This is a genomic window from Pseudomonas sp. P7548 (assembly GCF_013386585.1).
Lineage (GTDB): Bacteria > Pseudomonadota > Gammaproteobacteria > Pseudomonadales > Pseudomonadaceae > Aquipseudomonas.
In genome coordinates, this window is the sequence record NZ_JACARO010000086.1 from 1 (window position 1) to 57,671 (window position 57,671).

The 57,671-nt window shown below is 57.5% G+C and carries 47 protein-coding genes, 1 tRNA gene and 1 pseudogene (1 of these 49 running past the window's edge); 37 read left to right on the forward strand and 12 right to left on the reverse strand.

The features are described from left to right. Positions 1 to 232: 232 nt before the first annotated feature. From HX803_RS27610 to HX803_RS27640, 7 genes are read left to right on the forward strand one after another with little or no spacing between them, the layout of a single operon-like run. Entirely contained in the window at positions 233 to 1,189 is a 957-nt protein-coding gene (locus HX803_RS27610) for a sugar ABC transporter substrate-binding protein (RefSeq protein ID WP_178925165.1), read from the forward strand. A 57-nt stretch (positions 1,190 to 1,246) separates the two neighbouring features. After that, a complete protein-coding gene (locus HX803_RS27615) occupies positions 1,247 to 2,800 on the forward strand; it encodes a sugar ABC transporter ATP-binding protein (RefSeq protein ID WP_176998750.1) in 1,554 nt (517 codons plus the stop codon). Further along, the gene (locus HX803_RS27620; RefSeq protein WP_176998751.1) at positions 2,797 to 3,774 is read left to right on the forward strand and encodes an ABC transporter permease; all 978 of its coding nucleotides are present in this window, start codon (positions 2,797 to 2,799) and stop codon (positions 3,772 to 3,774) included. The genes HX803_RS27615 and HX803_RS27620 overlap by 4 nt, the downstream gene beginning before the upstream one ends. A 3-nt stretch (positions 3,775 to 3,777) precedes the next feature. Next, entirely contained in the window at positions 3,778 to 4,800 is a 1,023-nt protein-coding gene (locus tag HX803_RS27625) for a LacI family DNA-binding transcriptional regulator (RefSeq protein WP_178925167.1), read from the forward strand. A gap of 23 nt (positions 4,801 to 4,823) precedes the next feature. Then, positions 4,824 to 5,741 (forward strand): ribokinase, encoded by a 918-nt coding sequence (gene rbsK, locus HX803_RS27630; protein ID WP_178925169.1) that lies wholly within the window; start codon positions 4,824 to 4,826, stop codon positions 5,739 to 5,741. Further along, a complete protein-coding gene (gene rbsD / locus HX803_RS27635) occupies positions 5,738 to 6,142 on the forward strand; it encodes a D-ribose pyranase (protein ID WP_176998754.1) in 405 nt (134 codons plus the stop codon). Before rbsK ends, rbsD begins: the two co-directional genes overlap by 4 nt. A gap of 25 nt (positions 6,143 to 6,167) precedes the next feature. Next, a complete protein-coding gene (locus HX803_RS27640; RefSeq protein WP_178925172.1) occupies positions 6,168 to 7,196 on the forward strand; it encodes a nucleoside hydrolase in 1,029 nt (342 codons plus the stop codon). Between the two features lie 33 nt (positions 7,197 to 7,229). Here HX803_RS27640 and HX803_RS27645 read toward each other — a convergent pair whose 3' ends face one another. Further along, positions 7,230 to 7,442: a hypothetical protein gene (locus tag HX803_RS27645; protein WP_176998756.1), complete on the reverse strand. Its 213-nt coding sequence runs from the start codon at positions 7,440 to 7,442 to the stop codon at positions 7,230 to 7,232. 156 nt (positions 7,443 to 7,598) lie between these two features. Between HX803_RS27645 and HX803_RS27650 the strand changes: the two genes are divergently transcribed. Next, complete coding sequence (locus tag HX803_RS27650) at positions 7,599 to 7,907, forward strand: hypothetical protein (protein ID WP_178925267.1); 309 nt, start codon at positions 7,599 to 7,601, stop codon at positions 7,905 to 7,907. A gap of 144 nt (positions 7,908 to 8,051) precedes the next feature. Beyond that, a complete protein-coding gene (locus HX803_RS27655; RefSeq protein ID WP_178925174.1) occupies positions 8,052 to 8,372 on the forward strand; it encodes an I78 family peptidase inhibitor in 321 nt (106 codons plus the stop codon). Positions 8,373 to 8,445: 73 nt separating this feature from the next. Here the strand turns inward: HX803_RS27655 and HX803_RS27660 are convergent, their stop codons facing one another. Continuing rightward, positions 8,446 to 8,658, reverse strand: coding sequence for a cold-shock protein (locus HX803_RS27660; protein WP_003234260.1), 213 nt, complete (start codon positions 8,656 to 8,658; stop codon positions 8,446 to 8,448). Between the two features lie 292 nt (positions 8,659 to 8,950). Beyond that, on the reverse strand, positions 8,951 to 9,262 hold the full coding sequence (locus HX803_RS27665; protein WP_178925269.1) for a hypothetical protein: 312 nt from the start codon (positions 9,260 to 9,262) through the stop codon (positions 8,951 to 8,953). A 365-nt stretch (positions 9,263 to 9,627) separates the two neighbouring features. On the opposite strand from HX803_RS27665, the gene thrS reads away from it, so the two are divergent. The 14 genes from thrS to HX803_RS27735 all read left to right on the forward strand — a co-directional run bounded on the left by thrS (position 9,628) and on the right by HX803_RS27735 (position 34,540). Then, a complete protein-coding gene (gene thrS / locus HX803_RS27670; protein ID WP_178925176.1) occupies positions 9,628 to 11,550 on the forward strand; it encodes a threonine--tRNA ligase in 1,923 nt (640 codons plus the stop codon). Continuing rightward, positions 11,550 to 12,101, forward strand: a complete 552-nt coding sequence (gene infC / locus HX803_RS27675; protein ID WP_169850653.1) for a translation initiation factor IF-3 — start codon at positions 11,550 to 11,552, stop codon at positions 12,099 to 12,101. The genes thrS and infC overlap by 1 nt, the downstream gene beginning before the upstream one ends. 60 nt (positions 12,102 to 12,161) lie before the next feature. After that, the gene (gene rpmI, locus HX803_RS27680) at positions 12,162 to 12,356 is read left to right on the forward strand and encodes a 50S ribosomal protein L35 (protein WP_002553160.1); all 195 of its coding nucleotides are present in this window, start codon (positions 12,162 to 12,164) and stop codon (positions 12,354 to 12,356) included. Between the two features lie 30 nt (positions 12,357 to 12,386). Next, entirely contained in the window at positions 12,387 to 12,743 is a 357-nt protein-coding gene (rplT, locus tag HX803_RS27685; RefSeq protein WP_007913489.1) for a 50S ribosomal protein L20, read from the forward strand. 109 nt (positions 12,744 to 12,852) lie between these two features. Next, positions 12,853 to 13,869: a phenylalanine--tRNA ligase subunit alpha gene (gene pheS / locus HX803_RS27690; RefSeq protein ID WP_017737822.1), complete on the forward strand. Its 1,017-nt coding sequence runs from the start codon at positions 12,853 to 12,855 to the stop codon at positions 13,867 to 13,869. 26 nt (positions 13,870 to 13,895) lie between these two features. Beyond that, positions 13,896 to 16,274, forward strand: coding sequence for a phenylalanine--tRNA ligase subunit beta (pheT, locus tag HX803_RS27695; RefSeq protein WP_178925178.1), 2,379 nt, complete (start codon positions 13,896 to 13,898; stop codon positions 16,272 to 16,274). Between the two features lie 3 nt (positions 16,275 to 16,277). After that, positions 16,278 to 16,580, forward strand: a complete 303-nt coding sequence (gene ihfA / locus HX803_RS27700) for an integration host factor subunit alpha (protein WP_002553164.1) — start codon at positions 16,278 to 16,280, stop codon at positions 16,578 to 16,580. Then, on the forward strand, positions 16,561 to 16,917 hold the full coding sequence (locus tag HX803_RS27705) for a MerR family transcriptional regulator (RefSeq protein ID WP_003174972.1): 357 nt from the start codon (positions 16,561 to 16,563) through the stop codon (positions 16,915 to 16,917). Before ihfA ends, HX803_RS27705 begins: the two co-directional genes overlap by 20 nt. A 90-nt stretch (positions 16,918 to 17,007) precedes the next feature. Then, positions 17,008 to 17,084, forward strand: a tRNA-Pro gene (locus HX803_RS27710). A gap of 158 nt (positions 17,085 to 17,242) precedes the next feature. Further along, positions 17,243 to 20,107 (forward strand): DEAD/DEAH box helicase, encoded by a 2,865-nt coding sequence (locus HX803_RS27715; protein ID WP_178925180.1) that lies wholly within the window; start codon positions 17,243 to 17,245, stop codon positions 20,105 to 20,107. Positions 20,108 to 20,121: 14 nt separating this feature from the next. Next, positions 20,122 to 25,065 (forward strand): class I SAM-dependent DNA methyltransferase, encoded by a 4,944-nt coding sequence (locus HX803_RS27720; protein ID WP_178925182.1) that lies wholly within the window; start codon positions 20,122 to 20,124, stop codon positions 25,063 to 25,065. A gap of 93 nt (positions 25,066 to 25,158) precedes the next feature. Next, the gene (locus HX803_RS27725) at positions 25,159 to 31,491 is read left to right on the forward strand and encodes a DEAD/DEAH box helicase (protein WP_178925184.1); all 6,333 of its coding nucleotides are present in this window, start codon (positions 25,159 to 25,161) and stop codon (positions 31,489 to 31,491) included. After that, a complete protein-coding gene (locus HX803_RS27730; RefSeq protein WP_178925186.1) occupies positions 31,488 to 33,587 on the forward strand; it encodes a UvrD-helicase domain-containing protein in 2,100 nt (699 codons plus the stop codon). The genes HX803_RS27725 and HX803_RS27730 overlap by 4 nt, the downstream gene beginning before the upstream one ends. 62 nt (positions 33,588 to 33,649) lie before the next feature. Continuing rightward, positions 33,650 to 34,540 carry a hypothetical protein gene (locus HX803_RS27735; RefSeq protein WP_178925188.1) on the forward strand — a complete coding sequence of 297 codons (891 nt, stop codon included), beginning with the start codon at positions 33,650 to 33,652 and terminating at the stop codon, positions 34,538 to 34,540. Positions 34,541 to 34,813: 273 nt separating this feature from the next. On the opposite strand, the gene HX803_RS27740 is transcribed toward HX803_RS27735, so the two are convergent. Continuing rightward, on the reverse strand, positions 34,814 to 35,686 hold the full coding sequence (locus HX803_RS27740; protein ID WP_178925190.1) for a WYL domain-containing protein: 873 nt from the start codon (positions 35,684 to 35,686) through the stop codon (positions 34,814 to 34,816). Between the two features lie 120 nt (positions 35,687 to 35,806). Between HX803_RS27740 and HX803_RS27745 the strand changes: the two genes are divergently transcribed. The 3 genes from HX803_RS27745 to HX803_RS27755 all read left to right on the forward strand — a co-directional run bounded on the left by HX803_RS27745 (position 35,807) and on the right by HX803_RS27755 (position 37,869). After that, positions 35,807 to 36,061, forward strand: a complete 255-nt coding sequence (locus HX803_RS27745) for a hypothetical protein (protein WP_095032339.1) — start codon at positions 35,807 to 35,809, stop codon at positions 36,059 to 36,061. A gap of 10 nt (positions 36,062 to 36,071) precedes the next feature. Beyond that, positions 36,072 to 37,124 carry an ADP-ribosylglycohydrolase family protein gene (locus HX803_RS27750; RefSeq protein WP_178925193.1) on the forward strand — a complete coding sequence of 351 codons (1,053 nt, stop codon included), beginning with the start codon at positions 36,072 to 36,074 and terminating at the stop codon, positions 37,122 to 37,124. Positions 37,125 to 37,590: 466 nt separating this feature from the next. After that, positions 37,591 to 37,869 (forward strand): hypothetical protein, encoded by a 279-nt coding sequence (locus HX803_RS27755; protein WP_095032336.1) that lies wholly within the window; start codon positions 37,591 to 37,593, stop codon positions 37,867 to 37,869. Positions 37,870 to 38,005: 136 nt separating this feature from the next. Here HX803_RS27755 and HX803_RS27760 read toward each other — a convergent pair whose 3' ends face one another. From HX803_RS27760 to HX803_RS27775, 4 genes are all read right to left on the reverse strand, one after another. Further along, positions 38,006 to 38,719: a hypothetical protein gene (locus tag HX803_RS27760; protein ID WP_178925195.1), complete on the reverse strand. Its 714-nt coding sequence runs from the start codon at positions 38,717 to 38,719 to the stop codon at positions 38,006 to 38,008. Between the two features lie 71 nt (positions 38,720 to 38,790). Then, complete coding sequence (locus tag HX803_RS27765; protein ID WP_178925197.1) at positions 38,791 to 39,867, reverse strand: patatin-like phospholipase family protein; 1,077 nt, start codon at positions 39,865 to 39,867, stop codon at positions 38,791 to 38,793. Continuing rightward, the gene (locus tag HX803_RS27770) at positions 39,860 to 40,771 is read right to left on the reverse strand and encodes a diguanylate cyclase regulator RdcB family protein (RefSeq protein ID WP_178925199.1); all 912 of its coding nucleotides are present in this window, start codon (positions 40,769 to 40,771) and stop codon (positions 39,860 to 39,862) included. Before HX803_RS27770 ends, HX803_RS27765 begins: the two co-directional genes overlap by 8 nt. After that, positions 40,768 to 43,305 carry a dynamin family protein gene (locus HX803_RS27775; RefSeq protein ID WP_178925201.1) on the reverse strand — a complete coding sequence of 846 codons (2,538 nt, stop codon included), beginning with the start codon at positions 43,303 to 43,305 and terminating at the stop codon, positions 40,768 to 40,770. Before HX803_RS27775 ends, HX803_RS27770 begins: the two co-directional genes overlap by 4 nt. Positions 43,306 to 43,805: 500 nt before the next feature. Between HX803_RS27775 and HX803_RS27780 the strand changes: the two genes are divergently transcribed. Then, positions 43,806 to 44,174, forward strand: coding sequence for a hypothetical protein (locus tag HX803_RS27780; RefSeq protein ID WP_178925203.1), 369 nt, complete (start codon positions 43,806 to 43,808; stop codon positions 44,172 to 44,174). Between the two features lie 207 nt (positions 44,175 to 44,381). On the opposite strand, the pseudogene HX803_RS27785 reads toward HX803_RS27780, so the two are convergent. The 3 genes and pseudogenes from HX803_RS27785 to HX803_RS27795 all read right to left on the reverse strand — a co-directional run. Further along, positions 44,382 to 44,594, reverse strand: a pseudogene (locus HX803_RS27785) (JAB domain-containing protein); the annotation flags it as partial. A gap of 16 nt (positions 44,595 to 44,610) precedes the next feature. Then, positions 44,611 to 45,761 (reverse strand): IS3 family transposase gene (locus tag HX803_RS27790; RefSeq protein ID WP_178925205.1). Its coding sequence is split into 2 segments (ribosomal slippage): positions 44,611 to 45,518 and positions 45,518 to 45,761, totalling 1,152 coding nucleotides; the frame shifts between segments, so codons are not numbered across the junction. Positions 45,762 to 45,981: 220 nt separating this feature from the next. Next, positions 45,982 to 47,313, reverse strand: coding sequence for a site-specific integrase (locus HX803_RS27795; RefSeq protein ID WP_178925207.1), 1,332 nt, complete (start codon positions 47,311 to 47,313; stop codon positions 45,982 to 45,984). A 371-nt stretch (positions 47,314 to 47,684) separates the two neighbouring features. Here HX803_RS27795 and HX803_RS27800 point away from each other — a divergent pair, with 371 nt between their 5' ends. From HX803_RS27800 to HX803_RS27810, 3 genes are all read left to right on the forward strand, one after another. Beyond that, on the forward strand, positions 47,685 to 48,476 hold the full coding sequence (locus HX803_RS27800) for a LexA family transcriptional regulator (RefSeq protein WP_256732954.1): 792 nt from the start codon (positions 47,685 to 47,687) through the stop codon (positions 48,474 to 48,476). A 344-nt stretch (positions 48,477 to 48,820) separates the two neighbouring features. Further along, positions 48,821 to 49,009: a Com family DNA-binding transcriptional regulator gene (locus HX803_RS27805; protein WP_178925209.1), complete on the forward strand. Its 189-nt coding sequence runs from the start codon at positions 48,821 to 48,823 to the stop codon at positions 49,007 to 49,009. Between the two features lie 6 nt (positions 49,010 to 49,015). Next, positions 49,016 to 49,336: a hypothetical protein gene (locus HX803_RS27810; protein ID WP_178925211.1), complete on the forward strand. Its 321-nt coding sequence runs from the start codon at positions 49,016 to 49,018 to the stop codon at positions 49,334 to 49,336. A 223-nt stretch (positions 49,337 to 49,559) separates the two neighbouring features. Here the strand turns inward: HX803_RS27810 and HX803_RS27815 are convergent, their stop codons facing one another. After that, the gene (locus tag HX803_RS27815; RefSeq protein WP_178925213.1) at positions 49,560 to 50,393 is read right to left on the reverse strand and encodes a CmcJ/NvfI family oxidoreductase; all 834 of its coding nucleotides are present in this window, start codon (positions 50,391 to 50,393) and stop codon (positions 49,560 to 49,562) included. Positions 50,394 to 50,852: 459 nt separating this feature from the next. Here HX803_RS27815 and HX803_RS27820 point away from each other — a divergent pair, with 459 nt between their 5' ends. The 7 genes from HX803_RS27820 to HX803_RS27850 form a co-directional block, all read left to right on the forward strand. Then, positions 50,853 to 51,521, forward strand: a complete 669-nt coding sequence (locus HX803_RS27820) for a GntR family transcriptional regulator (RefSeq protein WP_178925215.1) — start codon at positions 50,853 to 50,855, stop codon at positions 51,519 to 51,521. Positions 51,522 to 51,598: 77 nt separating this feature from the next. After that, positions 51,599 to 52,405: an ABC transporter substrate-binding protein gene (locus tag HX803_RS27825; RefSeq protein WP_178925217.1), complete on the forward strand. Its 807-nt coding sequence runs from the start codon at positions 51,599 to 51,601 to the stop codon at positions 52,403 to 52,405. Positions 52,406 to 52,416: 11 nt separating this feature from the next. Then, on the forward strand, positions 52,417 to 53,193 hold the full coding sequence (locus HX803_RS27830; RefSeq protein WP_178925219.1) for an amino acid ABC transporter permease: 777 nt from the start codon (positions 52,417 to 52,419) through the stop codon (positions 53,191 to 53,193). 2 nt (positions 53,194 to 53,195) lie between these two features. Further along, on the forward strand, positions 53,196 to 53,975 hold the full coding sequence (locus HX803_RS27835; protein WP_178925221.1) for an amino acid ABC transporter ATP-binding protein: 780 nt from the start codon (positions 53,196 to 53,198) through the stop codon (positions 53,973 to 53,975). 20 nt (positions 53,976 to 53,995) lie between these two features. Then, complete coding sequence (locus HX803_RS27840) at positions 53,996 to 55,087, forward strand: polyamine ABC transporter substrate-binding protein (protein WP_178925223.1); 1,092 nt, start codon at positions 53,996 to 53,998, stop codon at positions 55,085 to 55,087. A 17-nt stretch (positions 55,088 to 55,104) separates the two neighbouring features. Further along, on the forward strand, positions 55,105 to 56,715 hold the full coding sequence (locus HX803_RS27845; protein ID WP_178925225.1) for a gamma-glutamyltransferase family protein: 1,611 nt from the start codon (positions 55,105 to 55,107) through the stop codon (positions 56,713 to 56,715). A gap of 336 nt (positions 56,716 to 57,051) precedes the next feature. Beyond that, a protein-coding gene (locus HX803_RS27850; RefSeq protein ID WP_178925227.1) for a TonB-dependent receptor crosses the window boundary here: on the forward strand, positions 57,052 to 57,671 show its start. It continues 1,771 nt past the right edge of the window; 620 of the gene's 2,391 nt are visible here — the first part of the coding sequence; its start codon is at positions 57,052 to 57,054; its stop codon lies off the right edge, out of view.

Genomic DNA, 57,671 nt, shown 5'->3' on the forward strand with positions numbered 1-57,671 from the left:
CATGGGGCCCGAGGACCGGGGTGGGAGGGCGTGGATGAAAGGCTGTTTTCTCCCGTTGACAAATCTCGACAAGGTTCTCATAGTTTGGTGTAACGCAAACGTTTGCGAGATGTTTCACGATGCACCCTTGGCGTATCGTGACAGCTCGTATCAGCCACCCGGGTGGGCCGGCTGCCGAAGCGTTCTTCGGTGCAAGCGTTGCTCACAATAATCATAAGATCGGAGTGAACCCATGAAGCTGCCATTTGCCGGACGTCTTCTTGCTGTCGCTGTGCTTGCTGCCGCATCCGCTGCCCTGCCTCTCTCCTCTGCATTTGCCGATGACGCCGCCAAACCCAAGGTCGGCCTGGTCATGAAATCCCTCGCCAACGAATTCTTTGTCACCATGCAAGACGGTGCCAAGACGTACCAGAAAGAACATACCGCCGATTTCGACATGATCACCAACGGGATCAAGAACGAAACCGATACCAGCGCGCAGATCGATATCGTCAACCAGATGATCCTCGCCAAAGTGAACGCGATCGTGATCGCCCCTGCCGACTCCAAGGCACTGGTCACCGTGCTGAAGAAGGCCTCGGATGCCGGTATCAAGGTCGTCAACATCGACAACCGTCTTGACCCGGACGTGCTCAAAAGCAAAAACCTCGACATCCCGTTCGTAGGCCCGGATAACCGCAAAGGCTCCAAGCTGGTTGGCGATTACCTGGCCAAGCAGCTTTCCTCGGGGGACAAGGTCGGCATCATCGAAGGCGTTCCGACCACCACCAACGCCCAGCAACGTACCGCAGGCTACAAGGATGCGATGGACGCTGCCGGCATGAAGATCGTCTCCACCCAGTCCGGTAACTGGGAGATCGACCAGGGCCAGAAAGTGGCGTCCGCCATGCTGAGCGAGTACCCGGACCTCAAGGCCTTGTTGGCCGGTAACGACAACATGGCTCTGGGCGCCGTTTCTGCCGTACGTGCGGCAGGCAAGGCCGGCAAAGTGCTGGTGGTGGGCTACGACAACATCGAAGCCATCAAGCCGATGCTGCAGGACGGCCGTGTCCTGGCCACCGCCGACCAGGCTGCGGCCCAGCAGGCTGTGTTCGGTATCCAGAACGCACTCAAGCTGGTCAAGGGTGAGAAAGTCGATGCCAAAGACGGCGTGATCGAAACCCCGGTCGAACTCGTCCTCAAGAAGTAATCCTGGCAGCACCCAACAGCGCCCGCTTGTCCTGAGCGGGCGCCTGGAGATTTTCCTATGTCATCTTCCGCCCCGAACGCTGTCCTCTCGGTCAGCGGTATCGGCAAGACCTATGCCCAGCCGGTTCTGTCCGACATCACCCTGACGCTCAACCGTGGGGAAGTGCTGGCGCTGACCGGTGAAAACGGCGCTGGTAAAAGCACCTTGTCGAAGATCATCGGCGGGCTGGTCACGCCCACCACCGGGCACATGCAGTTCAATGGCCAGGACTTCCGTCCGGGCAGCCGCACCCAGGCTGAAGAGCTGGGCGTGCGCATGGTCATGCAGGAACTCAACCTGCTGCCGACCCTGACCGTGGCTGAAAACCTGTTCCTGGACAACCTGCCCAGCCACTGTGGCTGGATCAGCCGCAAGCAACTGCGCAAGGCCGCCATCGAGGCCATGGCCCAGGTCGGTCTGGACGCGATTGACCCGGACACCCTCGTCGGCACCCTGGGTATCGGCCACCAGCAGATGGTGGAAATCGCCCGCAACCTGATTGGCGATTGCCATGTGCTGATCCTCGACGAACCCACGGCGATGTTGACCGCCCGTGAAGTCGAGATGCTGTTTGAACAAATCACCCGCCTGCAGGCCCGCGGCGTGGCGATCATTTATATTTCGCACCGGCTCGAAGAACTCGCCCGTGTCGCCCAGCGCATTGCGGTACTGCGTGATGGCAAGCTGGTCTGTGTCGAGCCGATGGCCAATTACAACAGTGAGCAACTGGTCACCTTGATGGTCGGTCGCGAACTGGGTGAGCAGATCGACCTGGGGCCGCGCACTATCGGCGGCCCGGCCCTGACGGTGAAAGGCTTGACCCGCTCGGACAAGGTCCGCGATGTGTCCTTTGAAGTGCGTGCTGGCGAGATCTACGGCATTTCCGGCTTGATCGGCGCCGGACGCACTGAATTGCTGCGCCTGATCTTCGGTGCTGACCTGGCAGACAGCGGCACCGTTGCCCTGGGGTCTCCAGCCCAGGTGGTGAGCATCCGTTCGCCGGTGGACGCGGTCGGGCATGGCATCGCCCTGATCACCGAAGACCGCAAGGGCGAAGGCTTGCTGCTGACCCAATCCATCAGCGCCAACATTGCCTTGGGCAACATGCCGGAAATCTCCGGCGGTGGCGTAGTGAATGCACGCGATGAAACAGCGTTGGCCAAGCGCCAGATCGATGCCATGCGCATCCGCAGTTCGAGCCCGGCCCAACTGGTGTCCGAGTTGTCGGGCGGTAACCAGCAGAAGGTCGTAATTGGCCGCTGGCTGGAGCGTGATTGTGCGGTGATGCTGTTCGACGAGCCGACCCGCGGCATCGACGTGGGGGCCAAGTTCGACATTTATGCCTTGCTCGGCGAACTGACTCGCCAGGGCAAAGCGCTGGTGGTGGTGTCCAGTGACTTGCGTGAGCTGATGCTGATCTGCGATCGCATCGGTGTGCTCTCGGCCGGGCGCTTGATCGAGACATTCGAGCGCGACAGCTGGACCCAGGATGAATTGCTCGCCGCCGCCTTTGCCGGCTATCAGAAACGTGATGCGCTGCTCAACGACGCAGTGCTTAGGGATACCCCATGAAAACAACAACTTCCCCTGGTAAAACCGGCGGCAATTTCTACGGCCTGGGCACTTATCTTGGGCTGGCGGGTGCGTTGCTGGCGATGATTGCGCTGTTCTCGGTGCTCAGCGATCACTTCCTGTCCTATGACACTTTCAGCACCCTCGCCAACCAGATTCCGGACCTGATGGTGTTGGCGGTGGGGATGACGTTCATCCTCATCATTGGTGGCATCGACCTGTCGGTAGGCTCGGTGCTGGCACTGGCTGCGTCGGCGGTCAGCGTGGCGATCCTGGGCTGGGGCTGGAGCGTATTGCCGGCCGCTGTACTCGGCATGGGCTGTGCGGCATTGGCCGGCACTATCACCGGTTCGATCACCGTGGCGTGGCGGATTCCGTCGTTTATCGTGTCCCTCGGCGTGCTGGAAATGGCCCGCGGCGTCGCTTACCAGATGACGGGCTCGCGTACGGCGTACATCGGTGATTCCTTCGCCTGGCTGTCGAACCCGGTGGCGTTCGGCATTTCGCCATCGTTTATCATTGCGCTGCTGGTGATCATCGCGGCTCAGTTGGTGTTGACCCGTACGGTGTTCGGTCGTTACCTGATCGGCATCGGCACCAACGAAGAGGCCGTGCGCCTGGCGGGGATCAATCCCAAGCCCTACAAGATCCTGGTGTTCAGCCTGATGGGGCTGCTGGCCGGCGTGGCGGCACTGTTCCAGATTTCACGCTTGGAAGCGGCTGACCCGAATGCTGGCTCCGGCCTGGAGCTGCAGGTGATCGCCGCCGTGGTGATCGGCGGCACCAGCCTGATGGGCGGGCGCGGTTCGGTCATCAGCACCTTCTTTGGTGTGTTGATTATTTCGGTACTGGCGGCTGGCCTGGCGCAGATCGGTGCCACGGAGCCCACAAAACGCATCATTACCGGTGCCGTGATCGTGATCGCCGTGGTCCTCGATACCTACCGCAGCCAGCGCGCCAGTCGGCGAGGCTGAACCATGGCAACGATCAAGGATGTGGCAGCGCTTGCAGGTATTTCCTACACCACGGTGTCCCATGTGGTGAACAAGACGCGCCCGGTCAGCGAGCCTGTGCGGATCAAGGTCGAGGCGGCGATCAAGCAACTGGACTATGTGCCGAGTGCGGTTGCGCGCTCGCTCAAGGCCAAGACCACCGCCACCATCGGCCTGTTGGTGCCCAACAGCCTCAACCCGTATTTCGCGGAGCTGGCGCGGGGCATCGAGGATTACTGCGAGCGCAATGGCTACTGCGTCATCCTTTGCAACTCCGACGACAACGCTGAAAAGCAGCGCAACTATTTGCGTGTGTTGCTGGAGAAACGCATCGACGGCTTGATCGTGACTTCGGTGGGCGGTGACGACAGCGGCCTCGCGGCCGGCTTGAGCGCGGTGCGTACGCCCATGGTGATTGTCGACCGGGCACTGGACGGTATTGATGTCGACCTGGTGCGCATCGACCATGAAGAGGGTGCCTACCTGGCAACCCGGCATTTGCTTGAGCTTGGCCACCGGGACATTGCCTGCATCGGCGGCCCGGGGCACACCCGCGTGGCGCAGATGCGTCTGGCGGGCTATCACCGTGCGCTGCGTGAGGCGGGCGTGGAAGTGGCAGCGGGGCGCACCGAAGAAAGCGATTTCACCAGCACCGGTGGTTATGCCGCAGCGGTGAAGCTATTGGCGCAGAACCCGCCCAGCGCGATCTTCGCCAGTAACGACATGATCGGCTTCGGCGTGTTACGCGCGGCGGCCGAGCGCAACATCCGCGTGCCGGGCGAGCTGTCGGTGATCGGTTTCGATGATATTCAAATGGGCCGCTACGTGTACCCGGCGCTGACCACGGTCGGGCAGTCGATCGTGCAACTGGGCGAGACGGCGGCCGAGCTTTTGCTGCAACGAATTGCAACCCCCCAACTGCCGATCGATCAACGCATCGTGACGCCGAGTATTGTGTTGCGAGAGTCCACGGCACCGTTTGCCGGGGTTTTCGCCCAATACCGCTGAACCGAATTGATGAGTATTGATGTATGCCAGCAAAAGTAGTGGTAATAGGCAGCTTGAACATGGACCTGGTGACCCGTGCCAGCCGGTTGCCGCGTGCCGGTGAAACCCTGATCGGCCAGACGTTCACCACGGTGCCTGGCGGCAAGGGTGCCAACCAGGCGGTGGCGGCAGCGCGTTTGGGGGCCGAGGTGGCGATGGTCGGTCGCGTGGGTACTGATGCGTACGGCACTCAGTTGCGCGATGCACTGCGGGTGGAAGGCATTGATTGCCAGGCCGTCGCCACGGTGGAGGGCTCCAGCGGCGTGGCATTGATCGTGGTGGACGACAGCAGCCAGAACGCGATCGTGATCGTGGCCGGTAGCAATGGCGAGCTGACCCCGCAGTCCCTGCACGCTGCGGACGCCGTTCTGCAGTCGGCGGATGTGATCATCTGCCAGCTTGAAGTGCCGATGGAGACCGTTGGCCATGCGCTCAAGCGCGGGCGTGAACTGGGCAAGATGGTCATTCTGAACCCGGCACCGGCCAGTGGCCCTTTGCCCGGCGATTGGTATGCCTCGATCGATTACCTGATCCCCAATGAGAGCGAAGCCACGGCCCTCAGCGGCGTGACGGTGGACTCCCTTGATAGCGCCAAGGTTGCCGCGACACACCTGATCAAGGCCGGCGCCGGCAAAGTTATCATCACCCTGGGTGCGCAGGGCGCGCTGTTTGCCGATGGCACGGGCTTCGAGCATCTGGTGGCGCCAAAGGTCAAGGCTGTGGATACCACGGCGGCCGGTGACACCTTTGTCGGAGGCTTTGCGGCGGCACTGGCCAATGGCAAGAGCGAAGCCGAGGCCATCCGATTTGGCCAAGTGGCAGCGGCGCTGTCAGTGACGCGTGCCGGTGCGCAACCCTCTATTCCTACGCTGCACGACGTTCAAGGTTTTGTACCCTCATGAAAAAGACACCATTGCTCAATATTGCGCTGTCACGCGTCATCGCATCCCTGGGTCACGGCGATGTGCTGGTGATCGGTGACGCTGGCCTGCCCGTGCCACCAGGGGTCGAGTTGATCGACCTGGCGCTGACCCAAGGTATTCCGGATTTCATCAGCACCTTGCGCATTGTGCTCAGCGAGATGCAGGTGGAAAGCCATGTGCTGGCCGAGGAGATCCTGCTCAAGCAGCCACCGGCGCTGGCGGCACTCAATACCCTGACCGAGCAGGCGGCCCTGGGCGAGCGCCGCCTGGTCAGCCATGAAGAATTCAAGCAGCTGAGCCGCAAGGCTCGCGCCGTCGTGCGCACGGGCGAGTGCCAGCCTTATTGCAACATCGCGCTGGTGTCCGGCGTCACTTTCTAGCGTTACCCATGACAAGGAGTGTTTTATGCAACGTGGTCTACCCACCCTGAAAAACCTGTTCCGGAGTGTCCTGCTCTTGTCCGCACTCACTGCAGCCAGCGCCCATGCGGCGGAAAAAATCGACCTGATCATCGACACCGACCCGGGTGCCGATGATGTGGTGGCCTTGCTGTTTGCCATGGCTTCTCCTGAGGAGTTGCACATTCGAGCGCTGACCACTGTTGCCGGCAACGTGCGCCTGGACAAGACTTCCCGCAACGCGCGGCTGGCTCGCGAGTGGGCAGGGCGCGAAGATATTCCGGTCTACGCCGGCGCGCCCAAGCCGCTGCTGCGCACGCCGATCTACGCCGAGAATATCCACGGCAAGGAAGGTATCTCCGGCGTTACCGTGCACGAGCCGAAGAAAGGCCTGGCCGAAGGCAATGCGGTTGATTACCTGATCAAGACGCTGAGCAGCGCCAAGCCCCATAGCATCACCATCGCCATGCTCGGTCCGCAGACCAACCTGGCGCTGGCACTGACCCAGGCGCCGGAAATCACCCAAGGTATCAAGGAGGTCGTGGTGATGGGCGGTGCGCACTTCAATGGCGGCAACATTACGCCAGTGGCTGAATTCAACCTGTTCGCCGACCCGGTTGCGGCCGAGATTGTGCTCAAGAGTGGCGTCAAGTTGACCTACTTGCCGCTGGACGTGACCCACAAGGTCCTGACCAGCGAAACGCGCTTGAAGAAGATCGCCGATCTCAACAACAACGCGAGCAAGGTGGTCAGCAATATCCTCAACGAATACGTCAAAGGCGATATGGAGCACTACGGCATCCCCGGCGGCCCGGTGCACGATGCCACGGTGATTGCGTATCTGCTCAAGCCTTCGCTGTTCAGCGGCCGTCAGGCCAATATGGTGGTCGATAGCCGCGAAGGCCCGACGTTCGGTCAGACCATCGTCGACTGGTACGACGGCCTGAAGCAGGAAAAGAATGTGTTCTGGGTCGAGAATGGTGACGCTCAGGGCTTCTTCGATCTGCTGACTGAGCGCCTGGCACGCTTGAAGTAAGGTGTTTGCCGGTCGACGCTCGTCGACCGGTTCTTATTCCCGCTCGGGGTCGTGTGCGCCCATGTGATCGGCCGGGTATTTTTCGAATACCTGGCCGATAAAGGCTTGCGCCGCTTGGGTGCCCAATTCCTTGACCAGCAGGTCGATGCCGATGATTGCCAATTCTTCCGGGCTTCCGGGGCTGTAGGAGCTTTGCCCTTGGGGCCACTTGGCTTTGATATCGGCTTGGAGGGTTACAGTGCTCATGGCTGTCTCGCGGTGTTGAAAGTACTGGGTAGTGCGCTGGAACGCGGTTCTTGCCGGCGCAGTTAACCATTTTGCGCCGCGTTTGGCACTGCTACTTAGGCATGAAGGAAGGGCTATGCGACACTGATGCCCTGTTTAATTGCCGGGGATGACCACGTGCAGATCGATTTGAACAACCCCGAAAACCTGACTTTGGCAACAGTGCGCCAGTTGATTGCCAGTGCCAGTGACGATGAACATGCCCAGTTGCGGGTGACCAAGGCCGGGATCGCTTATCTCTCTTCTGGCAGGGCGGTGGGCGGCGTCGAGATCGAAGGGCTGCTGTTTCGCCTGGAGACCTGGGCCAAGGGCTCAGGCTACGTCGGTAACGTGGCTGCCAGTGATGAGGTCTGGGTCACCCAGATTTTCAATGCGCTGAAGCAGAACTGGCCAAAGCCTTCGTCCGACTACATCGATATCTACTGAGTGCGTTCATATCTGGTGACGATTGATCGGGCGAATGCCGCTGGAGAGTAGGGCAGACTTGCCCTGCGGCGGTTTACGTCTTGAAACCAATCCGTCATATCGCTGTCGCACGATCTCTGTCCATTTTTTATCATAGGAGGCTTCATGCCTTGGAAGCTCGCATCATTCGGTACTTTGTTGGCAGCACTCGCGTTGGCGGGTTGCAGCACCCCGGGTGCCTCTGAGCCAGGCAAAGCAACCGCCGCAGCTGACGTCGCTCATACCCGCTGTGAGTCGAAAGCTGCCGAGTTTGCAATCGGCCAGAAGGCCTCGCCCCAGTTGCTGGAGCAGGCGCGTACCCGTGCCGGTGCGCAGAACGCACGGATTCTCAAGCCAAACGACATGATTACCCTGGAATACCGCTCCGACCGCCTGAACCTGAACACCGACGACAACCTGGTGATCACGCGGGTCAATTGCGGCTGATAGCTTCAAGGCTTTTGCAGCACCCATAAAAAACCCCGTCACATGGACGGGGTTTTTTTAGCTCAGCGGAGAATTACTCGCCGCGAACCTGTGCAGCTTGCATACCCTTTTGGCCTTTCTCAGCCACGAAGGAAACGGTTTGGCCTTCTTTCAGGCTTTTGAAACCGTCGCTTTCGATAGCTTTGAAGTGTACGAACAGGTCGTCACCGCCACCTTGAGGAGTGATGAAGCCGAAGCCTTTTTCATCGTTGAACCATTTAACGGTGCCGGTTTGGCGATTAGACATGGTGTATCTCCAAGAAACATATATTTTCAGTAGTGCTGTGCTGCTCAGGCCAACTGGGCACACCGGGCTATCATAGTCGAAATGTTCGGCTTGGGAGCCCCCCCAAGGCATTGTTTGCTAATCAATAGCGTTGCGTTTAGTGCGTCGATCGGCTGAAAGCCCCGATCTACGGGGCTTTGGAGCGAAATATCAGCTGTTAAAAAAAGCCGTAAAAGCTGCGTAATTTGTGAGAAATGGCAGTTTTCAGGGTGTTTTTTCAGTGAAACGACCGTCTGAACAGTGATGCGGCTGCTTATTTCTTTACGACTTTGCAGGACGAAATCGCCGCGACCGCTTTGTTTTTGAGCGCTGGGCTGGCGTTCGGGTTTTTCATGAGCTCCGTGATTTCCGCCGTGGTCAGTTCGGCGTTGATCTTGTCGGCGCCACATTCGCAATGGTCTTTGGCGGTTTTGGCGTCGACGTTCTGCTGGGCTGCTGCGCTGCAATCCTTGACGAAGCTATCGCGGGCGCCGGCAGGCCAGTTTGAGGGGGCGGCGGCTTGTGCGCCAAGGGAGAGGAGGGTGAGGGATGCTGCAAGAGCGAAGGTCGAGGAAAAACGCATAATTAAATGCTCCTAAGGTCGTGAGGACGAACGGCAATTCTCGATGGGTTTGAGGGGTGGCGTACAGCTCAAGTTCACTTTCCCCGCTTCAACGACTAATTTGTAATTACATAACATGGCGCAAGCCCGACGACCGTTCATCTGTGCTAGCATCGTCGACCTGGCTATTTCCAGGCGCGCCATTTGCCGCCTTGCCATGTTCTTTTTAGCTCACTCCAGTCACTCTGGTTCGATTATCGGTTGGCCGAAAGGCTCCTGCCGCTGTAAGGCAGGCGTTCATCACTGAACGGCCTGGTATTGGATCTTGTACTGGCTCATCCCAACCCACGTGACCTTTGGTAGGGGTCACCACTAGGAGAGGAGGCGCCATGCCAACTATTACTCTTCCCGACGGCAGTCAACGTTCATTCGATCATGCGGTTTCCGTAGCCGATGTCGCCGCATCCATTGGTGCTGGCCTGGCCAAGGCCACCGTGGCCGGCAAGGTCGACGGCAAGCTGGTCGATGCCAGCGACCTGATCACCACCGATGCCAGCCTGCAGATCATCACGCCCAAGGACCAAGAGGGGCTGGAGATCATTCGCCACTCTTGCGCTCACCTGATTGGCCACGCGGTCAAGCAGCTGTATCCGACCGCGAAAATGGTGATCGGCCCGGTCATCGAAGAAGGCTTCTATTACGACATCGCCTATGAGCGTCCTTTCACGCCGGACGACCTGGCGGCGATCGAGCAGCGTATGCATCAGCTGATCGAAAAAGATTACGACGTGATCAAGAAAGTCACGCCGCGCGCCGAAGTGATCGACGTATTCACCGCCCGTGGCGAAGACTACAAGCTGCGCCTGGTGGAAGACATGCCGGACGAGCAGGCCATGGGCCTGTACTACCACGAAGAATATGTCGACATGTGCCGTGGCCCGCACGTGCCGAACACGCGCTTCCTCAAGTCGTTCAAGCTGACCAAGCTGTCCGGCGCCTATTGGCGTGGCGATGCAAAGAACGAGCAACTGCAGCGCATCTACGGTACTGCCTGGGCTGACAAGAAGCAGCTGGCTGCCTACATCCAGCGCATCGAAGAAGCCGAGAAGCGCGACCACCGCAAGATCGGCAAGCGCCTGAACCTGTTCCACCTCCAGGAAGAAGCGCCGGGCATGGTGTTCTGGCATCCGAACGGCTGGACCCTGTACCAGGTGCTTGAGCAGTACATGCGCAAGGTTCAGCGCGACAACGGCTACCTGGAGATCAAGACTCCGCAGGTTGTTGACCGTAGCCTGTGGGAGAAATCCGGGCACTGGGCCAACTACGCCGACAACATGTTCACCACCCAGTCGGAAAACCGCGACTACGCCATCAAGCCCATGAACTGCCCATGCCACGTGCAGGTGTTCAACCAGGGCCTGAAAAGCTACCGCGAGTTGCCGATGCGCCTGGCCGAGTTTGGTGCCTGCCACCGCAACGAGCCATCGGGTGCGTTGCACGGCATCATGCGTGTACGCGGCTTCACCCAGGACGATGCCCACATCTTCTGCACCGAAGAGCAGATGCAGGCCGAGTCTGCTGCGTTCATCAAGCTGACCATGGATGTCTACCGCGATTTCGGCTTTACCGAAGTCGAAATGAAGCTGTCCACTCGTCCGGAAAAGCGCGTCGGTTCCGACGAGCTGTGGGATCGCGCCGAATCGGCACTGGCCGCAGCGCTTGACAGCGCGGGCCTTGCGTACGACCTGCAGCCGGGTGAGGGTGCTTTCTACGGTCCGAAGATCGAGTTCTCGTTGAAAGATTGCCTTGGTCGTGTCTGGCAGTGTGGTACCCTGCAGCTCGATTTTAACCTGCCGATCCGTCTGGGCGCCGAATACGTGTCCGAAGACAACAGCCGCAAACACCCGGTTATGCTGCACCGGGCGATCCTCGGTTCGTTCGAGCGGTTCGTCGGGATCCTGATCGAGCACTACGAGGGTGCATTCCCTGCGTGGTTGGCTCCGACCCAGGCAGTGATCATGAATATCACTGATAAACAGGCAGATTTTGCCGCTGAAGTTGAAAAAACTCTCAACGAAAGCGGGTTTCGTGCCAAGTCCGACTTGAGAAATGAAAAGATCGGCTTTAAAATCCGCGAGCATACTTTGCTCAAGGTTCCCTATCTTTTGGTTATCGGAGATCGGGAAGTCGAGATGCAGACTGTCGCTGTGCGTACTCGTGAAGGTGCTGACCTGGGCTCGATGCCCGTCGCCCAGTTCGCTGAGTTCCTCGCGCAAGCGGTTTCCCGGCGTGGTCGCCCAGATTCGGAGTAATTATTATTAAGCGTGAAATGAGACAAGATAAACGAGCTGCACCGAAAGCCCCGATCAACGAGAATATCTCGGCACGCGAGGTTCGGTTAATTGGCGCTGACGGCGAGCAGATTGGCATCGTCTCGATTGATGAAGCGCTTCGTATCGCTGAAGAGTCCAAGTTGGACCTGGTGGAAATCTCCGCCGACGCAGTCCCGCCTGTTTGCCGGGTGATGGACTACGGCAAGTCGATCTTCGAAAAGAAGAAGCAGATTGCTGCGGCGAAGAAGAACCAAAAGCAGATTCAAGTAAAAGAAATCAAGTTTCGTCCAGGGACGGAGGAAGGGGATTACCAGGTAAAACTGCGCAACCTGGTACGTTTCCTGAGTGATGGGGACAGGGCCAAGGTATCCTTGCGATTCCGCGGCCGTGAGATGGCCCACCAGGAGCTGGGGATGGAACTCCTCAAGCGGGTTGAAGCTGACCTGCTGGAGTACGGTTCCGTCGAGCAGCATCCTAAGATGGAAGGACGCCAGCTGATCATGGTCATCGCCCCGAAAAAGAAGAAGTAATCAACAGGGCACGGCAGGCCTTCTGATTATGTTTATCAACTGAATGCGGAGTATCCGAACATGCCAAAGATGAAGACTAAAAGTGGTGCTGCTAAGCGGTTTCTGAAAACTGCTAACGGTATCAAGCACAAGCACGCTTTCAAGAGCCACATCCTGACCAAAATGTCGACCAAGCGTAAGCGTCAACTGCGCGGTAGCAGCTTGCTGCATCCGTCTGACGTGGCAAAAGTCGAGCGCATGCTGCGCCTTCGTTAATTTTTGGATCAAGAATAGAGGAAGTAACTCATGGCTCGTGTAAAGCGTGGCGTCATTGCCCGTAAACGTCACAAAAAAATTCTGAAACTTGCTAAAGGCTACTACGGCGCGCGTTCACGCGTATTCCGTGTTGCCAAGCAAGCGGTAATCAAGGCAGGCCAATACGCCTACCGTGACCGTCGTCAGAAAAAACGTCAGTTCCGCGCTCTGTGGATCGCTCGTATCAACGCTGGTGCACGTGTTAACGGTCTGTCCTACAGCCGTTTCATCGCTGGCCTGAAAAAAGCGTCCATCGAGATCGACCGTAAGGTTCTGGCTGATCTGGCAGTGAACGAAAAAGCGGTGTTTGCCGCGATTGTCGAGAAAGCTAAAGCCACCTTGGCTTAAGTACCCCCGACAGTCATTCTGGGTTGCTCCTGCAGTCCAGGGTGGTAAACGTCATAAATAGGGGAAGAGCCTTCAAGCTCTTCCCCTATTTTGTATCTGGAGTCTGTACATGGAAAACCTGGACGCGCTCGTCGCTCAAGCTCTTGAGGCTGTGCAAAGCGCTGAAGATATCAATGCCCTGGAGCAAATCCGGGTTCACTACCTTGGCAAAAAGGGTGAATTGACTCAGGTGATGAAGACCCTGGGGAATTTGCCGGCTGAAGAGCGTCCGCAAGTCGGTGCGCTGATCAACGTCGCCAAGGAGCGTGTCACAGAGGTTCTCAATGCGCGCAAGGCGACGATGGAGGAGGCCGATCTCGCGGCCAAACTCGCCGCCGAGTCCATTGACGTAACCCTGCCTGGCCGTGGCCAGGCCTCGGGCGGCCTGCATCCGATCACCCGGACTCTGGAACGTATCGAGCAGTTCTTCACCCACATTGGCTACGGCATTGCCGAGGGCCCTGAGGTCGAAGACGACTATCACAACTTCGAGGCGCTCAACATCCCTGGCCACCACCCGGCCCGGTCGATGCACGACACCTTCTATTTCAACGCGAACATGCTGTTGCGCACCCATACCTCGCCGGTACAGGTCCGCACCATGGAAGCGAACAAGCCGCCGATCCGCATCGTCTGCCCAGGCCGTGTGTACCGCAGCGACTCCGATATCACCCACTCGCCGATGTTCCACCAGGTCGAAGGCCTGCTGGTTGATCGCGACATCAACTTCGCCGACCTCAAGGGCACCATCGAAGAGTTTCTTCGCGTGTTCTTCGAGAAAGAGCTGGCGGTGCGTTTCCGTCCATCGTTCTTCCCGTTCACCGAGCCATCCGCTGAAGTGGATATGGAATGCGTGATGTGCAGCGGCAAAGGCTGCCGCGTGTGCAAGCAAACCGGCTGGCTGGAAGTGATGGGCTGCGGCATGGTTCACCCGAACGTGCTGCGCATGTCCGGAATCGACCCGGAAGAATTCTCGGGCTTTGCCTTCGGCATGGGCGTTGAGCGTCTGGCCATGCTGCGTTACGGCGTGAACGACTTGCGTCTGTTCTTCGACAACGACTTGCGGTTCCTCGCGCAATTTCGCTAGTCGTAACGAACCTTTAGGAGAGCAGGATGAAATTCAGTGAACAATGGCTGCGTGGCTGGGTAAGCCCGCAGGTAGGTCGCGACGAGCTGGTCGCTCGTCTGTCGATGGCCGGTCTTGAGGTCGATAGCGTTACCCCGGCCGCTGGTGTTTTCAGTGGTGTGGTAGTGGGCGAAGTGCTGAGCACCGAGCAACACCCCGATGCCGATAAGTTGCGTGTGTGCCAGGTCAGCAATGGCGCGGAAACCTTCCAGGTCGTGTGCGGAGCGCCCAATGTGCGCCCGGGCCTGAAAATCCCGTTCGCCATGATCGGTGCCGAGTTGCCAGGCGACTTCAAGATCAAGAAAGCCAAGCTGCGTGGCGTTGAGTCCAACGGCATGCTGTGCTCCCAGGCCGAGCTGCAAGTGGGCGAGGGCAATGATGGCCTGATGGAGCTGCCGGCCGATGCGCCCGTGGGCCAGGACATCCGCGTTTACCTGGAGCTGGAAGATGCCAGCATCGAGGTCGACCTGACCCCGAACCGCGGCGACTGCCTGTCCCTGGCCGGCTTGGCCCGTGAAGTGGGCGCGCTGTACAACGCCCCGGTCACCCGCCCGGTCGTTGCGGCCGTGCCTGCGGTGCACGACGAAGTGCGCCCGATTGAAGTGCTGGCGCCAAACGCCTGCCCACGTTACCTGGGTCGTGTGATCCGTAACGTCGACCTGTCCAAGCCAACCCCGCTGTGGATGGTTGAACGTCTGCGTCGCGCCGACGTGCGCAGCATCGATGCGGCCGTCGACATCACCAACTACGTGATGCTGGAGCTGGGTCAACCGCTGCACGCCTTCGATCTCGCCGAAATCAACGGTGGCATCCGCGTGCGCATGGCCGAAGAAGGCGAGAAGCTGGTGCTGCTCGACGGCCAGGAAGTCAGCCTGCGCGCCGACACCCTGGTGATCGCCGACCATTCCCGTGCCCTGGCGATTGCCGGTGTCATGGGGGGCGAGCACAGCGGTGTGTCCGACACCACTCGCGACATTTTCCTTGAGAGCGCGTTCTTCGACCAGATCGCCATCGCTGGCAAGGCCCGCTCCTACGGCCTGCACACCGATGCGTCGCACCGCTATGAGCGTGGCGTGGACTGGAAGCTGGCCCGTGAAGCCATGGAGCGCGCCACTGGCCTGCTGCTGGAAATCACCGGTGGCGAAGCCGGCCCGATCACTGAAACCGTCAGCGAGCAGCACCTGCCGTCCGTTGCGCCGATCACCCTGCGCGCCAAGAGCGTAGAGCAGATGCTCGGCCTGGTGATCGAGCCGGCTGAAATCGAGCAACTGTTGTCCGCCCTCGGCCTGGGTATCACTGCCGGCGGGGAAGGGCAGTGGCACGTTGAAGTGCCAAGCCATCGCTTCGATATCAGCCTGGAAGTCGACCTGATCGAAGAACTGGCCCGTCTGTATGGCTACAACCGCCTGCCGGTTCGTTACCCGCAAGCACGTCTGGCACCGCAACCCAAGGCCGAAGCGCGTGCGCACCTGCCTGAGCTGCGTCGCCTGCTGGTAGCCCGTGGTTACCAGGAAGCGGTGACCTACAGCTTCATCGATCCCAAGCAGTTCGAACTGTTCAACCCGGGCGTCGAGCCGCTGTTGCTGGCCAACCCGATCTCCAATGACATGGCTGCGATGCGTTCGTCGCTGTGGCCAGGCTTGGTGAAGGCCCTGTCCCACAACCTGAACCGTCAGCAAGACCGCGTGCGCATGTTCGAAAGCGGCCTGCGTTTTGTCGGTCAACTGGACGGCCTGAAGCAAGAGCCGATGCTGGCGGGCGTGGTGTGCGGTAGCCGCCTGCCGGAAGGCTGGGCGCAAGGTCGCGATGCGGTGGACTTCTTCGACGTCAAGGCAGACGTGGAAGCGGTGCTGGGCTTCGCCGGTGCCTTGGATGCCTTTACTTTCCTGCCTGGCAGCCACCCAGCGTTGCACCCTGGCCAGACTGCGCGTATCGAGCGTGAAGGTCGTTTGGTGGGCTTTGTCGGCGCCATTCACCCTGAGCTGTCGAAAACCCTCGGCCTGGACCGCCCGGTCTTCGTTTTTGAGCTAGTCTTGGCTGAAGTCGCGTCGGGCAAGATGCCTAAATTCAGCGAGTTGTCGCGCTTCCCTGAAGTGCGTCGTGACCTCGCGCTGATTGCCGACCGTGAAGTGGCTGCCACTGCCGTTCTGGATGTAATCCGTGAAAATGCAGGGGAATGGCTGACAGACCTCAGGCTATTTGACGTCTATCAGGGTAAAGGCATTGATCCGCATAGAAAAAGCCTTGCAGTTGGCTTGACCTGGCAGCATCCATCGCGCACTCTTAATGACGATGAGGTGAATACCACGACACAGAATATCCTCACCTCGCTCGAACAAAGGTTGAACGCCACGTTAAGGAAGTGACGTATGGGGGCTTTGACGAAAGCTGAGATGGCGGAACGTCTGTACGAAGAGCTGGGTCTGAACAAGCGCGAGGCCAAGGAATTGGTCGAGCTGTTTTTTGAAGAGATCCGACACGCTCTGGAAGACAACGAACAGGTCAAATTGTCCGGTTTCGGCAATTTTGACCTGCGGGACAAACGCCAGCGGCCTGGCCGCAATCCAAAAACGGGAGAAGAAATCCCGATCACGGCTCGCCGTGTGGTCACCTTTCGTCCAGGGCAGAAGTTGAAGGCCCGAGTTGAGGCTTATGCTGGAACCAAGTCATAACGACGAGCTACCCGTCATCCCAGGCAAACGCTACTTCACCATTGGTGAAGTCAGCGAGCTCTGTGCGGTCAAGCCGCACGTGCTGCGCTATTGGGAGCAGGAGTTTCCTCAACTCAACCCCGTCAAACGCACCGGGAACCGTCGGTATTATCAGCGCCAGGATGTGCTGATGATCCGACAGATCCGTGCGTTGCTGTACGACCAGGGGTTCACCATCAGCGGCGCGCGTCAGCGTATGTCCGGTGATGAAGCCAAAGACGACACCACCCAATACAAGCAACTGATCCGCCAGATGATCTCCGAACTCGAAGATGTGCTGGTGGTGCTGAAAAAATAATTTCAGCTTTTAAAATACTTCCACATTTCAAAAGCTTGCGGTATATTCCGGTTCGCTTCGTCAAGAAGCGAACCCAGTAACACGCCTAGTCGGGGCGTAGCGCAGTCCGGTAGCGCACTAGCATGGGGTGCTAGGGGTCGAGTGTTCGAATCACTCCGTCCCGACCATATTTTTCAATGGCTTAGCCCGGTTCAGAAATGACCGGGCTTTGTTGTTTCTGGGATTTGATCCTTTTGGTCACCGTTGGGTCACCGTTAGCAAAAAGCTGGTAAAGTGCCAGCAGCTACGACTGCTGCGCACCTAACGCCCTGACAAGGACTGCACCATGCAACTGACCCAAGCCCCAGCCCCCGGTGCCCGTGCATTGATCCGCGATGAAGAGTGGATTATCCAGAGCGCCGACCAATGCAATCTTGGTGGCTGGCAGCTCTCCTGCATAGGCGTGTCGGAAACCGTGCGCAATCGTCATGCGCTTTTCCTCACTGAACTCGAAGGCGTCACCCTGATTGACCCAGCAAAGACTGAGCTGGTGTACGACGAATCGCCCACATTTATTGCTTCGCGCCTGTTTATCGAGGCGCGTCTGCGTCAGTCGGCGCTGCAAAGCGAGTCGGTAGTGATTGGTCAGCATGGGGTCATGGATGCGTTGCCGTTTCAGTTGCAGCCTGCTCATCAAGTCTTGCAGCAGCTGCGCCCGCGCTTGCTCATTGCGGATACAGTAGGCCTTGGTAAAACCCTCGAGGCCGGCATCCTTACCGCCGAGTTGATGCGCAGAGGTAAAGCTCGCCGCATTTTGGTAGTTACTACCAAAAGTATGATGCGCCAGTTTCAGCAGGAGTTCTGGAACCGCTTTACCATCCCGCTCACCCGCCTGGACTCAGCCGGTATTCAGCGCATTCGTCGCGATATCCCAGCCAATCACAATCCCTTTAACTACTACGACCGCACCATAATCTCGGTCGATACCTTGAAGCGCGACAGTCAGTACCGGCACTACCTGGAAAGCGCCTGGTGGGATCTGATCATCATCGACGAAGCCCACAACGTTTCCTATAAGGGCAATCGCACCCAGAGTAATCGCCTGGCTGAGTTGCTCTCGCAACGCTCCGATGCACTGATCTTGCTCACCGCCACACCACACAACGGCAAAAAGGACAGCTTCGCCAGCCTCGTGCGCATGCTCGACCCCACGGTGCTGCCAGCAGGGGCCGATTACACCCGCGAGGATGTCGATCACCTTTTTGTTCGCCGCTTCAAGAAAGACGTGCGCGAGCAAATGAAGCAGGAGTTCCCAGAGCGAGAAGTGTTTCGTTTGGCCTGCGCCGCAAGCCCGGCGGAAAACCTCGCCTTCGATGCCCTAGCCGAGCTCGAACTTAATAGCGACGGGACCGGTGCGCGCGACGGCGCCATGTTGTTCCGCACCGTGCTGGAAAAGGCGCTGTTCTCTTCCCCGGCAGCCTGCCTACAAACGCTGAAAGAGCGCATCCGTAAGCTCGAGGTAAAGGACGCACGCCATCCTGATCTTGAGGGACTGCGTGATCTTCACGGTCTAGTGCAGTCCATTAGTGCAGACAAATTCAGCAAATTGCAGCACCTCATCGGCCAGCTCAAACAAGGTCAGCACTGGCGTTGGGATGGCAAAGATCCAAATGACCGCCTGGTGATCTTCACCGAGCGAGTGGAAACACTGAAATTCCTCCAGCAAGAGCTGCCCAAGGCCCTGGGTTTAAAAGATAACGCCGTAGCCATCCTGCACGGACAATTGCCTGACCAGGAGATCCAGCAAACAGTTGAAGGTTTTGGCAAAACCCATTCGCCCCTGCGCCTGCTGATTGCCTCGGATGTGGCCTCTGAAGGTCTTAACCTGCACTACCAAGCTCATCGACTGATCCACTTCGATATTTCCTGGTCGCTGATGGTATTCCAGCAACGCAACGGTCGTGTGGATCGTTATGGTCAACTGCATGCCCCGAAAATCGGCTACCTGCTGACCGAACCGCGCCACGAGAAAATTCGCGGTGACTTGCGCTACATGGAAATCCTGATCGATAAGGACGAGCAGGCGGCAAAGAATATCGGCGATCCGTCAGCCTTTATGGGGCTGTATGACGAAGAGTTGGAAACCATCGAAGTGGCCAAGGCCATTGAAGGCAACCGCACTGCCGATGAGTTCGCCGCGCTACTGGCTGGTGATGATATCGACCCTTTCGAGGCCTTATGGGGCGCGAACGTACCCAGCAACGATAGTGTTGTGCCCGCCAGCACAGCAGCGCTCATGGCGCCCGCTGCTGAACTCACCAGTCTGTTTAACGACAGCTACATTTATCTTCGCGATGCCTTGCGGTGGCTGGCGCAAGAGTCTCCGGACGAACATGCTGCAATCAAAACGGATGATGCCAGCCGTACGCTAAGCTTCCAGCCCAGTCGCGACCTTGCTCGGGTGCTTCAGCGTGATCTGGCCAGCGAAATGTGGCCGACCGATAACACCTTTGCCTTGAGCGCCGACAAGGCTGTGGTTGAAGAGGCCATCAAACAGGCCCGCGACACCAATGCCTGGCCGCAGCTGCATTACCTCTGGGCGCTCAACCCCATTGCCCAGTGGCTCGACTACAAACTTATGGCGCTGTTCCGCCGCCAGCGTGCGCCGCTGTTGCGGGTTGCACAGGGGCTGGCCACAGGCGAAGCCATCGTGCTGGTGCTCGCCCAGGTGCCTAACCGCCGTGGTCAAGCCGTGCTAGCCGAGTGGCTGGGGGTACAGCTCGATGCTGCTGGGCAAGTACAGAGCGTCATCAGCCTGGAGGAAGCACTGCACCGTACAGGGCTCAACAGCACTGCAAAAGCGCAGGCCAACTATGGCCAGGCGCCGGACAGCAGTACCCTGCAAAGCGCACTACCCGCGGTTATTCAGGCTGCTGAGAAACACATCAAACCGATCAAGCAGGCCTTCGATGCCAGCTGTCGCCAGCGTCTGGAGCGCGAGTTGGCCAAGCTGAAAACCCTGCAGCTCAGACACAACGTACAGCTGGAAATCGATTTCGCCAAAGGTATCGAACAGGTCATCGCAGCCAAACGTATGCAGAAAGAAAGCGCCACCGCCGACCTGTTCAGCAACTACCAACAATGGATACGCGACACCCTGCAACTGGATGACCGCGCTCAGTTCACCGTTGTCGCCGCACTGATGGCTTAAGGAAGGAATACAGCATGAGTTTTGCCATCACCGGCCTCACCAATGCCAACGAGTTCTACAGCCAGCATTACCTGGACGAGATCCTCGAAAAAGACCTCAAGCCGCTGTTTGACCAATGGAAAGAGCAGGGCGCGCAAAGCCCCGTCGTTCGTCTGCGCACTGCCGCGGGGGCTAATGGTTACTTCCGTGCCCGCGAGCGCTTTCTGAATGAGCGCAAAACTAGCGAACGCGCCAGCCTGTTTATTGACCTGGTGCAGCCTCTGCTCGCTGCCTTGGGTTACGAACTTGCGCCGCAGAACCTGACGTTGGCCGAAGGAGAATTGCCGGTGCTCGCGGTGTATCGCGATGCCAAACACCAGCCGCTGTTGGTCATTGCGGCAGCTAATGCCAATGCGGAGGACGACGACAGCAGCCCGCTGCAATTGCTTGCGCCAGCGGCCAGTGAGCAAGGCAAAGGTAAATATGCCCATAGCGACTGGGAGGAAACCCTCAGCAAGCGTCTGTTAGCCGACGACCACCCGCCACGCTGGGTGTTGCTGCTGCACCATGAAGAGTGGTTGCTGATCGAGCGCAGCAAATGGGGGCGCAAGGCACTGCTGCGCTTCAACCTGCCGGAGCTGTTCGGCCCGCGTGATGACAAACAGTTCCGTGCCATGGCCGCGCTGCTTGGCAGCCAGTCGGTGCTGCCGGTGGAAGGTGGCGTGGCGCTGCTCGACAGTTTGGATGACAGCTCGCACAAACATGCCTTTGAGGTATCCACTGATCTCAAATACGCCCTGCGTGAATGCATCGAGCTGATTGCCAATGAGGCCATCTGGTACAAACGCACGGTGGCCAAGGAGAAGGTGTTCGAGCGTAACGATACCGACCTGGCCGACCAGCTCAGCCGTGAAAGCCTGCGCTACATGTACCGCCTACTGTTCATGTTTTATATCGAGGCGCGGCCCGAGCTGGGCTATGCGCCCATCGATGCCGAGGCCTACCTTAAGGGCTATAGCATCGAGCACCTGCGCGAGCTGGAACAAACCCCGCTGACCACCAGCGAAGCTCAGGAAGGTTTCTATTTTCACGATAGCCTCAAGCAATTGTTTGGCCTGATCTGGCAAGGCTATCCGCGCCGGGATGCTACGGCGAGTCAGCTCGACCTAGGTGGCAGCCATGATGGCTTGCTCGACAATGGCTTCACCATCGCGCCGCTACAAGGCCACCTGTTTGACCCTGCGCGCACACCGCTACTGGGTAGCGTCAAGCTGCGTAACTCGGTGCTGCAGAAAGTCATCGAGCTAATGTCATTGTCCCGGGGCGGTGGCAAGAGCCGTCGTGGGCGTATCAGCTATGGCACCCTCGGTATCAACCAGCTGGGTGCTGTGTACGAATCGCTGCTGTCCTTCCGTGGTTTTTTTGCCGAAGAAAATCTCTACGAGGTACGCCCTGACCCCAACGGGAAGAAGGCAAGTACGGGCGAAGAGAGCGAAGAAGACGATTCGAGCGAGAGCGATACGGACAGAGAGGAAGGCCTCGATACCCCCGGCGCAGCCGAGAAGAAAAAAGACGCCGAAGTCAACCCGCTGGATGCGGCCTACTTTGTACCTGCCAGTAGCATCAGCCAGTACACCGACGCCGAACGGCTGTTTGGCGGCAATACCAAGATTCATCCTAAAGGCAGCTTTATCTATCGCCTGGCCGGTCGTGCCCGCGAGAAGTCGGCCAGCTACTACACCCCTGAAGTACTGACCAAATGCCTAGTCGAGCATGCGCTAAGAGAAATCCTGCCCGGTAGAACGGCGGATGAAATTCTGAAGCTCACCGTGTGCGAGCCGGCCATGGGCAGCGCGGCGTTTTTGAACGAGGCCGTCAGCCAATTGGCCGAAGCCTACCTGCAAGCTAAACAGAAAGAGTTAGGCCGCACCATCCCACACGAGCAGTACACCGAAGAAAAACAGCGGGTGAAGATGTTCATTGCCGACAGTAATGTCTTTGGTGTGGACCTCAACCCCATTGCGGTGGAGCTAGCCGAAGTCTCCTTGTGGCTCAACGCCATTTTCAAAGGCAGCCATGTGCCGTGGTTTGGCTTGCAGCTCTACAACGGTAACTCCCTGGTGGGGGCACGACGCGAACTATTTAGCACCGCCCAGCTCAGCCCAGGCAGGGGTGAAAACGGTCTGCCCGAACGCGACTGGCGCGCCGCCGCGCCGCGTGCTTTGCCACTCACACAAGTGCCAGCCGCTACCGATGTGTTCCACTTTTTGCTGCCTGCTGAAGGCATGGGCATGGTCAGCGATAAGGTAGTAAAGGCGCTGGAGCTAGAGGCCTTCGAGCAATTCAAACAATGGCGCAAGGCCTTTACTGCGCCACTCACCGAGGACGAAATTCGTCGCGTACAGGCTTTGAGTCGGGCCGTGGAACAGCTTTGGCAGCAGCACGCCCAGGAGCTGGCTCGTGTGCGTTCCGCTACTTGCGATGAACTGCATGTATGGCCGGACCCTACCGCCAACCACGCCCCTACCAGTACCGCGGAAAAAGACGCTGCCTACCAGCGGGAAATGCTTAGCGAAGCGCAGAAGAATGCCAGCCCCTACCGCCGCCTAAAACTGATAATGGATGTTTGGTGTGCCCTGTGGTTCTGGCCGCTAGACAAGGCCAGCGAGCTGCCCAGCCGCGAACTCTGGTGGTTTGTGCTGGAAACCGTGCTGCTTGGCAATGCTCGACTGAGCAGTACCCCGGCCGAAGACCTGTTCCCGGAAACCCAGCCACAACAGGGGCTGAACTTTACCCCCGAGCGCGACCGCTACGGCCATGTTGACATCGCCGCGCTGGTCGAAGCTCTTCCTCAGTTGCAGGTGGCGCAGCAGGTGGCAGGCCAGCAGCACTTTATGCACTGGGCTCTGGAATTTGCTGATGTCTTCAAAGTCCGTGGTGGCTTTGATGTGGTTCTAGGCAATCCTCCGTGGATCAAAGTCGAATGGAATGAACAAGCGCTGCTGTCCGACTTTGATCCTCGTTTTGCTATTCATAAACTCAGCGCCAAGCAAACGGCCGATCGGCGCGAGGAGGTATTGGTCGCCTCGAAACAGTCTCGCATTGACTACATTGCCGAATGCACGGCCACTGAGGGTATGGGCGAATTTCTCAATTCCCGGCAGAACTATCCGCTTTTAGAGGGGCAAAAGGCCAATTTGTACAAATGCTTCTTGCCGCTAATCTGGCAATTGGGCAGTGGCGTACAAGCCTTACTACACCCGGAGGGGCCTTATGAGGATCCCAACGGTGGACTGCTGCGTGAGGCTATGTATCAGCGGCTAAGAGCGCACTATCAGTTCCAGAATGAACTGAAGCTATTCGCCGAAATTGGCAATCGGGTTAAATACAGCATTAACGTCTACGGCCTTCCTCAGGCGGCTACGTTCAGGACCATGGCCAATGTGATGCACCCTCAAACCACGTATGGTTCGCTCGCCCATTCCGGTGGTGGTGTAACCCCAGGCATTAAGACCGAAATGGGTACTTGGGACTTGTCCAGCCATTGCAACCGCGTTGTCGAGGTGACAGAAGCCACGTTGGCCATCTTCGCTCAGCTATACGATGAGCCGGGGACGCCGCCGCTGCAGGCGCGTCTACCTGCCGTTCATAGCCGCGAGCTGGTTTCGGTTCTAGAAAAGTTCGCTCATGCACCGCATCGGCTAGGTGAACTGAGCGATGATTTATATTTCACTCAGCATTGGAACGAATCAATCGGCCAATCCGACGGCACCATTCGCCGCCGTCATAGAGAGGATCAGGGATTTGTTGTTCAGCCGACCGGATTCGTGCTTTCCGGTCCGCATTTCTACGTTGGTAACCCACTCAGTAAAACTCCTAAGCGCGTCTGCGAGACGCACAAGGCATACGACACTCTCGATCTCGAGGTGCTGCCTAATGATTACTTGTCTCGCAGTAACTATGTTCCTGCTTGTAGCGAGGCTGAGTACGCGAGTCGAACTCCTCGCGTGAGTTGGATAGAGAGCGGGGAGGCGGAATCGAGGCCGGTGACATCCTATTATCGCCACATCAACCGAGAAATGATCAGCGTTTCCATGGAAAGAACGCTGGTTTCCGCGATCATCCCCAAAGAGGTTAGTCACCTGCATGCATGCATTAGCGCCGCATTCTTGTCAGTTAATACACTTTTAAATTTTCATTCGATGACGTTGTCCATTCCATTGGATTTTTATATGAAATCCACGGGAGCAGGGCACGCCAATTTGGCCTATCTAAGCCGATTGCCCTTAACTTCTAATTCGCCCTCGGCGTCGGCCCGCGCAGGTTTGTACGTCCGCGCACTTTCTTTGTCTAGTCTATCTGAACACTACGCAGATCTGTGGTTAGATGGTTGGCAACCCGCATTCCAATGGGATTCTTGGTCGAGTTCAGATCCGCGTTTGCCGAAGGACTTTTTTGCCCGACTCACCCCTGAATGGCAGCGCAACTGCGCCCTGCGTAGTGACTTCGCCCGCCGGCAGGCGCTAGTGGAAATTGATGTCCTCGCCGCCCAGGCTTTAAACCTGACCTTAGACGAGCTGCTAACTATCTATCGCGTGCAATTCCCGGTGATGCGACAGTACGAACGCGATACTTGGTATGACGCCAGGGGCCGCATCGTCTTTACCACTAGCAAAGGTCTAGTTGGCGTTGGCCTGCCGCGTAAGGCCGGCAAGCGCGATGCTGATTGTACTGTTCGTTTACCTGGCTGTAGTGAGAAAACTCGCCGCCTCGGTTGGGAAGATGTGCAACCCAAAGATGGCCAGCCCCAAGTCCCTGACGGCACCGTTATCGAGCGGCCCATACTCGACGACACTCAGCCCGGTGGCCCGGCTCTACGCACCATTGAATACATTGCGCCCTTCATCTTGGCTGACCGTGAAGCTGACTACCGCGTGGCTTGGGCGCATTTCGAGAAAGCGGCAAGTGACCATGAGTGATTTTGGCAATCTGTTCGCGGTCAAGAGCAATAGCTACGGATCTGCTGTCCACGCGGCCCCCCATACTGAAGTTGATCTTGCCGAGTAAAAAATATGCAGCCACTAATCGTTTCTCAGCAGGTCACTCAGGGCGTCGCAGACTTTCTGCGCACCGCATTCCCGTCCACTACTTCTGGTTTTGAGGGCTTGCTGGAGCGCTTTTTGGCTGAGCGCAGCAATATCTTCAAAGGGCCGTATCTGACGTTGCCACTGCCATTTCGCAAGCAACTAAATGGCGGTTTACCAGCTTTTCCTTGGTTACCCGCCAGCTTTGTGCCCCATGCACATCAGGCCAAGGCTTTTACGCGGCTGGCGGGCTCAGAGGCTCAATCCACGTTGGTGGCAACGGGTACGGGGTCGGGTAAGACCGAGTGCTTTCTATATCCGATCCTTGAGCATTGTCGTGTGGCGCGTGCCGAGGGGCGGCGTGGCATCAAGGCGATAATCCTGTATCCCATGAATGCCTTGGCCAGCGACCAATCTGGGCGCGTGGCCAAGGAAATCGTTAAGGCCGCTGGCCTTAGTGGGATTCGTGCAGGCTTGTACGTGGGCGATGCACCGGCTATCGAGTCGCAAACGGTCGCCCAATTGAGCGACGGTAGTTATGCGGTGATCACTGACCGCAATGCCCTGCGTGAAAATCCGCCAGATATTCTGCTGACCAACTACAAAATGCTGGATTTTTTGCTGCTGCGTGCAGCTGATGCCCCTTTGTGGGCGCATCAGCTGCCAGACACGCTACGTTATTTGGTGGTGGATGAGCTGCATACGTTTGATGGTGCGCAGGGTACTGATCTGGCCTGTTTGATTCGCCGTCTCAAGGGACGTCTGAATGCGCCGCCAGGCCAGTTGGTGTGCGTCGGTACTTCGGCAACGTTGGGCGATGATGGCGTTAGCGATTTGCTGGACTTTGCCGGTGATGTGTTTGGTGAAGTGTTGGATGACAGTGCGGTTATCTCCGAGGACCGCGAGTCGGTTGGGGATTATCTCGCTGAAGCCCTGGTTGAGTTCACCCAAAGCCCGCAGCCCAGTGATCTGCATACCTTGGCCCCCGAGAACTATGACGACCTGAGTGCCTATCTGGCGGCCCAAGCACCCTTGTGGTTCGGTGAGCCTTGCTCGGTCGCGCAGGCAGAGGATTTTGCTTGGCGCTGTGGCTTGGGTAAGGACCTGAAGAGCCACTTTGCCTTCCAGAATCTTTTGCGTGATTTGGAGCGTCTTGGACCAAAGTCCGTGTTGCTGGATGACCTGTTAGTGCTGCTCAAGCGCCGTTTGCCGAGCTGCGATGATGAGCGCTTTGCGTTACTTTGGTTGTCTAGCCTGCTGTCGTTGGTAGCGCATGCACGCCAGGATGCACATCAGAACTTTTTCTTGCAGGTGAAGGTGGAAATCTGGCTACGTGAGTTGCGCCGCATGGTGGCTGTGCTGGATGCTGAGCCGCAGCTTCGGCATCACGATGACTTACGTAAAGTCGATATGGAGCGGCTGCATCTGCCGGTGATCCATTGCCGCGAGTGCCACGCCACCGGCTGGGGTTCTACGCAACAAAAGATCAGTCCCAATCAACTGACCCATGACCTGCAGTCGTTTTACAGCGCGTTCTTCGCCGAGGATGTGAGCACCCGTTTTATTTTTCCCTCCAGCGCGGGGGCGAACCCCACAGTGTTCCAGCGCAAGCAGGTATGTCCTGCGTGCGGCACCTTGCATCAGGCATCGCAAACCGAATGCTCACACTGTGAGGATCAGCCTTTGCTGGCAGTGGATATTGCCAGCAACCTGCGTGAAGGTATGCGCAATGGCGCGAAGTACACCAAATCGCACCATGATTGTCCTTTCTGTGCCGGTTATAAAACGCTGACGATTGTTGGTTCGCAAGCGGCCAGTCTGGCGGCGGTGATGGTGGGACAGTTGTTTGCAACGCGCTTCAACCCGGACAAAAAGCTGATTGCTTTCTCTGACTCGGTACAGGATGCGGCGCATCGTGCAGGATTCCTTGCCGCGCGAACCTGGCGAATGAACTTACGGGCGGCGTTGGCGCAGGTAATTGCTGATGCCTATGCAGCTGGGCGACCTGTGACACTGGAAAATTTGCCAACAGTATTCGCGCAACGTTGGCGCACGGCGCTAGGCGATGGTCATTACATTGCTAACTTCCTGCCGCCGCAAATGCAGTGGCTACGTGATTACGAGTCCCTGATGGAAGAGGGGGCGCTGCCTGAAAGCAGCAACCTACCTGGCGAATTGGCGAGGGTGTTGCCTTGGGTGCTCAATGCAGAATTTGGCCAGGATGCTCATATTGGCCGCACTCTGGTAGCGACGGGAACTGCTTGCGTAGTGCCACTTGCAGGCAAGTTAGACGAAGCCGCTCAATGGCTGTTGCCACGTCTACGTGACACGCTTGAACCGTTAGCCGCCGCGCAGTTGGACGAAGTTGTTGTTTTACTACGCGGGTTACTGGAAAACATGCAGCGCATCGGGGCTTGGCGTGATCAGGAGCTAGGGTTTTATGCGCGAATGGGTAGCAGCCCTTGGGGGTATAAGAAGAATCCAAGCCAGTTTAAGCTTCTAACCAGCCCTCGGCCTCCGAGGTTTTTGACACTGGCAGAGTTTGGTCGCTGCGTCAGTGTAACTAAGAGCCATGCCCGTTTGTTTAGCGACTGGGCGTTCAAGGCATTGCCTGCTTTGCATAAACTGGCGCTGGGCACGGATGCCTTGATTGCACCGCTTTATCGACTTGCTCTTGAGGCATTGGAAAACGTTGGCTTAGCAGGTTTTGAGGAGGCCACCGAGAAACCGGATATCCGTGTATGGGGGCTGGAGCCCTCTGCTTTCCACGTTATCTTGGGGGGCAAGGTGTGGCGGTGTGCCAGCTGCCACAGCACCACACTCTCTGGTCCAGAGGATGATTTTTCTGAGCAAGCGTGTCGCCGTGTCGGTTGTCGGGGCGAGTTGCACGCACTAGATGTACCCGGTGATTTTTATCGCAAGCTCTACCTGAATGCGGATATTCGGCGGGTAGTGGCGCACGAGCATACTGGTTTACTGCCGCGAGAAACGCGCGAGGCGGTAGAGCGCAACTTTAAATCCAACAGTGATCGCCCCGTGGGCATTAATGTGCTCTCCGCGACACCCACTCTTGAGATGGGTATCGATATCGGCGACTTGTCCAGTGTGCTGCAATGTTCGATTCCTCCACAGCAGGCAAACTACATTCAGCGAGCAGGACGGGCGGGGCGTAGCACGGGTAATGCGTTGCTGATGAGCATGGCGAACAGCAAGCCGCATGACCTGTATTTCTGGGATGACCCGAAAACCATGATTGCAGGTTCCGTGCAGGCACCTGGGGTTTTCCTTAACGCCTCGGCGGTACTTGAGCGTCAACTTACAGCGTTCACTCTAGATTGTTGGGTGCATGAGAACGGGCGGGCGGCGCAGATCCCTTCGGAAATTCGTGGGGTGTTCACTGCGATCAATAATCAGACCACCAGCAAATTTCCTTACCCTTGGTTGAGCTATGTGGAACAGCACCAGGCATCGCTACTTGAGCGGTTCCTGCGCTTGTTCAATCAGGGGGAGTTGTGCCCTTTGAGCGACGGTACGTGCCAATGGCTCGCAAATTTCATTCAGGGCAGCAGCGGTGATAGCAGTCCGTTGGCGTACAAGATCGTCAACCGTTTGCAGGGCATTGCTAGTGATGTTGAAAGCATCAAGCGCAAACGTGAAGCCGCAGTGAAGGAGATCGATAAGCTGCAGGCATTGACGGTGCGTGGTGAGGATCAGGATCTGGAGTTGGCGCGACTGCTTCAAGATCGAACTGCGCTTTCGCGTTTGATTGGCAGCATTGAGGGTAAGGCTACGCTCAATGTGCTGACTGATGAGGGCTTGCTACCCAACTATGCGTTCCCGGAGCAAGGTGTGCTGTTGCGCTCGATCATTGTGCGCGATTCAAAGCCTGGAACATCCGCTCCTGATCCACTGACCTTCGAATATGAGCGTCCTGGATCAACGGCCATCACTGAGTTGGCACCGAACAACACCTTTTATGCCGAAGGCAGGCGGGTGGTGATCAACCAGATCGACGTATCGAAGATCAAGCCGGAGCACTGGCGTTTCTGTAGGCAGTGCTCCTATACCGAGCCGCTGTCCTCGGGTGATCAACACCCTAACTGCCCACGATGTGGCGATACGCTGTGGCGCGACAGTGGGCGCGTACACGAGATGCTCCGCTTGACCACGGTATTTGCCCGCACGCTGGATCGCGATAGCCGTATTGCTGACGACTCAGACGAGCGTCAGCGCGGCTTTTATGTGCGCCAGGCTTTGGTGGATAGCCCGCCTGATGCGGTGCGTCAGGCTTTTGTGATTGACGAGCAGACATTTCCTTTCGGCTTCGAGTTTCTTGATCGAGTGACTTTTCGCGAGGTGAACTTTGGCGAACAGTCAGCGGAAGGCATGCCGATGGAGATCGGCGGGAAGGAACTCAGTCGCCCTGGTTTTAGCATCTGCCCCGAGTGCGGAACCTTGCAGCGCAAGCGCAAGGCCGAAGAGCTGTATCGCAACCATTCGTCCTGGTGCGCGAAGCGCAAGAACCCCGAGGCGAGCACGCAGCAGTGCGTGTTCCTCTACCGCGAGTTCACTAGTGAGGGCATTCGTCTATTTTTGCCCGAGGTGGGTTTTGCCGATACCAACGAGGCCCTGCTGAGTTTTGTGTCGGCTCTGGAGTTGGGGTTGGCGCGGCGTTTTAGGGGAGCAGTGGACCATCTGCGTATTGCCCTAGATATGCGTATGGCTGCGGGCTCAGATACGCCGCGTTGTTATCTGGTGATCTACGACAGCGTGCCGGGTGGCACCGGCTATCTCAAGGAATTGATGCGCGCGCCGGAACCGCTGTTGGAAGTATTCGACATTGCACTGCAAGCCCTCAATAGCTGTACTTGCAACCAGAATGCGGACACCGATGGCTGTTATCGCTGCTTGTACCGCTATCACAACAGCCATGATCGTAAGTCTATCTCGCGACGTACAGCACAGAAGTTGTTGGGTGAGGTGATGCAGTACAAGGGTGCACTGAAGCCAGTTACCCATCTGGCCGACGCCCAGCCAGCTAACCAGTTACTGGACAGCATGCTGGAGAAGCGGTTTGTCGAAGCGCTGCGCCGTGAGCATGAAGGTGAGAAGTTCAAGCTGAGTGAGCTGTTGTTCAAGGGCAAGGCGGGCTATCAGATACAGGCTGGCTCGCGTCGCTGGCGGATGGAGTTGCAGGTCAATCTGGGAGCCAGCGAAGGTGTATTGATTCCGTGCAAGCCTGACTTCGTGTTCTGGCCAGACGATGCCGCCGACGACCTGCCCGTGGCGGTCTTTGTTGATGGTTGGCAGTACCACAAAGACATCATTACTACCGATATGGCCAAACGTATGGCGGTGGCCAAGAGCGGGAAGTTCTCAGTCTGGACGCTGACCTGGGATGATGTCGAATGCGCTTTGCAAAACCAGGTATTACCTACGCCATTGCCTTGGGCAACTTTGCTTAATGATGATCCGCAGCAGGTAGTGCAGAAGCTGTGCGCGGCACAGGGCATCGCAACACTCTCCAATTTCAAATCGTTGCCGTCCTTTAGCCAGCTGCATCAGCGTTTAGCCCATGGGCAACACCAAGCGCTCGGCAAATTGGCCGTCTCCCTGGCTGCGGGAATGTTGATGCCGCCGGGGGACACTACTGCGCTTCAAGTCCTGCGCGAAGGGGTTTTCTGGCAGCGTTTGGATGAGCTGGGTCTGCTACCTGACCTGCAAATGCATAGGTTGAGCCAGCGTCAGCTCGGTACAGCCTGGATGCTGGCCATTGCCATGCACCCGGAGCATCTGAAGCACGTGATGACGGGCAATGGCTCTGCAGACTCTGAACCTGTTCTGGTTGGCGAGTGGAAAGAAGATGGCCTGCCCGAAAGCGAGCTTCAGTTACGCTGGCAGCAACTTTGGCAGGCACTTAACTTATTGTTGCCGCTGAGTCAGATTTGGGTTGGCAACGCTGAAATGCCAGGGTTACCTGCGCTGCAGGATTGTTCTGCGCTCAAAGCAAAATCCGGCGGGCTGTCTGAGGCCTGGCAGGAAGCGCTGAGTCTAGCTGCACATGAAGTACAGTCTTGGGGCTTGGCTCTGGCTGGTCTGGACGTAACCGCCCCAGAAGTGGGCTATGAGTTGATGGATGAAAAAGGCCGCGTAATAGCAGAAGCCGAATTGGCTTGGCCAGATGTTTGTACCGCCGTACTACTGCCAGATTCTGGACCAGTGGCTGCGCTTTTTGCTGGCCAAGGTTGGCATTCTTTTACCGCTGACGGCAGTGAGTTGCCTGATGAGCTGAGAACCCTTTTGATGGAGACACTGGCATGACGCTGGCACTCAAGATTGCAATGTCCGATGACTTCCTAAAGTCGTTTTCAGCAGTTCCTCGCTCTCACCAGCAGGCGGTGCTGACCTTCGTTGCAAAGTTTCGTCAGAACCCAATGGCAACCGGTATCAATTATGAGCGCATTCACGATGCCGCCGATCCGAACATGCGTTCAGTTCGAATCAACGACAACATGCGTGGCATTGTTCTCAAGCCGGATGTGGGCAATGTGTATTGCCTGTTATGGGTCGATCAGCATGACGATGCCTATCACTGGGCACGTCGCCATCGAGTCGCTATCCACCCGGATGTTGGCAGTATTCAGGTTTATGCAGTTCAGGAGGCTGCTGACACGACTGCATCTGACACACCGGCTGAGGTGCGAGTAGCAGGTTTGTTCGATGCACTCAAAGACCGTGAAATTCGCCGCCTGGGTGTACCTGACGACCGGCTGGAAGCTGTGCGTTCCATTACTAATGAACGCGAGCTTGAGGCGTTGGAAGCACAATTGCCCGATGAGGCATACGAAGCGTTGTATCTGTTTGCTGCAGGCGAGCCTTTCGACAAGATTATCAGTGATCAATCCGCGCCGGCGGCGGTCGACCCTGCGGACTTTGGGGCTGCGCTGGAGCGCGACAGCTCACGCCGTCATTTCGTGGTGCTGACTGACGACAGCGATCTGGAAGCTTTACTGGCCGCACCTCTAGAGCACTGGAGGGTCTTCCTGCATCCAAGCCAGCGTAAGTTGGTGGAGCGCGACTGGAATGGTCCTGTGAAGGTGACCGGTGGCGCAGGTACTGGTAAAACCGTTGTAGCCATGCATCGCGCTGCAAGACTTGCACGACAATACGCGGACTTGCCTGGTCGTCCTGTGCTGTTTACCACGTTCACCAAAACCCTGGCTGAGGACATCCGCCAGCATTTGGCTCTGCTGTGCACACCGCAGGAGCTGGAGAAAATTCATGTGGTGAACCTGGATCAGTGGGCTTCCAGTCTTCTGCGTCGTTTTGGTTACCCACATAACCTGTTGTACAACGAAGGCGACCGTCGCCGCTTCTGGCAAGCAGCCTTGTCGGCGATGCCAGCATCGATTGATCTTAGCTTGCCGTTCATGCGTGCGGAATATGAGCGAGTAGTGTTACCTCAAGCCTGCGAAACTGCAGAGGACTATATGCGTGCCAGTCGAGTAGGCCGCGGCGGTCAGCTTGGTCGTGCGATGCGTAAGTCTATCTGGCCGGTGTTTGCCGAATACCGCGCCCAACTGCAAGCAGCCAACTTGCGCGAGCCTGAAGAAGCCTTCCGTGAAGCTTGTCAATTGCTAAGGAAGGAGCAGCCAGCACTGGGTATTCGTTCCATGGTGGTGGATGAAGCTCAGGACATTAGCAACGCCGGCTTTGAGCTTATCCGAACGGCAGTAGGGGAAGCCGAAAACGACCTGTTTATTGTTGGTGACGCTCACCAGCGTATCTACCGGCACAAAGTAGTGCTTAGCAGAGTGGGTATTGAAGTTCGCGGCCGCAGCCGTAACCTGAAGGTGAATTACCGAACCACCGACGAAATCCGTCAATGGGCCTGCGCTCAGCTTGAGGGTTGTGCAGTCGATGACTTGGATGGCAACGCGGATTCTCTGCGCGGTTACCGGTCTCTGACTCATGGTGATGTGCCGGACATCATTGAGTCGTCTTCCGCCCAAGAGGATACGCCGCATATACAGGCGATCCTTAAACAATTGCAAGACGATGGCATGGAGCCTCGACAGGTTTGTATCACAGCGCGAACCAATGACGATCTGGACAACATTGCTCGGGCTCTGCAGCAAGCGTCTATTGTTCACTTGAAACTGGACAACTCAACCTCTGACGATTCGGCACTACCGGGCGTTCGCCTGGCCACCATGCACCGCATCAAGGGGCTTGAGTTCAGCGTAGTGATCGTTGCTGCATATAAGGGAGCGGCTAGTTACGCTGAGCAGTTCAGTCGCGATGAGGATGCTGGCGTGACGGAGGATACGGAAACCTCCGAGCGTTGTTTGCTGCACGTTGCGGCAACGCGAGCGAAACGCAATCTGTTTCTCTTGGTTCGTCCTTCATCTGCTTGAGGGGGCTGAAGCGTCCCGCTAAGCGGCCTTCAAGGAACGTAGTCAGCTAGGAAGACGTGGAAATGACGACTGGATTCAAACTCAAACGCGCCTTTTTCAACGAGTCAAAAGGCAAGATTGGTGAGATTGCGCTTTTTCAAGCATTCATCCGCGCCTTCAATGTGCTCGGATCTGACGCTTTGGCAAAGGAATATCATGGTAGCCGATATCAGGTTACGTTTAACGCAGCCCGGGGGGCTGGACGTCCAACCCCTCGCTGCGAGTTATGCGACGTAATGATTGTTCATTACCCGGCAAACAACGCTAGTGCAGCTCGTATTACTTTCAACCAGGCAAAGGTCACCACGAAAGCTCTTAGTTGTAGTCGTTCCTCCATTGCGGCGGGCCCCGAAAGCTTTCGTGCGAACCTCGAGCAGTGGGACCTGCTTTCAAATCGGCCATCCATAAATCCTGCGACAAAGACATTCAATCCACCAATAGACTTGCTTTCTGGTGCGATTCTTCCATCTGTTGGTACGTTTGGTGTCTTTTATCCTTCAGGCGCAAGTTTCGACTTTGCTTACTTTGTGGCAAGCGAACTCACGCCGCTCACCAACGGTTACAGGCGATCCGGAACTCTTCAATGGGCAGCCCCTTTAAATGTGACCCGCAGTATTGCCGGTCATGAAGAAGTGACGGGAACTTGCTGTCTCCTTACATTCGGAGACGCTTTAGAGCAGAGCCAGATTGGTACGCCTATCATGCCGCTTTTGTACGGTGCTGCTGGTTCGGCTCAAATGCGAGGTTGGTTGACTAGAGTTCTTTTGTCGCTCCGTCGAGAACATCCAGATTCTCAGCTACCGGACGAGCTATTGAGCGGGCTGGAGTTGAGAAGCGTTGCCGAGGAACGAAATCCCATTATTCATGCCGGAGAGCCATCGCCACCTCGAGCAGTCATATTGGTAAGAACGTAAGGTGAAGATCGCCTTCGGACGGGCGCTATAGCATGTTCAGAATCAGATCAGCCACGCAGTCAGCTGATCGCCAAAACTGCCTGATCGCCGACTCCCCCTAGGTACGCGGAGAAATTGCACACCAATCCTCTGGAGCAGTTGTCTGCAGGACGCGGACTAGGAAGCAGAGGAATGGGGTAGCGAGTAAAATGGGGGTGAGGCAGTAAAGGCGGATGCCAGGCAAGGCTTTAGCCACGAATTCTCGGTTGAGCATTAAAAACCAGACAACCCACCTCAGTTGTACAACCAAGGCTCCAATTCAGTCAGGTTTTTCACCACAATCTGCTGCGCTTCAGGCCGGGGCTCCATTTTTGTAGGGTCAATCTGATATCGCTGTAATACATATTTCACCAGCGCCCGGCGTGTAGGGATCAGCAGTTGGCCGTTTTGCATACCGAAATCGGCTTCGATGATTGCCTTCTGTGCGGCTGTCAGTCGCGAGTCGGGCTCGATGATCACCGTCACCTCGTTATTCCAGACTTCGTCTCCATCAATCCCGTTCTCGGAGTTGCCATCCAGTTCGGGATGGCCGCGCAATCGACTCAGCACGAAGTCACGATACTGGTTGTTCTTCTCGCAATAGGCGCGTACGTGCCAACGCATACCGGTATAGACCAGGGTGTGTGGTGCGATGAGCCGACCTTCTGGGGCGGGGTTGGCCAGTGACACGTATTCAACTTCAAGGCGCATGCTTTCTCGACAGGCTTTGAGCAATGGCCGCAGGATTTCTGCGCGAATCGTCCGGTCCGGAACTTCCAGTACCTTGGTGTGGGCATAGGCCAGGGCCAGGCCTTCGATGTGCGGAGCCCGCTCGTTGTTCTGATAAAGCAGGTGTAGATAGGCGCTGGCACTGTCGTCGATGAACAACGGCTTGAAGTGCTTGCTCGGCACGTAGCCCTTGAGTTGCTTGTCATATGTCAAGTTTCGGGGCGCATGTTCAGTGATGTAGGTGTTGATGTCCTTGGACGCCTGCTGACGACTGATGCCGAAGCTCTGGATCAAGTGTCCCGTGGTCAGGCGGCCTTCCCACCATGCCACGGTTTCGATCAAACGATAGCGAAGTGCCAGATCCCAGCGAACCTGCTTGATGTCTTGTTGGCGTTTCATGACCCCTCCATGTGCGTGAATACTTTACCTGTATAAGTCTACATTCTATACGTGTAAGGAAACACTACATATTCTTGCCCCGTCTTCGAGATCAATCGAACTCACGAAAAGGATAGGGAAATGACAACGTCGGATGCTATTTCGACAGGGGCTCTGCTGGCGATGGGCGTCATCGCGTTGGTGCTGATCATCCAGTGCTGGAAGCTCTACGACATCGGCCAGATGATCCGCGATTGCAAAAACGCGACCCGCTGGCTGCGGATCTGGGAAATGGAAAACCGCGAACTGCGCTCGGCCCTGCGTGCCGAAAAGGCGCACGTCGAGCAGTTGCAGAGAAAGCTGGTGGTGCTGCAAGCCATGATCCCGGCGGCGTAAGGAAACGGACATGAACAGACTCGACCGAATCAAAGGCTGCCTACTGGGTGGCGCAGTGGGGGACGCATTGGGCGCCCCCGTCGAATTCCTCGATTGGAACGCCATCCGCGCCAGTTTCGGACCACAAGGTATCGTTGATTTCGCCCCCGCCTACGGCATCAAGGGCGCCATTACCGACGACACACAAATGATGCTATTCACGGCCGAAGGTCTGCTGCGCGCTTACGTTCGTGGCAGCTCGCGGGGCATTTGTCATGTGCCTGGCGTTATTCACCATGCGTTGTTGCGCTGGCTGATGACCCAGGACTATCAACCCTCGACTCACGTCACCCTCGACGGCTGGCTGGTCAAGGAGCGTGATCTATGGTCCAGGCGAGCACCGGGCAACACCTGCGTCAGCGCGCTCAAGGCCAGTCAGCGATTTGGCTTCTTCGCGCAAAACAACAGCAAAGGCTGCGGCGCGATCATGCGCGTCGCCCCTTGCGCCTTCTTCGGCAACGCCTTCAAGTACGCCGCTGAATCCGCACGACTGACCCACGGCCACCCAACCGGCTACATGGCCGCTGGGCTGTTCGCCGACATCCTGCAACGCATGACCGACCGCCAGGACAGCCTTGAGCAGGCCCTCACCAAAAGCCTGGCCGAACACGGCGGCAAGCCAGGCATGGAAGAAACCCGCGCCATCCTCGAACGCGTGCTCTTCTACTTCTACGAAGGCTACCGCCCAACCCCCGAACGCATCGACGAACTCGGCGGCGGATGGGTCGCCGAACAAGCCCTGGCCATAGGTATCTGGTGCGCCCTGACCGCCACTTGCCTGGAGCAAGGCATGATCACCGCTGTCAACCACAGCGGCGACAGCGACAGCACCGGTGCCATCGCTGGCCAACTGCTCGGCGCTCGATACGGCTCGGCAGCCATCCCTGCGCGCTGGTACCAGCACCTGGAAATGCGTCAGGTGATTGAAAAAATCGCCCGGGATATCGAACGCGTGCCCAGGGATTATTTGGGCTACGCAGGGGAATTTGATCGCGCCATCGAAGCGCAATATCCAGGGAGCTGAACATGCCAATACAACCTCATCCGTTCACCTTCAAATGCAGCGCGTGCGGCTGGAAAAAGACCGTCGGGCCGAAGAGCGATTGCCTGGGGCCGGGGGATTGGTTTGGGCTGTGTCCGCAATGCGGGAGCGAGGCGATCACCATGAAGCCCGCCACACGCGTTGAGCAACTCTTGATCGGGGTGTGGCCCCGGCGTTAGACCTTTGTTCAGGGAGTGGTGATGGCATTTCGGTATCTTGCTGGGCATAATCCTACTGCCGTTGCCGTAGCAGATTGAAGTGATCTGTGCACAGGGAAGCGCTTGCGGCATCCCTCACGCCAGCCTCAAGCGTTCTGCGTTGCGGTCATCCTTGATGATCACGACCCTGCTGCCATTACCTGTTCGCCCCACAGTGGCGAACGTCCAATCATCCTGTACGGAGTGAGTCGGCTCGTCCCGACATCCTTCGTCAAGCAGTCAGGTGAAATATGGGTGTCATCCTAGGCGCTGTAGTGTTCCTGCTCATACTCGGAGCAGTTGTTGGCCTTGTTGAAAAAGGCGCAGGTTCAAAAGCGATTCGTCCCTATCTGGGACTACTGCTCATCGCCGCTCTGATCGCCGGAATGGGAGTGGTACTCGGGTTCATGTTCCGAGGGGTCGAAGAGTACTTCTTGATCGCCGCCAAAGGCGTTGCGGTGTTCACTGCGGTGGTGCTGTGTTTGCAACTGATCGGCGTGGTTGCGAAGAAGTTTTTTGTTTCGCAATAGCGAAGTCAATTCAACGGTGACTTAGGTCGGGTAGGTAATGGGCTCCGCTATCAGCCCATTACTGTCGCAATCTAAATGCTGAGCTGCCGTTCGTGCAGATCAGCTCACCAAGCTCAGTGCATTTGCTTGAGTCTGATCAGTGCGATCTGAACCACGCACGGCATTGTGATTCTGTACGCCTGTGCCGTAAGGCTGTAAGTTGCCCAGACACCTGAAAGTGCCAGGCCAATGGGTCCCAGCGCCGTAGCCCCCCCCTGCCAGCTACCGCAGTCAATCCGGCTGTGGCGCCGCTGCCCAAGGTGTTAGCTGCCAATGCGTTGGACAGCAGACTGGCTGCGGTGATCGAAATCGAACCTGGCCCAAGGTTAAAGGCCGCGCGCAGTTCTTCAGGCGTACCGGTCAAATTTCTCTGCTTCTCAAGGCTGTGAATCAGCGCCTTTCTGTCGGCAGCACTTGTACCGCTGACAGTGAGCTTCCAGAGCTTGCCCAGGATATTTCGTTCGATGTCGGGTAACGACTCGCCGTCCGAGCGTTTTACCGAGAGGTGGTCAGCGACGTCGAATACGATCTCGCTGTACGAAACACCGTTGCTGCGAAACAAATTGACGAGACTATTCCCACCGAAATGCTGAAGCTCTCGGATCAACGTTCGTAGCACCAAGGGCGTGTAGGTGCCTTGTGTTCTCGCGTTGATCAGCGCTTTGCAATTCTCTTTGGAAAGTGAAACACGTCCCTTTCCACAGTCGGTGATGTAGTCGATCAGTGGAGCGATATCCTCATTGCTCGCTTGGATCAGAAGGTCCAGCAGGTCATCGTCATACTTGATGTCGATCTGTTTTTCAGCATTCACTGTCGATATTTCCACCGCCGCCACTCTCGATAAATGTTGACGAGCGAAAGGCGCGCTCGATTCATGGGAGGTTACTTGAGTTGTGCCATGACATCCGCCAGCGCCTTGTCAGCACTGGCGTTGCTTTTTTCTCCCTCGGCCAACAACGCCTCTGACTGCCGAAGGTTGTGCCGACTTTTACCGGCTGCCATGACTCGGTTCATGCAGTGCATGGTGTCCCGATAACCCTGCTCGATCCACGAGGGAATTTTTTCGCTGTCAAAGCCCAACAAATCGCGGCTGCCACCCAACGGCCCTGCTGCACGAGACAAGCTCTCTTGGGGGCGTATCTCAACGATGGTTGCGTTCGGGAAGTCTTGGCGGCTCCATGGTGAGCCGTTACTCAGGTGCGTCACGATGATCAGATTGCAACCGGCCTCAAGCAATGGAGTAATCGGGGTATTGCCCTGCATGGTTTGCCAGCCACCCTGGCCACCGTCTGAGTAGAGGGACCCGTTGGTTTGTCGGGGTGCGAACAGCAAGGGGATGGCGGCCGAAGCGAGCAGAATATCTTTCTGCTGTTTAGGGGGCTGGGACTGAATATGGACGAAGTCTGAGTCAGGAGTGTCTGCGAAGCCAAGTTCTGCCCTCAATGCGGCCGCCAGGTCGTTCAGTCCGCCGAGGCTTTTATAGATGGAAATATAGAGTGGAAGACCTGTGGCCAGATTCTCAGGCTGCAGGTATTCGTCCATCAGGCTTTGTAGCTGGCCATCACACAACAAACCGCCGTCTAACGCGCTAAACGCTTCTGGCACTTCGTAGCCGTAGTGCTGAGCCGCTGTCCGCGAGGCGCGGACAATGACGTCCACAGCGCCCACGCCGTACATTTTCAGGCCCGCAGAGACCAGAAGGCTGAGATAACTCGGGAGCTTCAGGTCGATCGGAGAGCGCTCGGCCAGCCGCCCCCAAAGCTCTTCCAAACGTGCGATACCTACGTCCAGCGAAGGGGCAGAAGCCAGCACACCGCCGTTGAGTGCGCCGATACTTGCGCCTGAAACTGCATCTATCTGAGTTCCCAGTTCCCGAAGTGCCCTGAGCACGCCTACTTGATACGCACCCTTGGCGCCTCCTCCGGAGAGCACCAGACCTACTTTCATTCCATCAGACATGACTGACCTCCAGAAACAGCTCTTGGATCATCGCTTCGGTCATGCGCTGGGTGGAGCTGAGTCGTGGCATATGCAGCGGAAGCTCATCGGGGCTCTGGGAGGCAGCGAATATGAACGGAGACTTGTGTGCGTCATACCAGTCACCCATGTACGCCAGCGCTTCACCCGCTTGCGGGACGACATCACGGCCTTTTGGTTGGGCCAGCCAGCGCTCGCGGGTCGCGACGCGTTCGACTCTGTTAAGCCCTGCGTCGTTAGTGACTTCGGTAATGATTCTGTTCGCCAGATCTTCCAGCAACCGCTGGCGATCTTGCCCCGAGGATTGGCGACTGTAATCGCCGAAGGTCCCCCAGTGCAGCTCTTCGAGCGCGGCGTAGCAGCGACCGGATAATGAGAAGCTGTTGTAGCGTCCGGCGCCCCACTTGTTAAACACGCTGTCCAGATGGATTTGCGCGCGCTGCACGAAATCGATGCGTGCCACTTCTTTATCGAGTACCGCGCAGCGATCATCCAGACGATGAGCCAAGTTGTCGAGTTGACGGCGAGTTTCAATCGAATACGTGCCGATTTTGGTCATATCGAGCTTTAAACCGTTAACGCGCTCGTTGACTTGATGAACGGAGAAGTTGGTTTTGGAAAGCGACTCGCTGAGATCTTGAAGCCAGTTCAAAGCGCCTTCCACGCCATCAGTCAAAGAAGCGTTGATCTCTGCCTGATGACGAGCACCCTGGCCGGTGAATCCATCATAAAGGCGAGCGGCAAATCCAGTGCGCCCTTTGAGGAATACTTGCCGCTCACGGGCAACGTCAATGCCGTTGGCGAAATCCACAACGAATTTTTCTGGTAAACACGTCAACACCTGACAGATTTCAGAGGCTGAGTCGATGGGTTGTTGTTCACTCATACCAAGGCTCCGGCGTCTGTCGGATACATATGTTTCGCGTCGTCCTTGAGCTCCATGCTGTCAGCCAATAGCGCAGGCACAAAACGCGTTAAACCGGTGAGGCGCTGCTTGAGCTCTTCCTGTTCGGTCTTGCTGCTTTCCTGATCACGAATACCCTGCAGAAGGTCGCCGCGGATGTGTTCAACTGTCTTGATGAACTCAGCGAAGAAACTGTCCACGGTGACGTTAAGCGGGGCTTCGATGGATTTCGCGATGGTGTCGTCAAGGCCTCTGAAAACGTTCGAGATGGATTGAGAAATCTTCGCTTTGATCTCGTTGATATTGACTTCAAAGTACTGCTCGGTCGCCTTGTACTCATCCCATCCCCAATCGCTGCTATTAAACCAGCTGCACACCGTACCCCAGGCACCCGATGAGCGACGATAACGAGTCACCTGCTTTTCCTGCTGGCTGACCATGTTGGTCAACGTATCGACAGCGTTCAAGTTCAGGGTCAGCGAACTGGCATCGGGAATTTTTACCGCCACCGAAAAACCATCCACCGCCATGCGATGATTCAACCCGTCGGTGATTTGTTGAGCCTTCAAGATGACGTTCATCGCGAAGTTTTTCTCAAACTCAGTCAGGATTTTTTGCATGGCCAGAACCATTACCTGTTCTGCGCTACTCATTTCTTTGCCGATGGCACGCTGTATTTTGCTGACAAGCTCTCCAGCATCTTTGGCTGAATCGAATTTCATGATCGGGCTTTGCGGGTCGAAATCCGGCTCCTGATCCACTTTGCGTCGGGATGCAGAAGGAAGTGTTCGCTGGTCAGCCGGCAGCCGGGCGTTCATTGCCCCTATCAATCCACCCAAAAAACCTCCAAGGGACACGGTGTTAGTCAGCTCTTTCTGCCGAGCCTCTGCCTGCTCACCTTCGATGCGCTTGCCTTCCTTGAAATAAAAGTCGATCGCCGCTTCGGTTTCGGATTTGATCTTGGAGAACATCGCTTTCGTTTGCTGATCGATCCCGTACAACGTCTCTTTCGCATCTTCTTCCGTCTGCGACCTGATCGTTTCGATCTTGTCGATGTCGCTCTTCAAGGACGTAATCTGCGCCATCAACGCTTTTGCACTCTTCTCCAGAGCAGTCTTGCGAACCCCCAGAAATGTACCGGCGGCTTCAGCCAGATTGATCAGCTTCGACGCTGCTGAGTCCAGGGCATACGAGGCTGCACTGGCGTGCGCTGTCTGGATGACGTTCTTCAACGGGCTGGCAAACAGGGAATCCTGCCAAAGCGAGTTAGCCGCGCTGATGACTTCCTCCTCATCCCCAAGCTTGCTCTCCCAGCGACGCCCGAGCGCTTCTTCAGCAAAATCGACCACCCAAGGGTGGGTGTTGTGGTCGGGGAGTGTTTTACGCAGGGCAATTTCATGTTTGGCGCGATTGGCCAGATATCCCCAGCGTGAAGATACGGGGAACACGTCGGAAGGTTTCAACAATCCTTCCATCAAGGTATCAGCTACAAAAGACTTGACCTGTTCGGCGTTGTCGCCGTGACGGTCACGCTGGTCAAACTTGTTCACCAAGGTGAAGAGGCGGCCTTGGGCAACGTTGGCAATGTCCTTCAGCTCCTGGCGTACCTGCTCGTCGGCATCCGATTTGAGTTGGGTGAAGTCTAGGACAGCAAGCACGGCGGAAGCCTTTTGCAACTGCTCGGTGAGCATTGCACGCAAGTGCTCCTGCCCCGACTCGTTCGGGCCGGGTGTGTCCAATAGCGTCAACCGGCCGACAGAGTGCTGTACGTCGCCCAAGTGGGCAAACTGCACTTCAATGACGGGCATTTCATGCACTTCATCGTAACTGGCAAACGGGAACTCAGCGTCCAGATCGGCACTGAGCCGAACCAGATCGTTCAACGTCTTCAGAAACCAGAAGATTGATTCCGCGCCTTCGTAGATTTCTTTGAAACGCACCTTTTTTTCGATCAGGGTCAACAGTTCGGCCATGTCCGCATTACTGGTGACGAACGCCTTTTGACCGGCTCCATTCTTCAGCGCTTTACCCAGCGTAAGCATCAGATCGTTGATAGGCCCACTATTCTCGAATTTCAGAATGGGTTCCAGCTGCCCCGGGGTATGACGGATCAGTGTCGGAAGCGCAGTCATTGGACGGTTGCGGTTCGGCAGCACTTCGGTGCCGACAATCGCGTTGATGGTCGTGGATTTACCGGCTTTCATGGTGCCGACAACAGCCAGCACCATCTCCAGGTTTTTCAGCTTGGCCAGCTCGCCGTTCAGGACTTCGATGTCTTTGGCGATCGATTCGCGAGTAAATGTCTGGTGCTCACCTGTCTGCTCGGCGGTCACCACGCCAGGCTCAGTTCTCATCTGATTCAGCAGATCGATTTCCACTTGAAGCAGTCGTTCTGCTTCGTCACGCAACAACTCGATGTTCTTTTCGTGCATGGGACTTCCTTGAGATAGATCGACATGAGAGGCAATGAGTGCTTCTGGGGGATCGCCGGTGCCGGAGGTGATTTGTAGGCTCATACTGCTAACCCGCCGGGGTTCCGTATGCCGTCGCAGCGTGTCTAGTTCGCTGGTCAGCGCCTCGCAAAGGTTGGATCCTACCGGATGAAATGGCACTTCGCCATATGTTCGCGCACGCGCTTTACGTTAGCGGCTTGTCGGCCTTGGAGATGATTTCTTTAGAGGGAGCAGTGACGGTGGAAGGCTGAATTGGGGAGGGGGGTGCCAAGGAGGTACGGATAACGTCAGTCGCCATGGACCCTGAGGACGACCTGGACCTAGCGCTTTTTAGCGGATGATCAGCGAGCAGGGTGGATAACAGCATCCGATAACTGCGCCTGTCATAAGAGCTGGATTGAGGACGTCTCAGCGCTTCAAAGCCTATAGAATCCGACAGGCATGACCCAGAGCCTGTAAGGCCTGCGATGCCATGAGGTTTTCAGACCCTGGCCAAGACCAACCTGAAACCCATAACGGAAAAGCTGAACAAGGTACTGACGACTTTGATTGGCAGCAAAGTCATGGACAAGCCGATGCTTATCGATGTCGAGCAGGCCATCGGGCTGCTGGATATGACTGAGCCAGCCTTCGAGTTTGACGAGGGTTACAGCTTTGACTGGGAAGCTGCCCGCTCAAGCCTGACCTACCTGGCTGGACTGAATAAGTCTAGCCAGACGAACAAGGTCTGGCTGATGACTTACATCGATCGCAATGTAAGTCGCTTGGCTGGAGAAACTTCTCACGCCGAGTACATCGAGCCGGACTCCACTCGCACTGAAGGCAAGGTGCGCAAGGAGTTCGCTCTGGATAATCCCATCCTGATCCTGATCCTGATTCGTCAGAATGGTAATGAAGCACCTCAACGCTGGCGCGGTGGTGCCTTCTGGTAGCCGGTGATCTCTGCCCAGCAGAACACCCCAGCTGCCATCTTCGCCCACGAAACCTTGAATAACGATTGAACGAAGCAATAGGGGCGGGGGGCTGGCATGCTCGGCTGGCTGCATAGTCACGCATGACAAAAAATAAGCGGAGGACTGTACTCACGACCGCCCCGGCATGCGCCCAGGGCAGTCTATCGGACAGAGTGAGCCTAGGGGTTACAGGTAACCTCGTTCAGCCAACGACACGCAGCCTTCATTTCCCACCACAACATGATCCAATATCCGGGTGCCGACCATGTTCAGAGCGCTCTTGAGGGTGGTGGTCAGGGTACGATCGGCTTGGCTGGGGTTGGGGGCGCCGGAGGGATAATTGTGAACCATAATTACGGCGGTGGCGTTGTGCTCTAGGGCGATCTTGACCACTTCCTGAATCGCCCCGGGTTCTCTAGACACCTTGCAAGCTCATTGCGTGACGCTTTTCAAACTCTACCGGTGACAGCTGATTGTTGAAACCATGTCGACGTTTTGAGTTGTAGAACATTTCGATGTAATCGAACACATCGCTACGAGCATCTTCACGTCTGGTGTAAATTTTCCGCTTGATCCCTTCTCGTTTCAGAAGCTGGAAAAAGCTCTCGGCCACGGCGTTATCATGACAGTTGCCTCGACGACTCATGCTGGCAACCAAATTGTTTGCCTTCAAAAAGCTGCGCCAATCGGAACTGCTGTACTGGCTGCCCTGGTCGGAATGAACCATCACCTCTTGCTTCGGTTTACGCCTCCAAACCGCCATCAACAACGCATCAATGGCCAAATCACTGGTCATCTGCGACTTCATTGACCAACCAACGACCTGACGAGAAAACAGATCCAGCACCACTGCCAAATACAGCCAGCCTTCATAGGTACGAATGTAGGTGATGTCGATGACCCAAACCTTGTTGGGTTCTACGACATCGAACTGGCGCTTCAGCAAATTGGGTGAGGCGACCGCTGGCTTACCGCCGTACTTTCCAGGGCGGCGTCGATAACCTGTCTGAGAGCGCAGCCCTTCAAGACGCATCAGCCTTGCCACACGATGGCGCCCGCAAACTTCACCGACCTCGCGCAGATCGTCATGGATTTTGCGATAGCCATAAACGCCGCCGCTCTCCAGCCAGGAATGCTTGATCAAACCCAGCAGTCGCTGGTCGTCTTTAGCACGTGCAGATTGCGGCTCAGACAACCAGGCGTAATAGCCGCTGGGATGGACTTTCAGCGTCAGGCAAAGCCGTCGAATGGAATAGTCGCCGGCTCGCTGCTTGATAAAGGCGTACTTCAGCCGCACTCCTTGGCAAAGTACGCGGCGGCCTTTTTTAAGATGTCTCGCTCTTCAGTAACACGCTTTAGTTCGGCTCGCAGACGACGCAATTCAGCGTGCTGATCTTCGTCTTGCTGCCGTTCTTCTTGAGGTTTGCTGTAGCGCTTTATCCAGGCATAGAGGCTATGCGTCGACACGCCGAGATGGGCCGCCACATCAGCGACAGGCAGCTTCTTTTCGGTCACTTGATTGACCGCTTGTATTTTGAATTCTTCGGGGTAACGCGGGTTGCTCATGGCACCTCCTAATAGGCCTCAGTTTAAGGCAAAGAGGTGTCTAGGAAACCCGGGGCGATTCAGGTTGCAGCTTTTCGATTCTGTCTTTGAATTCGCTTTCGGAGATACTGTGCTCCTCAAGAAACTCAGCGACTGATATAACAAGCCCTTTGTTTTTCATTTTTAATCGTATCCTTGTGTATCGCCGCTAGTCTTTTCTCAGGGCAGTTAGAGTGACTGTCTATATCAGACTGGATAAATGCTTGCCGAGAACTTCCCAAGCCTTCGCCATTTCATTAACATAGCTATGACGCTGATAAGTGCGTTTTACCTTGTTTTCCTCTGTGTGGTTGAGGCAACGTTCAGCCACTTCAGGAAGCACGCCAATAGCAGTCATAATCGTCGCGCCTGTACGCCGCAGGTCATGAGGCGTCCACTTTCCGCCTGGTAGCAACAGTGCTTGGGCTTTTGCGCTACGTCGGCTCATGGAGCCTTGCTCAGGAAGGCGCTGGCGATCTCCTAGCTGCTTGGTTACCGTTTTAGGACATACATGGTCAGTTATGTAGGTGTTCGGGTAGCACCAAGGTGACAGGCTATTAATCTGCTTTACGCGCTTGAAGTGGCTAATGGCAAAGTCTGAAAGGGTGATGCTGTGCGGTTTGCCGTTTTTACTATGCTCGGCTGGAATCAGCCAAGTGCTTTGCTCCAGATCGATATGCTCCCATCGGGCGCTCAGGAGCTCACCAATTCGACAGCAGGTCGATAGGGCAATCCAGATTGCAGCTTCGGTGGTGACTAGCAGTCCTGCATCAGGGGCTTTCTTAGCAAGCAGCTTGATTTCGTCATCACTGAGTACTCGGTCGCGCTCAGTGTCTTTGCCGCCTATCTTAGCTTTGCGGATACTGGCACTGGGATCGTGCTCAATCAGGTCGCGGTCTACGGCAAAGCGGAACATTTGACGCATAAGCGAAAAAACCATCTTGGCCATACGATTTACACCGCGAGCGAGGAGGGCATCTGTCACCTCGGTGATATGACCCTTTTTCACATCAGCGACAGCCAAGTCGCCCAAGAAGGGCAGAACGTCCTTTTCAAACATCCGACGAGCCTCTGCACCCTTGTCCTTGCGGTTGATGAGATCAACCTTAGCCCAGTGCTCGAATAGGTCGGTAACAGTCTTGCGTGCTGCCTGGCGAGCTTGCTCGGCTTCGGCTTCTGCTTTCTCGGCGGTGAGTCGTGCCAATTCACTATCTCGGGCTGCGATACGGGCAGCTTCCTCGGCATCCAGATGTTCACGTAAGTTGCGAGTTCCACTTTGGTAGAGGCGTGACCACTCTCCAGCTTTAGTTCTTGCTTCCTTGAGGGTAAGTCCATCAGTGCCAGTGGCGTCATATGCACCTATGGGCAGAAACACTCTTCCACCGCTGGTGTCGGTATACCTGAAGTAAAACAGGCGCTCGCCATCTGGGCGAAGACGTGCCATGAATCGGCCGCAGCCGCGAGGAGCATCCTCGATCAGCCAGGTTGGTTTGGCTGGTTTTGCGTTCATCTGTTTGTCGGTGATCGTCGCCACTTTCGCTTCCCCAGAAAGGCCAGGCTCCAGATGGTCACCGTTGGGTCACCGTTTCTCGCTGGCTTTGGTAGAATGCTATCGGAAGCGGTTGGACTGTGTAAACTGTATTGGCCTAGTAAATACAGTGCTTTAGGTTTTGTTCACGGATTTGTTTAGACTGGATTGGATTATGGTTTACCTTTATGGGGTGCTAGGGGTAGAGTGTTCGAATCACTCCGTCCCGACCATTATTCCTGAGTAAAGTCAGACATTTGAGCCGATCAACTAGATCGGCTTTTTTGTGCCTGCGCGAAACTCGCGAATAACGCAAAAGCTGATTGGGCGGGTACTTGGAGATGGCTAACTATTTCCATTGGGAATATTCTTGCTGAATGACGAACGACAGACGCCAATTGCTGGACTGGGAGCGCGATGAGTGCGCAGCTTTGAAAAAGGCCCTTGCGGACTACAATTTCGCACGCGCAAAGGACAAGCGCCTCACCCAGGACGAGATAGCCCATGCGGTAGGGATGAGCCAGGGAACGCTGGGCAGCCATCTCAATGGGCACCGACCATTATCCCAAAAACTTGCGGTTTCCATGGCGCAAATGCTCGGCATCCCAATCGGGTGTTTCAGTAAGCGGATCGAAGCCGACATAGGCCGAATGGCCTCTGCCGTTGGCATCAACTCGACAATCGCCGGCGCGAATGTAGACGAGCGCATTCCACCGCGCGGCTTTGACCTCGCTGGTGACGAGAGCTACACCGGCGTGTTGCAACTGAGCGCTCGCGGATCAACCGGTGGCGGCGATGACAACTCGCACGTCGAGATACGTGGTGTGCTGGCTTTCAAGACAGAATGGTTGCGCGCCAACAACCTCAACCAGCGGCATCTGGACGTGATCTACGCCAGCGGCCACAGCATGGAGCCGACCATCAATGATGGTGACGTATTGCTGATTGATGAGTCGAAGATCGAGCCAAAGGACGGCCAGGTCTTTGCCATGCAGAGCGTTTCCAAGGGGACGATCGTAAAGCGCTTGGTGCGGTCCGACGTTGACGGCTGGATTATCCGCAGTGATAACCCTGACAAGACGCGCTACGGCGACGAGGCGCTGCGTGACGGGGAGATAAATGAAATTCGTATCATTGGGCGCGTGGTTTGGCGCGGCGGCGTGCTTTAGTTACCTGAATGCCTTTGCAAGCCTCATCCAGCTCACCAAGCCCGGCCCAGTGCCGGGCTTCTTGTTTCTGCTTGCCACGGCTTCATCCGCAAGCTTGCCACTGAGTGTTTTTTTATCTCCTTGTGAAATAAAATCTCCAATGGAGTTGACATTAATACTTCCATAGGAGATATTTACTCCATCGCCGGGTAACAACCGGCCAGACAGTAGGCAGCGACGAACCGGCCTCCGCGAGCACCGTCCGGTCCTGGAATTTTTGGCTTCCTACACTGACTTGAGCCTCACCCAATGCGAGGTTTGTGATTGCCCACGGAAAGGGCGGTTCAGCAAAAAGGAGTTTGCTGATGTTGAAAGAGTTCAGATGCGGCAACTGCAAAAGACTGCTTGCCCGTACGGGTGGGTTTACAGAGCTCCAGATCAAGTGCACCCGATGCGGGACCTTGAATCATGTGAAGGCCACGAGCCTCGAGCAATCGCCTTTGAGCGACATCAAAGCGGAATTCTCCGCGACCAATCATTCGACTCAAAGGTAAATAATCATGGAACAATTGAAAGTAGGTGCAAAATTCATCAACTATGACGGCTTCGTTGAGCCTGTTCGTCCAATTATCACACCGGCAGAAAATACCACCGGCATCGTGCTGCGAACCTGCTACGCCTACGGCGGGAAAATGCTTACCGGCACGGTAACTCCCGTTCCAACTAATGGCGAGTTTACGGCGTTCCCGATTGTGTTCCTTGGCTTGGGCAGCCCGTCGGGCGAAGTTGTCATTCCGGCAGGTCAAGGTCTTTGGTGGGCGCCGGTCGAAGGGGGGTTCAGTCCCTCTTACGCCTACACCACCTATGACGATCTTGCCTGATTGAACGGGTCTTAAAGAGGGTTTTGCCCTCTTTGGCCACCCCTAAGGCCCAGCTCAGTGCTGGGCCTTACCTATTCAGAGCCTCTGCAAAGCAGGGGCTTTTTCGTCTCCAGCGCCAGAAAAGGCCTGATCTGCCGACGTATCAGCGCGGGCGAGGCGTTCTGCCTGGGAGCCGCTCAGGTGTTTGGCCCGTTCCCGTGTCGACCAAATGTCACCGCCCCAATCACGCGTCGAAGAACACCAACGCCCTTACCTCGATACTTCGCCGTGGTGGTGCACCATCTGGCGTTGTGGGGTCGTCAAACGCCGTGTGTGCGCTCAACCTCGCCACATCCTGCCGCGAATCATGGATCTTCAACAACAACGCTTCATCAGGTCGCAATTGCGGGTAGTAATACCAACGATGTGCCGGGTTGGCCTTGACTGAAAACGTCTCGCCGACCTTGTCGCGATACACCAGGTCACTGGGCAACAGGTCACTCGCCGCCATGCTGCGTGCGTCGCACAACGCCAGCGGGGTGCTCAAAACCGGCGTTCCGATCGGTCGCCATACATTAATAATCGCAAACCGCTTGAGCAGCCGCTGCTGCGCTTCATCGCTGGGCAGGTGGTCATGCACTCGGCGAACGGCCGAGCGTTCGGTCTGGTCGTTGTGCACGTACCGCACGGGTTCGCGCAGCCCGCGTGCTTCTCGACCTGGGTTATCCACGCGAATCGTATGATCGAAAATCACCACCTTCACGGCACCCGTCTGCTGCTTGAGCAGGGCTTCGGTTTCTGGGTAGTACAGCAGGCGCACTTGTTCATCATCTTCCAGGTTGGCGACGGCGCTGATGTGATCAACTTTCTCGAAGCCGTTGCGATTGATATGGGCCGGTTCAGCCAGCAGCCGCGCGTTATGGATCGTCACCTGGGTGGGATCAAGCACACCGCTGCGTTGGGCGACGCCTTCGGGCGGGGGATAGGTGTAGTTCACCGGACGTTCTCCGGTGTCCAGCAGGTAATTGAGCACGCCGCGCACCGAAGCGGGGGCGAGCTGAGTCTGATGGGTTCCCATAAAACCACCTCTTTATGCGGTCGCCGTCGATCGAGCCATCGATGACCAAATGAGCGACATGGGCATTTTCAGGGCCGAACTTCCTCGCGAAGGACTGCGCCACCGAACGCTACCCAGCCCAGCCACCTCGCCCACCCCGGCGATCCACACCACTGATTCCGCCATCAACCTTCGCTCCCATGAAGTCCGTGGCTATCAATCTACCGATCCGGCCCCGCCAGGAATAAGAATATCGACAGCTAAGGATATGCCCTCACGCTGTTACTTCCGCCCACCAACGGGGCGTTTTCTGAGCCTTTTGGTAGCAGATCCCTACATCTGCATTCCGGCCGATCAGCCGCAGACCTCATCTATCCCATCCGAATCAACCACTTGCCTCACCACCCATCCAATTGGCACGCATCCTGCTTTTTTTGCATCCATGGATAATTGGATACAAAAATACAAAAGGTGCTGCCGATGCAATTTGCCCCCGCTTACGTTGACCGCCAGCCCCTCACCGCCGAGGAGGAGGCCTACAACTTCCTGCTTGATGCCATCTGCAGTGGCCGCTACCGCAAGGGCGACCGGCTGATTGCCGAGGACATCGCCAGTGAAATCGGCATGAGCCGCATGCCGGTGCGCGAAGCCTTCCGCCGCCTGGATGCCCAGGGCCTGGTCACCCTCAGGCCCAACCGTGGCGCCGTCGTCAGCGGCCTGGATATCGACGAATTGCACGAAGTCTTCGAGATGCGCAGCGCCCTCGAAGGCCTGGCAGTACGTGTGGCCGTCAGCCGGATCGGCGAACGCCAATTGGCCGCGCTGGAGCGCATGCTCGACGAGATGGACGACTACCGCGACGAAAGCGCCGCCTGGGTCAGTCGCCACCGCGCCTTCCACGAATACCTGTGCAGCCTCAGTGGCCGACCGCGCTTGATGAAGCAGATCTCGGCGCTGTACTCGCTGGTGGAAGCGCCCATGCGCCTATGGCTGCAACACGGCGACAAGCCCCTCAGCGCGCGCGAAGAACATGCGGTGATCCTCGACGCGATTCGCTCCGGTGATGCCGCTCGCGCCGAAGCCGTGGTGCGCGAACACATCGAAGGCACCGTGCCGGCGCTGATCCAGTTTTTGCAGTCGGAAAAATAATCAGAGGTGGGCCCAAGCCCACCCGTGTTTTGACTTTGAGTCCTGCCCCGTTAACCAACGAACTGGAGTGTCTGGTCATGCATAAACGCCGCGCCTTGCTGGTGGCTGTCTCCCTCGGCCTCTGTACCCAATGGGCCTCTGCTGCGCCTCAAGTACCGGAGCGCTTGAAGAACGTCGACAAACTCGTCTACTGCTCGGGGATGGATTCACCGCCCCTCGTGTCCTTCGATGAAGCGCAGAAACCGCGCGGGCTCACCGTCGACCTGGGTCTGGAAATCGCCAAGCGCCTGGGCGACAAACAGGTGCAGTGGCGGGTGATTCCGTTCTCCGGCCTGGTGCCGGCCTTGCTCGCCCAGCAGTGCGACATGATCGTCGACCAGCTGTTCGACAAGCCCGAACGGCGCCAGGTGATCGACATCGTCAACTACATGTATTCGAGCCAGTCGGTGGTGGTGCCCAAGGGCAACCCCAAGGGCATCAAGGCGCTGGATGACTTGTCCGGGCACAAAGTCGCGGTGCTCAACGGCTCCACCATCAAGACCTTGCTGGACACACAAAACGAAAGCCTGTCCAAGGCCGGCAAGCCACCGATGAAGCTGGTGGTCTACAACACCGACACCGACGCCTTCCAGGCCCTGCGCATCAGCCAAGTCGATGCCTACGGCACCACCGTAGAAACCGCCGGCTACTACGCCGCCATGGCGCCCGACTTGTTCCAGGAAGGCGTGCCCGCCTTCAGCCGCATCCTCACGGGCCTCGGCATGCGCAAGGACGATCCGCAACTCGCCGCCGCCGTGCAGCAAGTGATCAGCGATATGCGCAGCGACGGCAGCTACGTGGCGTTGCTGAATAAATGGCATGTCAGCAGCGACACTCTCGACTGAGGTTTTCAGCCATGAACTTCAATTGGGATGTGTTCTGGCAGTACCTGCTGCAGCCCAGCGGGGTATACCTCACCGGGCTCTGGCTGACGTGCCTGATCGCGGTGTCGGCGATGCTGCTGGGCTGCGTGCTGGGCTTGGCGGCGGCGCTGTTGCGCCTGTCGAAGAACCCGCTGCTGCACCTGCCGGTACGCTTTTATGTGTGGTTGATGCGCGGTACGCCACTGCTGGTGCAAATCGTGTTCCTGTACACGGCGTTGGCGGCGGGCGGGATTTTCCGCTTCGAGGACATCGAACTGTTCGGCCTGGTCGTGCCGGGCAATATCCAGGCGGCCATCATCGCCCTGGGCCTCAACGAAGGCGCGTACATGGCCGAAATCATCCGCGCCGGCATCGGTGCCGTGGACAAAGGCCAGTACGAAGCCGGGCGTTCCCTGGGCATGGGCTTTGCCAAGTTGATGCGCCGTATCGTGCTGCCCCAGGCGTTCCGCGTGATCGTGCCGCCCCTGGGCAACGAGTTCAACGTGATGCTCAAGAACACCACCCTGGTCAGCGTGATCGGCGTGCAGGAGTTGCTGCTCAGCACCCAGATGGTCACCTCGGCGACGTTCCGCGTGTTCGAGTTGTACCTGGTGGTCGCGATCTATTTCTTGATGCTCACCACGCTCTGGGGCTTCTTCCAGCGTTGGCTGGAGGCGCGTTTCGGCCAGTCCGACCGGCCTTCCGCACCGCCTCCCGCGTCCAGCCGCATGTTCGGGCGCAGCACCTTGAAACTGCTGAGAGGACGCTGACCATGGCGCACCAAAGTGAAGAACTGATCATCGAGGCCCTCGACCTGCACAAGTCGTTTGGCGACCTGCAGATTCTCAAGGGTATCTCCTTGCAAGTGCGACGTGGCGAAGTGGTGGTGCTGATCGGCGCCTCCGGTTCGGGCAAGACCACTTTCATTCGCTGCATCAACCTGCTCGAAGACATCCAGGGCGGGCGCATCCGCGTCAACGGCCGCGCCATGGGCTATCGCGAGCGCAGCGACGGCAGCCTGGTGCGCGATTCGGAGCGCAACATCGCCCGTCAGCGCCGTGACATCGGCATGGTGTTCCAACGTTTCAACCTGTTCCCCCACATGACGGCGCTGGAAAACATCATCGAAGCACCGATTCACGTGCTCGGCACGCCACGCGCCGAAGCCTTGGAACAGGCCCGTGGCTTGCTGGCGCGGGTGGGCCTGGCGGACAAGGCCAGCCATTACCCGTCGATGCTCTCCGGCGGCCAGCAGCAGCGGGTGGCGATTGCCCGTGCCTTGGCGATGAAACCCCAGGCCATGCTGTTCGATGAACCCACCAGCGCCCTCGACCCGGAAACCGTCGGCGAGGTGCTGCACGTGATGAAGGAGCTGGCCGAGGAGGGCATGACCATGGTGGTCGTCACCCACGAAATGGGCTTTGCCCGTGAAGTGGCCGACCGCGTGGTGGTGCTCGACCAGGGCGAGTTCATCGAACAAGGGCCGCCGGAACAGATCTTCAGCCGCCCCCGCCATCCCCGTACCCGGGCCTTTCTCAGCCGCGTGCTGTGACCCTCATAAGGAACTGTGCCATGCGTTTATCGAGTGTGTTAGCGGCGCTGTGCTGCGCCGTCGCTGTGCCCATGGGCCAGGCTGCCGACTCGGTGGTCAAGGTCTACAACTGGTCCGACTACATCGGCCCCGATACCTTGAAGAACTTCGAGCAAGACAGCGGCATCAAGGTGCAATACGACATTTTCGACACCAACGAAATGCTCGAAGCCAAGCTGCTCTCCGGTCACTCGGGCTATGACGTGGTGGTGCCGTCCAGCCAGTTCCTGTCCAAGCAGATCCGCGCCGGCGCCTACCAGCCGCTGCAACGTAACTTGCTGGATAACTGGAAGCACCTCGACCCACGCCTGATGCAACGCCTGGAAGCCGCCGACCCCGGCAACCGCTACGCCGTGCCGTACATGTGGGGCACCGTGGGCATCGGCTACAACGCAGAGAAAGTGCGTGCCGTGCTGGGCAAGGATGCGGTGCTGGATTCGTGGTCGATGGTCTTCGAGCCGGCCAACCTGGCCAAGCTCAAAAGCTGCGGCGTGGCCTTCCTCGATGCGCCGGTGAAGATCATCCCCCAGGTCATGCTCTACCTCGGCCTGGACCCCAACAGCACCCGGCCCGATGACTACAAGCAGGCCTCGACCCGGCTGATGGCGCTGCGCCCGTCGGTGACCTACTTCAACTCCTCGAAATACACCGCCGACCTGGCCAACGGTGACATCTGCGTGGCGGTGGGTTATTCCGGCGACGTGATGCAGGCCCAGAGCCGCGCCAAGGAAGCCGGTAAAAATATCGACATCCGCTACCTGATCCCCAAAGAGGGCGTGAACCTGTGGTTCGACATGCTCGCCATTCCCAAGGACGCCGCCAACCCCGCCAACGCCCACGCCTTGATCAACTACCTGTTGCGCCCCGAGGTGATCGCGCCCGTCAGCGACTACGTGGGCTACGCCAACCCGAACAAAGACGCCACGCCCCTGATGGACCCCAAAGTCAGTGGCAACCCGGGCATCTACCCCGGTGATGATGTGATCAACCACACCTTTGTCTCCGCCGACCTGCCGGAAAACATCCAGCGCTTGATGACCCGGGAATGGAACCGCATCAAGTCCGGCCAATGAATCGAAGAGTCCCTGCCATGTTGAAATTTTCTGCTCACGAGTATCCCTATCCATCGCAACGCCAGAGCGTGTTCGCCAGGCGCGGCATGGTCGCGGCTTCCCAACCTTTGGCCGCCCAGGCCGGTATCGAGATCATGCAACGGGGCGGCAACGCCATTGATGCGGCCATCGCCACGGCGGCCGCGTTGACCGTGGTGGAGCCCACCGGCTGCGGTTTGGGCGGCGATGCGTTTGCCTTGGTCTGGTGTAAAGGCCAACTGCACGGCTTGAATGGCAACGGCCACGCGCCGGCCGCCTTGAGCATCGAGGCGGTGAAAGCGGCGGGGCACGACCAGATGCCGCTGTATGGCTGGACGCCCGTCACGGTGCCGGGCTGCCCATCGGCCTGGGCCGAGCTGTCCGAGCGCTTCGGCCAGTTGCCGTTTGCCGAGTTGCTGCAACCGGCCATCCGCCTGGCGCGTGACGGTTTCCCGCTGTCGCCGGTGATCGCCCAGCTGTGGCAGGCCGCGCTGGATGAGTTCAGCCCCCATCGCGACCCGGTACTGGACGCCTGGTTCGACACCTTCCTGATGGACGGCCGTGCGCCCCGCGCCGGGGAGATATTCCGCAACCCGGCCCAGGCTCGCACCCTCGAAGAACTCGCCGCCACCCGTTGCGAAAGCCTGTATCGCGGCGCCCTGGCCGAACGCCTGGACGCCCATTCGCGTGCCAGCGGTGGCTACCTGCGGGCCAGCGACCTCAAGGACTACCGCGCCCAGTGGGTGGACCCGATCCACATCAATTACCGGGGCGTGGACGTGTGGGAAATCCCCCCGAGCGGCCAAGGCCTGGTGGCGTTGATGGCGCTGAAGATCCTCGAAGGGTTCAGCTTCGATCACCGCGACAGCCAGCAGACCTGGCACCGTCAGTTGGAGGCCATGAAGCTCGCCTACAGCGATGGCCTGCATTACATCACCGACCCGCTGCACATGCGCGTGGCCGTGGCGGATTTGCTCAGCGATGCTTACAGCAGCCGGCGCCGCGCCCAGATCGACGAGCAAGCCCAGCCGCCCAAACCTGGCGATCCCCATGCCAGCGGCACGGTGTACCTGGCCACGGCCGACGCCGAGGGCAACATGGTTTCGTTCATCCAGAGCAACTACCACGGCTTTGGCTCCGGCGTGGTGCTGCCTGACAGCGGCATTGCCCTGCAAAACCGCGGGCAGGAATTCAGCCTCGACCCGGCCCATGCCAACTGCCTGGCGCCGGGCAAGAAAACCTTCCACACCATCATCCCCGGCTTCCTCACCAAAGACGGCCAGGCCCTCGGTCCGTTTGGCGTGATGGGCGGCTACATGCAGCCCCAGGGGCATGTGCAGATGGTGATGAACCTGGTGGACTTCGGCCTCAACCCCCAAGCGGCTCTGGATGCACCGCGCTGGCAATGGCTGGGCGACATGAAGGTCGGCATTGAACAGGGCGCCTCCCGCGACCTGGCCAACGCCCTGGCGCGGCGCGGCCACAAGGTGCAGATCGACAGTGACCTCACCGACTATGGGCGAGGGCAGATCATCCTGCGCGACCCGGTCAGCGGCGTGCTGTGCGGCGGCACCGAGCCCCGCACAGATTCCCACATCGCGGTGTGGTAACCCGGCTTCAACCTTTGCGCTGCGGTCTACCCTGACACACCGCGGCGCGGGGCAAGCCCGCCCATCTCCAACCTCACCCACATCCCTGTAGTGAGCGGGCTCGCCCCGCGCCGCGTTCTACCCGACACCCTATCCTTACCTGACATACTGCGGCGCGTGGCAAGCCCGCTCACTACAGGTTTTGGGTGGTTCATAGATTTCGGGGTGGCGTATAGAGGCTCGGGGGGCCACCCAGATTTCGGAGGAGGCGTTGATAAAATAATTGAACAAGCCTGTCCCTTTTTTTGCCGTCACCGGTCATTCCAGGTAAGTGAACAAAATCGAGAGCTTCCTCCAATGCCCGTTGTCCGTCCCTTGCTCAAGTTGAGCCTGCTGCTGAGCCTCAGCGCCAGCCCGTTCTTCGCCGCCGTCAGCTATGCCGAAGACACCACCACCCGCCGCAGCTACCAGGTGCCGGCCGGCAGCCTGAGTGCGGCGCTCACCCGTTTTGCCGGTTTGGCGGGGGTCAACCTGTCGGTAGACCCTGCATTGGTCAGCGGGCGCACCAGCGGCGGGCTGTCGGGCGAGTTCGGTGTGGAGGAGGGCTTTGCCCGCTTGCTGCAAGGCTCTGGCCTGCAACTGCAGCCGATGGGTGAACAGGCCTACATGCTGGTGCCGATACCGGACGGCAGTACGTTGGAACTGGCGCCGACTGCGATCCTCGGCACCACCGGCCTGTACGACGGCGACACCTACGCCGGCGGCCAGGTGGCGCGCCGCACTGCGCAGGGCATGCTCGGTACGCGGGACTTCATGGAGACCCCGTTCAGCATCACCACCTACACCGCCGAGGCGGTGAAGAACCAGCAGGCCCGCACCCTGGGCGACCTGATCGCCGCCGACCCGTCGGTGCGCGCCACCAACCCGGCCGGTGGGCGTTACGAGCAGTTCACCATTCGCGGCTTCAGCCTGTTCAA

Bases quoted from the DNA above. Each gene is read 5' to 3' on its own strand.
- HX803_RS27740 (WP_178925190.1), bottom strand. From the start codon at position 35,686: ATGAAACGCCAACAAGACATCAAGCAGGTTCGCTGGGATCTGGCACTT.
- HX803_RS27765 (WP_178925197.1), bottom strand. From the start codon at position 39,867: ATGTCTGATGGAATGAAAGTAGGTCTGGTGCTCTCCGGAGGAGGCGCC.
- HX803_RS27715 (WP_178925180.1), top strand. From the start codon at position 17,243: ATGCAACTGACCCAAGCCCCAGCCCCCGGTGCCCGTGCATTGATCCGC.
- HX803_RS27825 (WP_178925217.1), top strand. From the start codon at position 51,599: ATGCATAAACGCCGCGCCTTGCTGGTGGCTGTCTCCCTCGGCCTCTGT.
- HX803_RS27705 (WP_003174972.1), top strand. From the start codon at position 16,561: ATGCTGGAACCAAGTCATAACGACGAGCTACCCGTCATCCCAGGCAAA.
- HX803_RS27645 (WP_176998756.1), bottom strand. From the start codon at position 7,442: ATGAGCACTGTAACCCTCCAAGCCGATATCAAAGCCAAGTGGCCCCAA.
- HX803_RS27840 (WP_178925223.1), top strand. From the start codon at position 53,996: ATGCGTTTATCGAGTGTGTTAGCGGCGCTGTGCTGCGCCGTCGCTGTG.
- HX803_RS27835 (WP_178925221.1), top strand. From the start codon at position 53,196: ATGGCGCACCAAAGTGAAGAACTGATCATCGAGGCCCTCGACCTGCAC.
- HX803_RS27750 (WP_178925193.1), top strand. From the start codon at position 36,072: ATGAACAGACTCGACCGAATCAAAGGCTGCCTACTGGGTGGCGCAGTG.
- HX803_RS27660 (WP_003234260.1), bottom strand. From the start codon at position 8,658: ATGTCTAATCGCCAAACCGGCACCGTTAAATGGTTCAACGATGAAAAA.
- HX803_RS27845 (WP_178925225.1), top strand. From the start codon at position 55,105: ATGTTGAAATTTTCTGCTCACGAGTATCCCTATCCATCGCAACGCCAG.
- HX803_RS27720 (WP_178925182.1), top strand. From the start codon at position 20,122: ATGAGTTTTGCCATCACCGGCCTCACCAATGCCAACGAGTTCTACAGC.
- HX803_RS27815 (WP_178925213.1), bottom strand. From the start codon at position 50,393: ATGGGAACCCATCAGACTCAGCTCGCCCCCGCTTCGGTGCGCGGCGTG.
- HX803_RS27620 (WP_176998751.1), top strand. From the start codon at position 2,797: ATGAAAACAACAACTTCCCCTGGTAAAACCGGCGGCAATTTCTACGGC.
- HX803_RS27610 (WP_178925165.1), top strand. From the start codon at position 233: ATGAAGCTGCCATTTGCCGGACGTCTTCTTGCTGTCGCTGTGCTTGCT.
- HX803_RS27820 (WP_178925215.1), top strand. From the start codon at position 50,853: ATGCAATTTGCCCCCGCTTACGTTGACCGCCAGCCCCTCACCGCCGAG.
- HX803_RS27745 (WP_095032339.1), top strand. From the start codon at position 35,807: ATGACAACGTCGGATGCTATTTCGACAGGGGCTCTGCTGGCGATGGGC.
- HX803_RS27780 (WP_178925203.1), top strand. From the start codon at position 43,806: ATGGACAAGCCGATGCTTATCGATGTCGAGCAGGCCATCGGGCTGCTG.
- HX803_RS27655 (WP_178925174.1), top strand. From the start codon at position 8,052: ATGCCTTGGAAGCTCGCATCATTCGGTACTTTGTTGGCAGCACTCGCG.
- HX803_RS27640 (WP_178925172.1), top strand. From the start codon at position 6,168: ATGCAACGTGGTCTACCCACCCTGAAAAACCTGTTCCGGAGTGTCCTG.
- HX803_RS27725 (WP_178925184.1), top strand. From the start codon at position 25,159: ATGCAGCCACTAATCGTTTCTCAGCAGGTCACTCAGGGCGTCGCAGAC.
- rbsD (WP_176998754.1), top strand. From the start codon at position 5,738: ATGAAAAAGACACCATTGCTCAATATTGCGCTGTCACGCGTCATCGCA.
- HX803_RS27810 (WP_178925211.1), top strand. From the start codon at position 49,016: ATGGAACAATTGAAAGTAGGTGCAAAATTCATCAACTATGACGGCTTC.
- thrS (WP_178925176.1), top strand. From the start codon at position 9,628: ATGCCAACTATTACTCTTCCCGACGGCAGTCAACGTTCATTCGATCAT.
- HX803_RS27755 (WP_095032336.1), top strand. From the start codon at position 37,591: ATGGGTGTCATCCTAGGCGCTGTAGTGTTCCTGCTCATACTCGGAGCA.
- HX803_RS27615 (WP_176998750.1), top strand. From the start codon at position 1,247: ATGTCATCTTCCGCCCCGAACGCTGTCCTCTCGGTCAGCGGTATCGGC.
- HX803_RS27830 (WP_178925219.1), top strand. From the start codon at position 52,417: ATGAACTTCAATTGGGATGTGTTCTGGCAGTACCTGCTGCAGCCCAGC.
- HX803_RS27730 (WP_178925186.1), top strand. From the start codon at position 31,488: ATGACGCTGGCACTCAAGATTGCAATGTCCGATGACTTCCTAAAGTCG.
- HX803_RS27735 (WP_178925188.1), top strand. From the start codon at position 33,650: ATGACGACTGGATTCAAACTCAAACGCGCCTTTTTCAACGAGTCAAAA.
- pheS (WP_017737822.1), top strand. From the start codon at position 12,853: ATGGAAAACCTGGACGCGCTCGTCGCTCAAGCTCTTGAGGCTGTGCAA.
- pheT (WP_178925178.1), top strand. From the start codon at position 13,896: ATGAAATTCAGTGAACAATGGCTGCGTGGCTGGGTAAGCCCGCAGGTA.
- HX803_RS27800 (WP_256732954.1), top strand. From the start codon at position 47,685: ATGACGAACGACAGACGCCAATTGCTGGACTGGGAGCGCGATGAGTGC.
- rpmI (WP_002553160.1), top strand. From the start codon at position 12,162: ATGCCAAAGATGAAGACTAAAAGTGGTGCTGCTAAGCGGTTTCTGAAA.
- ihfA (WP_002553164.1), top strand. From the start codon at position 16,278: ATGGGGGCTTTGACGAAAGCTGAGATGGCGGAACGTCTGTACGAAGAG.
- HX803_RS27770 (WP_178925199.1), bottom strand. From the start codon at position 40,771: ATGAGTGAACAACAACCCATCGACTCAGCCTCTGAAATCTGTCAGGTG.
- rbsK (WP_178925169.1), top strand. From the start codon at position 4,824: ATGCCAGCAAAAGTAGTGGTAATAGGCAGCTTGAACATGGACCTGGTG.
- HX803_RS27805 (WP_178925209.1), top strand. From the start codon at position 48,821: ATGTTGAAAGAGTTCAGATGCGGCAACTGCAAAAGACTGCTTGCCCGT.
- HX803_RS27625 (WP_178925167.1), top strand. From the start codon at position 3,778: ATGGCAACGATCAAGGATGTGGCAGCGCTTGCAGGTATTTCCTACACC.
- rplT (WP_007913489.1), top strand. From the start codon at position 12,387: ATGGCTCGTGTAAAGCGTGGCGTCATTGCCCGTAAACGTCACAAAAAA.
- HX803_RS27775 (WP_178925201.1), bottom strand. From the start codon at position 43,305: ATGAGCCTACAAATCACCTCCGGCACCGGCGATCCCCCAGAAGCACTC.